Origin of the sequence: Streptomyces sp. NPDC008137, from assembly GCF_042957035.1 — a bacterium.
In the GTDB taxonomy this organism is placed as follows: Bacteria; Actinomycetota; Actinomycetes; order Streptomycetales; family Streptomycetaceae; genus Streptomyces.
Window position 1 is genome coordinate 227,177 of sequence record NZ_JBIBHN010000003.1, and the last position, 55,286, is coordinate 282,462.

At 71.2% G+C, this 55,286-nt stretch carries 54 protein-coding genes and 1 pseudogene (1 of these 55 cut by a window edge); 24 read left to right on the forward strand and 31 right to left on the reverse strand.

Annotated elements, in window-relative coordinates:
* Positions 1-64: 64 nt before the first annotated feature.
* Complete coding sequence (locus tag ACFZBT_RS07030) at positions 65-844, forward strand: SigE family RNA polymerase sigma factor (protein ID WP_391099348.1); 780 nt, start codon at positions 65-67, stop codon at positions 842-844.
* A 242-nt stretch (positions 845-1,086) separates the two neighbouring features.
* Here the strand turns inward: ACFZBT_RS07030 and ACFZBT_RS07035 are convergent, their stop codons facing one another.
* Positions 1,087-1,791, reverse strand: coding sequence for a uridine kinase (locus ACFZBT_RS07035; RefSeq protein ID WP_391099350.1), 705 nt, complete (start codon positions 1,789-1,791; stop codon positions 1,087-1,089).
* Positions 1,792-1,847: 56 nt separating this feature from the next.
* On the opposite strand from ACFZBT_RS07035, the gene ACFZBT_RS07040 reads away from it, so the two are divergent.
* The gene (locus tag ACFZBT_RS07040; RefSeq protein ID WP_391099352.1) at positions 1,848-2,249 is read left to right on the forward strand and encodes a hypothetical protein; all 402 of its coding nucleotides are present in this window, start codon (positions 1,848-1,850) and stop codon (positions 2,247-2,249) included.
* Between the two features lies 1 nt (position 2,250).
* On the opposite strand, the gene ACFZBT_RS07045 is transcribed toward ACFZBT_RS07040, so the two are convergent.
* The gene (locus ACFZBT_RS07045; RefSeq protein WP_391099354.1) at positions 2,251-3,789 is read right to left on the reverse strand and encodes a DHA2 family efflux MFS transporter permease subunit; all 1,539 of its coding nucleotides are present in this window, start codon (positions 3,787-3,789) and stop codon (positions 2,251-2,253) included.
* Positions 3,786-4,382, reverse strand: a complete 597-nt coding sequence (locus ACFZBT_RS07050; RefSeq protein ID WP_391099357.1) for an NAD(P)H-dependent oxidoreductase — start codon at positions 4,380-4,382, stop codon at positions 3,786-3,788. Before ACFZBT_RS07050 ends, ACFZBT_RS07045 begins: the two co-directional genes overlap by 4 nt.
* Before the next feature lie 127 nt (positions 4,383-4,509).
* On the opposite strand from ACFZBT_RS07050, the gene ACFZBT_RS07055 reads away from it, so the two are divergent.
* A complete protein-coding gene (locus ACFZBT_RS07055; protein ID WP_391099359.1) occupies positions 4,510-5,256 on the forward strand; it encodes a TetR/AcrR family transcriptional regulator C-terminal domain-containing protein in 747 nt (248 codons plus the stop codon).
* 79 nt (positions 5,257-5,335) lie between these two features.
* Here the strand turns inward: ACFZBT_RS07055 and ACFZBT_RS07060 are convergent, their stop codons facing one another.
* The 3 genes from ACFZBT_RS07060 to deoC are packed head-to-tail and all read right to left on the reverse strand — an operon-like array spanning position 5,336 to position 8,633.
* Complete coding sequence (locus tag ACFZBT_RS07060) at positions 5,336-6,220, reverse strand: aldehyde dehydrogenase family protein (protein WP_391099361.1); 885 nt, start codon at positions 6,218-6,220, stop codon at positions 5,336-5,338.
* Positions 6,213-7,649 carry an aldehyde dehydrogenase family protein gene (locus tag ACFZBT_RS07065; protein WP_391099364.1) on the reverse strand — a complete coding sequence of 479 codons (1,437 nt, stop codon included), beginning with the start codon at positions 7,647-7,649 and terminating at the stop codon, positions 6,213-6,215. Before ACFZBT_RS07065 ends, ACFZBT_RS07060 begins: the two co-directional genes overlap by 8 nt.
* Positions 7,650-7,670: 21 nt before the next feature.
* Positions 7,671-8,633 carry a deoxyribose-phosphate aldolase gene (gene deoC, locus ACFZBT_RS07070; protein WP_391099367.1) on the reverse strand — a complete coding sequence of 321 codons (963 nt, stop codon included), beginning with the start codon at positions 8,631-8,633 and terminating at the stop codon, positions 7,671-7,673.
* Between the two features lie 155 nt (positions 8,634-8,788).
* Here deoC and ACFZBT_RS07075 point away from each other — a divergent pair, with 155 nt between their 5' ends.
* Positions 8,789-9,469 carry a PH domain-containing protein gene (locus ACFZBT_RS07075; RefSeq protein ID WP_391099369.1) on the forward strand — a complete coding sequence of 227 codons (681 nt, stop codon included), beginning with the start codon at positions 8,789-8,791 and terminating at the stop codon, positions 9,467-9,469.
* Positions 9,470-9,527: 58 nt separating this feature from the next.
* Here the strand turns inward: ACFZBT_RS07075 and ACFZBT_RS07080 are convergent, their stop codons facing one another.
* The 3 genes from ACFZBT_RS07080 to ACFZBT_RS07090 form a co-directional block, all read right to left on the reverse strand.
* Positions 9,528-11,171, reverse strand: a complete 1,644-nt coding sequence (locus ACFZBT_RS07080; RefSeq protein WP_391099371.1) for a phospho-sugar mutase — start codon at positions 11,169-11,171, stop codon at positions 9,528-9,530.
* 450 nt (positions 11,172-11,621) lie between these two features.
* The gene (locus ACFZBT_RS07085) at positions 11,622-12,458 is read right to left on the reverse strand and encodes a purine-nucleoside phosphorylase (protein ID WP_391099373.1); all 837 of its coding nucleotides are present in this window, start codon (positions 12,456-12,458) and stop codon (positions 11,622-11,624) included.
* Between the two features lie 97 nt (positions 12,459-12,555).
* Entirely contained in the window at positions 12,556-12,993 is a 438-nt protein-coding gene (locus ACFZBT_RS07090; RefSeq protein ID WP_189722895.1) for a gamma-glutamylcyclotransferase, read from the reverse strand.
* Between the two features lie 96 nt (positions 12,994-13,089).
* Here ACFZBT_RS07090 and ACFZBT_RS07095 point away from each other — a divergent pair, with 96 nt between their 5' ends.
* Both ACFZBT_RS07095 and ACFZBT_RS07100 read left to right on the forward strand, forming a co-directional pair.
* Complete coding sequence (locus ACFZBT_RS07095) at positions 13,090-14,538, forward strand: NAD(P)H-quinone dehydrogenase (RefSeq protein ID WP_391099375.1); 1,449 nt, start codon at positions 13,090-13,092, stop codon at positions 14,536-14,538.
* Positions 14,539-14,703: 165 nt separating this feature from the next.
* Positions 14,704-15,690, forward strand: coding sequence for a DeoR family transcriptional regulator (locus tag ACFZBT_RS07100; RefSeq protein WP_391099378.1), 987 nt, complete (start codon positions 14,704-14,706; stop codon positions 15,688-15,690).
* 436 nt (positions 15,691-16,126) lie between these two features.
* Here ACFZBT_RS07100 and ACFZBT_RS07105 read toward each other — a convergent pair whose 3' ends face one another.
* Positions 16,127-17,902, reverse strand: a complete 1,776-nt coding sequence (locus ACFZBT_RS07105) for a biotin carboxylase N-terminal domain-containing protein (protein WP_391099380.1) — start codon at positions 17,900-17,902, stop codon at positions 16,127-16,129.
* A 344-nt stretch (positions 17,903-18,246) separates the two neighbouring features.
* Between ACFZBT_RS07105 and ACFZBT_RS07110 the strand changes: the two genes are divergently transcribed.
* Positions 18,247-18,678: a hypothetical protein gene (locus ACFZBT_RS07110; protein WP_391099383.1), complete on the forward strand. Its 432-nt coding sequence runs from the start codon at positions 18,247-18,249 to the stop codon at positions 18,676-18,678.
* Here the strand turns inward: ACFZBT_RS07110 and ACFZBT_RS07115 are convergent.
* The 4 genes from ACFZBT_RS07115 to ACFZBT_RS07130 all read right to left on the reverse strand — a co-directional run bounded on the left by ACFZBT_RS07115 (position 18,647) and on the right by ACFZBT_RS07130 (position 21,420).
* Positions 18,647-19,267, reverse strand: coding sequence for a Maf family nucleotide pyrophosphatase (locus ACFZBT_RS07115; protein ID WP_391099386.1), 621 nt, complete (start codon positions 19,265-19,267; stop codon positions 18,647-18,649). The genes ACFZBT_RS07110 and ACFZBT_RS07115 overlap by 32 nt on opposite strands.
* Positions 19,268-19,341: 74 nt before the next feature.
* Positions 19,342-19,470, reverse strand: a complete 129-nt coding sequence (gene mmpB / locus ACFZBT_RS07120) for a morphogenic membrane protein MmpB (protein ID WP_255961279.1) — start codon at positions 19,468-19,470, stop codon at positions 19,342-19,344.
* A gap of 110 nt (positions 19,471-19,580) precedes the next feature.
* Positions 19,581-19,790 (reverse strand): acyl-CoA carboxylase epsilon subunit, encoded by a 210-nt coding sequence (locus ACFZBT_RS07125; protein ID WP_391099390.1) that lies wholly within the window; start codon positions 19,788-19,790, stop codon positions 19,581-19,583.
* 25 nt (positions 19,791-19,815) lie between these two features.
* Complete coding sequence (locus ACFZBT_RS07130; RefSeq protein ID WP_391099392.1) at positions 19,816-21,420, reverse strand: carboxyl transferase domain-containing protein; 1,605 nt, start codon at positions 21,418-21,420, stop codon at positions 19,816-19,818.
* Between the two features lie 110 nt (positions 21,421-21,530).
* On the opposite strand from ACFZBT_RS07130, the gene ACFZBT_RS07135 reads away from it, so the two are divergent.
* Both ACFZBT_RS07135 and ACFZBT_RS07140 read left to right on the forward strand, forming a co-directional pair.
* A complete protein-coding gene (locus ACFZBT_RS07135) occupies positions 21,531-22,406 on the forward strand; it encodes a biotin--[acetyl-CoA-carboxylase] ligase (RefSeq protein WP_391099394.1) in 876 nt (291 codons plus the stop codon).
* A 245-nt stretch (positions 22,407-22,651) separates the two neighbouring features.
* Entirely contained in the window at positions 22,652-23,755 is a 1,104-nt protein-coding gene (locus ACFZBT_RS07140; RefSeq protein WP_391099396.1) for an adenylate/guanylate cyclase domain-containing protein, read from the forward strand.
* An 8-nt stretch (positions 23,756-23,763) separates the two neighbouring features.
* Here ACFZBT_RS07140 and ACFZBT_RS07145 read toward each other — a convergent pair whose 3' ends face one another.
* Positions 23,764-24,393: a hypothetical protein gene (locus tag ACFZBT_RS07145; RefSeq protein WP_391099398.1), complete on the reverse strand. Its 630-nt coding sequence runs from the start codon at positions 24,391-24,393 to the stop codon at positions 23,764-23,766.
* Positions 24,394-24,611: 218 nt separating this feature from the next.
* Here ACFZBT_RS07145 and ACFZBT_RS07150 point away from each other — a divergent pair, with 218 nt between their 5' ends.
* From ACFZBT_RS07150 to hutH, 3 genes are all read left to right on the forward strand, one after another.
* Positions 24,612-25,412, forward strand: coding sequence for an enoyl-CoA hydratase-related protein (locus tag ACFZBT_RS07150; RefSeq protein WP_391099401.1), 801 nt, complete (start codon positions 24,612-24,614; stop codon positions 25,410-25,412).
* Between the two features lie 271 nt (positions 25,413-25,683).
* The gene (locus ACFZBT_RS07155) at positions 25,684-26,835 is read left to right on the forward strand and encodes a diguanylate cyclase domain-containing protein (protein ID WP_391099403.1); all 1,152 of its coding nucleotides are present in this window, start codon (positions 25,684-25,686) and stop codon (positions 26,833-26,835) included.
* Between the two features lie 90 nt (positions 26,836-26,925).
* On the forward strand, positions 26,926-28,464 hold the full coding sequence (hutH, locus tag ACFZBT_RS07160; protein ID WP_391099880.1) for a histidine ammonia-lyase: 1,539 nt from the start codon (positions 26,926-26,928) through the stop codon (positions 28,462-28,464).
* A 55-nt stretch (positions 28,465-28,519) separates the two neighbouring features.
* Here the strand turns inward: hutH and ACFZBT_RS07165 are convergent, their stop codons facing one another.
* Complete coding sequence (locus ACFZBT_RS07165) at positions 28,520-28,834, reverse strand: hypothetical protein (protein WP_189722908.1); 315 nt, start codon at positions 28,832-28,834, stop codon at positions 28,520-28,522.
* A 109-nt stretch (positions 28,835-28,943) separates the two neighbouring features.
* Between ACFZBT_RS07165 and ACFZBT_RS07170 the strand changes: the two genes are divergently transcribed.
* The 3 genes from ACFZBT_RS07170 (at position 28,944) to ACFZBT_RS07180 (ending at position 34,414) form a co-directional block, all read left to right on the forward strand.
* Complete coding sequence (locus tag ACFZBT_RS07170; RefSeq protein WP_391099405.1) at positions 28,944-29,273, forward strand: hypothetical protein; 330 nt, start codon at positions 28,944-28,946, stop codon at positions 29,271-29,273.
* Positions 29,274-29,524: 251 nt separating this feature from the next.
* The gene (locus ACFZBT_RS07175; protein WP_391099407.1) at positions 29,525-30,790 is read left to right on the forward strand and encodes an Ig-like domain-containing protein; all 1,266 of its coding nucleotides are present in this window, start codon (positions 29,525-29,527) and stop codon (positions 30,788-30,790) included.
* A gap of 312 nt (positions 30,791-31,102) precedes the next feature.
* Positions 31,103-34,414, forward strand: coding sequence for a S8 family serine peptidase (locus tag ACFZBT_RS07180; RefSeq protein ID WP_391099882.1), 3,312 nt, complete (start codon positions 31,103-31,105; stop codon positions 34,412-34,414).
* Between the two features lie 59 nt (positions 34,415-34,473).
* Here the strand turns inward: ACFZBT_RS07180 and ACFZBT_RS07185 are convergent, their stop codons facing one another.
* Positions 34,474-35,400, reverse strand: a complete 927-nt coding sequence (locus ACFZBT_RS07185) for a helix-turn-helix domain-containing protein (protein ID WP_391099409.1) — start codon at positions 35,398-35,400, stop codon at positions 34,474-34,476.
* Positions 35,401-35,593: 193 nt separating this feature from the next.
* Between ACFZBT_RS07185 and ACFZBT_RS07190 the strand changes: the two genes are divergently transcribed.
* On the forward strand, positions 35,594-36,634 hold the full coding sequence (locus tag ACFZBT_RS07190) for an alcohol dehydrogenase catalytic domain-containing protein (RefSeq protein ID WP_391099412.1): 1,041 nt from the start codon (positions 35,594-35,596) through the stop codon (positions 36,632-36,634).
* 46 nt (positions 36,635-36,680) lie between these two features.
* Here the strand turns inward: ACFZBT_RS07190 and ACFZBT_RS07195 are convergent, their stop codons facing one another.
* The 3 genes from ACFZBT_RS07195 to ACFZBT_RS07205 are packed head-to-tail and all read right to left on the reverse strand — an operon-like array spanning position 36,681 to position 39,792.
* On the reverse strand, positions 36,681-37,739 hold the full coding sequence (locus ACFZBT_RS07195) for an iron chelate uptake ABC transporter family permease subunit (RefSeq protein ID WP_391099414.1): 1,059 nt from the start codon (positions 37,737-37,739) through the stop codon (positions 36,681-36,683).
* Positions 37,736-38,737, reverse strand: coding sequence for an iron chelate uptake ABC transporter family permease subunit (locus ACFZBT_RS07200; protein WP_391099416.1), 1,002 nt, complete (start codon positions 38,735-38,737; stop codon positions 37,736-37,738). Before ACFZBT_RS07200 ends, ACFZBT_RS07195 begins: the two co-directional genes overlap by 4 nt.
* On the reverse strand, positions 38,734-39,792 hold the full coding sequence (locus tag ACFZBT_RS07205; protein WP_391099418.1) for an ABC transporter substrate-binding protein: 1,059 nt from the start codon (positions 39,790-39,792) through the stop codon (positions 38,734-38,736). Before ACFZBT_RS07205 ends, ACFZBT_RS07200 begins: the two co-directional genes overlap by 4 nt.
* Positions 39,793-39,873: 81 nt before the next feature.
* Between ACFZBT_RS07205 and ACFZBT_RS07210 the strand changes: the two genes are divergently transcribed.
* A complete protein-coding gene (locus ACFZBT_RS07210) occupies positions 39,874-40,257 on the forward strand; it encodes a VOC family protein (protein WP_391099420.1) in 384 nt (127 codons plus the stop codon).
* Positions 40,258-40,363: 106 nt separating this feature from the next.
* Positions 40,364-41,119, forward strand: a pseudogene (locus ACFZBT_RS07215) (SDR family oxidoreductase); the annotation flags it as partial.
* Here ACFZBT_RS07215 and ACFZBT_RS07220 read toward each other — a convergent pair.
* The 4 genes from ACFZBT_RS07220 to ACFZBT_RS07235 form a co-directional block, all read right to left on the reverse strand.
* Positions 41,058-41,786, reverse strand: coding sequence for a DUF4389 domain-containing protein (locus tag ACFZBT_RS07220; RefSeq protein ID WP_391099423.1), 729 nt, complete (start codon positions 41,784-41,786; stop codon positions 41,058-41,060). The pseudogene ACFZBT_RS07215 and the gene ACFZBT_RS07220 sit on opposite strands and share 62 nt — an antisense overlap.
* Positions 41,787-41,917: 131 nt before the next feature.
* The gene (locus ACFZBT_RS07225) at positions 41,918-43,024 is read right to left on the reverse strand and encodes an AI-2E family transporter (protein ID WP_391099885.1); all 1,107 of its coding nucleotides are present in this window, start codon (positions 43,022-43,024) and stop codon (positions 41,918-41,920) included.
* A 96-nt stretch (positions 43,025-43,120) separates the two neighbouring features.
* Entirely contained in the window at positions 43,121-43,789 is a 669-nt protein-coding gene (gene msrA, locus ACFZBT_RS07230) for a peptide-methionine (S)-S-oxide reductase MsrA (protein ID WP_391099425.1), read from the reverse strand.
* 100 nt (positions 43,790-43,889) lie between these two features.
* Positions 43,890-45,008, reverse strand: a complete 1,119-nt coding sequence (locus ACFZBT_RS07235; RefSeq protein ID WP_391099428.1) for a hypothetical protein — start codon at positions 45,006-45,008, stop codon at positions 43,890-43,892.
* Between the two features lie 163 nt (positions 45,009-45,171).
* On the opposite strand from ACFZBT_RS07235, the gene ACFZBT_RS07240 reads away from it, so the two are divergent.
* Positions 45,172-46,326, forward strand: a complete 1,155-nt coding sequence (locus ACFZBT_RS07240; RefSeq protein ID WP_391099431.1) for a cystathionine gamma-synthase — start codon at positions 45,172-45,174, stop codon at positions 46,324-46,326.
* A 22-nt stretch (positions 46,327-46,348) separates the two neighbouring features.
* Here the strand turns inward: ACFZBT_RS07240 and ACFZBT_RS07245 are convergent, their stop codons facing one another.
* The 3 genes from ACFZBT_RS07245 to ACFZBT_RS07255 form a co-directional block, all read right to left on the reverse strand.
* Positions 46,349-46,597, reverse strand: coding sequence for a hypothetical protein (locus tag ACFZBT_RS07245; protein ID WP_391099433.1), 249 nt, complete (start codon positions 46,595-46,597; stop codon positions 46,349-46,351).
* A gap of 106 nt (positions 46,598-46,703) precedes the next feature.
* Positions 46,704-47,207 (reverse strand): sigma factor-like helix-turn-helix DNA-binding protein, encoded by a 504-nt coding sequence (locus ACFZBT_RS07250; RefSeq protein WP_391099435.1) that lies wholly within the window; start codon positions 47,205-47,207, stop codon positions 46,704-46,706.
* 124 nt (positions 47,208-47,331) lie between these two features.
* Positions 47,332-47,838: a MarR family transcriptional regulator gene (locus tag ACFZBT_RS07255; protein WP_391099437.1), complete on the reverse strand. Its 507-nt coding sequence runs from the start codon at positions 47,836-47,838 to the stop codon at positions 47,332-47,334.
* Positions 47,839-48,001: 163 nt separating this feature from the next.
* On the opposite strand from ACFZBT_RS07255, the gene ilvA reads away from it, so the two are divergent.
* The 3 genes from ilvA (at position 48,002) to ACFZBT_RS07270 (ending at position 51,222) form a co-directional block, all read left to right on the forward strand.
* Positions 48,002-49,231: a threonine ammonia-lyase gene (gene ilvA, locus ACFZBT_RS07260; RefSeq protein ID WP_391099439.1), complete on the forward strand. Its 1,230-nt coding sequence runs from the start codon at positions 48,002-48,004 to the stop codon at positions 49,229-49,231.
* 147 nt (positions 49,232-49,378) lie between these two features.
* Complete coding sequence (locus ACFZBT_RS07265; protein WP_391099441.1) at positions 49,379-50,368, forward strand: ATP-binding cassette domain-containing protein; 990 nt, start codon at positions 49,379-49,381, stop codon at positions 50,366-50,368.
* On the forward strand, positions 50,365-51,222 hold the full coding sequence (locus ACFZBT_RS07270) for an ABC transporter permease (protein WP_391099443.1): 858 nt from the start codon (positions 50,365-50,367) through the stop codon (positions 51,220-51,222). Before ACFZBT_RS07265 ends, ACFZBT_RS07270 begins: the two co-directional genes overlap by 4 nt.
* A gap of 71 nt (positions 51,223-51,293) precedes the next feature.
* On the opposite strand, the gene greA is transcribed toward ACFZBT_RS07270, so the two are convergent.
* A complete protein-coding gene (greA, locus tag ACFZBT_RS07275) occupies positions 51,294-51,791 on the reverse strand; it encodes a transcription elongation factor GreA (protein ID WP_391099445.1) in 498 nt (165 codons plus the stop codon).
* 179 nt (positions 51,792-51,970) lie between these two features.
* A complete protein-coding gene (locus tag ACFZBT_RS07280) occupies positions 51,971-52,369 on the reverse strand; it encodes a DUF4307 domain-containing protein (RefSeq protein ID WP_391099448.1) in 399 nt (132 codons plus the stop codon).
* A gap of 148 nt (positions 52,370-52,517) precedes the next feature.
* On the opposite strand from ACFZBT_RS07280, the gene mca reads away from it, so the two are divergent.
* Both mca and ACFZBT_RS07290 read left to right on the forward strand, forming a co-directional pair.
* Positions 52,518-53,399: a mycothiol conjugate amidase Mca gene (mca, locus tag ACFZBT_RS07285; protein WP_215118953.1), complete on the forward strand. Its 882-nt coding sequence runs from the start codon at positions 52,518-52,520 to the stop codon at positions 53,397-53,399.
* A complete protein-coding gene (locus ACFZBT_RS07290) occupies positions 53,392-53,757 on the forward strand; it encodes a hypothetical protein (protein WP_391099451.1) in 366 nt (121 codons plus the stop codon). Before mca ends, ACFZBT_RS07290 begins: the two co-directional genes overlap by 8 nt.
* A gap of 32 nt (positions 53,758-53,789) precedes the next feature.
* Here the strand turns inward: ACFZBT_RS07290 and ACFZBT_RS07295 are convergent, their stop codons facing one another.
* Positions 53,790-53,960 carry a hypothetical protein gene (locus tag ACFZBT_RS07295; protein WP_391099454.1) on the reverse strand — a complete coding sequence of 57 codons (171 nt, stop codon included), beginning with the start codon at positions 53,958-53,960 and terminating at the stop codon, positions 53,790-53,792.
* A gap of 199 nt (positions 53,961-54,159) precedes the next feature.
* Positions 54,160-55,286 carry the end of a tetratricopeptide repeat protein gene (locus tag ACFZBT_RS07300; protein ID WP_391099456.1) on the reverse strand. The gene runs 2,074 nt beyond the window's last position, so 1,127 of the gene's 3,201 nt are visible here — the last part of the coding sequence; its start codon lies off the right edge, out of view — the gene reads right to left on this strand; it ends in the stop codon at positions 54,160-54,162.

Here is a 55,286-nt window from a genome sequence, read left to right on the forward strand (position 1 = left end):
ACAAGCAAGGAAGCCCGCCCGACCGGCGGGCCGCACACCGGAAGTCCACGACGGGGGGCGCGAGATGAACACGCTGCACGGCATCAGCACGAGCGCAGTGATCACGCGTCTGCACGACGTGCGGGGTTCCGAGAAGTCCGGTGCGGATGGGGGTCCCTCCCGCGCGAGCGGATTCGAGCGTGGGGGAGGGCGGGGGTGCGCTCGCAGCACCGGGCGTCAGCACACCGGTTACATGACGGTGGTCGACGCCCACACGGGGGATGGCAACAAGGCTCACGGGGGAGCCGCGTACAGGGAGGACTCGGGGGAGCGCTGTTCGCTGTCGGAGGCGGAGTTCACCGCCTACGTCCAGGAGCGCCGCGCCTCCCTGTACGCCACCGCCTACCACCTCACCGGCGACCGCTTCGAGGCCGAGGACCTGCTGCAGAGCGCGCTGTTCTCGACCTACCGGGCGTGGGACCGGATCAGTGACAAGGCCGCGGTCGGCGGATACCTCCGCCGCACCATGACCAACCTGCACATCAGCGCGTGGCGCCGCCGCAAGCTGAACGAGTACCCGACCGAGGAACTGCCGGAGACGCCCGGCGACACGGACGCGATGCGCGGCACCGAGCTGCGCGCGGTCCTGTGGCAGGCGCTGGCCCGGCTGCCCGAACTCCAGCGCACGATGCTGGTCCTTCGTTACTACGAGGGCCGCACGGACCCGGAGATCGCGGAGATCCTCGACATCAGTGTCGGCACGGTGAAGTCCAGCATCTGGCGGTCGCTCCGCCGGCTGCGCGAGGACGAGGTCCTCAGCTTCGGCCGTGACGAGGAAGACGCCTTCGGCGAGCTCGTGGCCTGAAGGTTCGGGGGGGAGCACCACAAGGGGGCCCACGGGGGACTGTGGAGACGCTGGGGGGCGTCTCCCCAGGAGAGTGGGGACACGGGGGAACAAGGGGGAGGAAAAGGGGGGGGCACCACGGGGGAACACAAGAGCGGGACTGGAGGGCCGGGGGGTCCGTCCAGTCCCGCTTTTCTCGTTCTCGTGTCTCAGGCCGGTGTCTCAGGCCGGTGTCTCAGGCCCGTGGCTCAGGGGCTTGTGCCTCAGGCCGCCGTACGGAGACTCGCCGACCGGCCCGCGGCGGCCGCCGCCAGTCGGCCCATCGCCTCGTCGCGGTCACAGGCGTACGCGCCCAGCGCGCTCTGCCGGGCCACGATCGAGCGCTCCTGCCGCATCAGGCGCCAGCCGCGCCGCAGCAGGAACGGCACCGACTTGCGGCCCTCCTTGAGATCCCGCAGGAAGCGGCGGCGGAACGTCTTCACCGGGCCGCGGCTCAGGCACAGCGCGTCGGCCAGGACGCCCAGTTCCCGGCAGCGTTCGACGATCTCCGCGGCGAAGATGCCCTCCGCGAGGAACAGCGGGGTCCGTCCGATCTCGACCGTCTCCTCGCCCGTGCGGGCGCTGAGGGAGAGGTCGTAGACGGGGACGGCCGTACGGCCCGTACGGCACAGCCGGGTGATCGCGGCGACGGCCGTGTCCGCGTCCCAGGAGTCCGGATGGTCCCAGTCGATGTCCGAACTCCCCTCCACCACAGGCAGAGTCGGGTCGTCGCCCTCCTTGTAGAAGTCGTCGAGCCGCAGCACCGGAAGGCCGGAGCGGGCCGCGAGGAGGGACTTGCCGGAGCCGGAAGGGCCGCAGAGCAGCACGACTCGCGTCGGTATGGGCAGAGGGGAACTCACGGGACACCAGTGTGAGGCATCCATCGGGGGTCGTACGACCCCGCGGGTCGCCTTTGATGCGCGCGTCACATCTCAACTACCCTTCGTGTCGATCCGATTACCAAGAGCCTCAGAAGGTGGCAGCGATGGCCCGACACGACTCATTGAAGAAGCCGACCGTCCAGCGTGCCCTGGCCGTCCTCGCGACCGCGGGAGTGGCGCTGGGGGCGGGTGCGGCGACGGCGTCGGCCGCGGCGGGCGCCGGCTCGGTCCTGGACCTGGTGCACACCGCCCCGGGAAAGACCGACACCCGGGCCGGTCTCCAGGCGGCGAGCGACACCCTCGCCTACACCACCGGCACGGTCACGGGCCTCAAGCCCAATCCGCTCGCCGGTACGGGAGTCGACCCGCTCGACAACAGCGTCGGCACCGAGGTCGCCGACTTCAAACCGGTGGACTCCCAGGAGGTGACGGGCCCGGTGGCCCAGGCGCCGTCGGTCGGGGACGCCCTGGTGCTGAGCCAGGTCACCAGGCTGGTCTCGGGGTAGTTCACCGGCCCCGCAGCGGGACCTCCCGGACCAGCCAGGACACCGCGAACGCCACGGCGGACAGCACTGCCGTGCCGAGTGCGACACCGTGCAATCCGTCCACGACGCCGGCCTGGAAGGCGTCCCGGACCGGCTCCGGCAGGTCCCGCAGTGCCTCGGGGGTGAGCTCACCGCCGGTCAGCCGGGCGCCGTCGGAGCCGAGCCGGTCCGTGACAGCGGCCGTGAGCCGGCTGGTGTAGACGGAGCCGAGGACGGCGACACCGAGCGAGCCGCCGACGGTGCGCAGCAACGTCTGGGTGCCACTGGCCGCCCCCATGTCGCGTGGTTCCGCGCTGTTCATCGTGATGAGCATCGCCGGCTGCATCAGACAGCCGATGCCCACGCCCAGCACCAGCGTCAGGCCGGAGGCCACAGGTGCCGTTGTGGCCGTGCCGAGCGTCAGCAGGGCCAGCGCCCCCGCCGCGGCCAGCGCACCGCCCGCGATGGGATAGCCGCGGTAGCGCCCGCCGTCGCCGACCCGCCGGCCGATGACGAGCTGGGCGGTCATCATGCCCAGCATCAGCGGAAGCAGCAGCAGTCCGCTTTCCGTGGACGACATGTCCCGTACGAACTGCAGGTACTGGGGCAGATAGCTCGCCGCCGCCAGCATGGCCGCGCCCGTGACGAAGCTGAGCACCTGCGCCACCGAGAAGTTGCGGTCGCGGAACAGCCGGGGCGGGATCACCGGTTCCGGGGCGCGCCGCTCGACCCGTACGAAGGCGGCCAGCGCGACCGCGGAGACCAGGGCGAGCCCGATGACCCGCGGTGACGACCAGGCGTACGTCGTCCCGGCCCAGCTCGCCAGGAGGGTCAGGGCGAGGATCGCGCCGGTCAGCAGTCCGGCTCCGGCCAGGTCGATCCGGGCCTTGACCCGGGCGGCGGTCAGCCGCACCCCGAAACCGATCAGGGCGAGTGCCACCGCACCGACCGGGACGTTGACGTAGAACACCCAGCGCCAGTCGAGCTGGTCGGTGAGGAAGCCGCCGGCCAGAGGTCCACCGATCAGCGCGGCGGGCAACAGCACACCGATCAGCGACTGGGCCCGCCCGGCCTCCGCCGGGGTGAGCAGCGTGCCGATGAGGGCGAGCGCACCCACGAAGAGGCCGCCCGCGCCGATGCCCTGAAAGGCCCGGAAGGCGATCAACTGGCCCATGTCCTGGGCGAGCCCGCACAGCACGGAGCCGATCAGGAACACGGTGATGGAGGTGAGATAGCTGCCCTTGTGGCCGTAGAGGTCGCCGAGTTTCCCCCAGATCGGGGTCGAGACGGCGGTGGTGAGCAGATAGGCCGTGATCACCCAGGACAGCTGGTCGAGACCGCCCAGGTCGCCGACGATGGTGGGCAGGGCGGTGCCGACGACGGTTCCGTCGAGCGTGGCGAGCACGATGCCGAGCAGCAGGCCGAGGACGACAAGCCGGGAGGGCGGGGCGTCGGGACGGGCCGGATGTGCGTTGCTCGCGGGCGAGGCCGTGGTCTCCCCGGTGCGGGGCTCGGCCGTCATGCGACGTAGTCACGGACGGACTTGGCGTCCCGCAGGGCGTGGCCCCACCAGGCGAGCTGGTCGAGCAGGGCCTTCGCGGCGGTGTCGGCGGCGGGGTCCGTGCACGTGCCGTCCTCGTCGAAGCGGCTCCAGGCGTTGTGGAGGCTGACGGTGTTGCGGATGGTCGCGGCGTTCACCTCGGCCATGACGACCCGCAGTTGCTCCACCGCGCGCAGACCGCCGGACAGGCCACCGTAGGAGACGAAGCCGATCGGCTTGCCGTGCCACTCCTCGCCGTGCCAGTCGATCGCGTTCTTCAGGGACGCCGGGAAGCTGTGGTTGTACTCGGGTGTGACGAGGACGAAGGCGTCGGCGGCCGCGAGCCGTGGTGACACAAGGGCCAGCCGCTCCTCGGTGCCGGGTGGCGGCTGCTGTCCGAAGGCCGGGAACACCGTCGGCAGCGGCGTCTCCGCGAGGTCGACGACGTCGGCGCGCAGGTCGTCGCGCTGGTCGAGGTGGCCGGTCAGCCACTTGGCCACGACGGGCGCGAAGCGTCCCTCCCGGGTCGAGCCGACGAGAACGGCGACGCGGAGCGGTTCGGCGGTGGCGGGCATGGGTCTCCCCCTGATGTGTACGGCGTTGTGTACGGCGTATCTCCTGTGCGTACAACGTACACATAGATGTGTACGTCGTCTACTGGAGATACGCTGTACGCGACGTTTCGACCGGGAGGAGCGGACCATGGCGGTCGCGAAGAAGAAGGAGGGCGCGGAGAGCGGGGCCGAGGCGCCCTCCCTCTGGGAGCGCATGGAGCGGCCCGCCCCGGCCCCTCGCACCTCACTGACCCTGGAGCGGATCGCCGCCGCCGCGGTCGAGATCGCCGACGAGGAGGGCGGCGCGGCCGTCACCATGCGCCGTCTAGCCACGAAGCTCGGCGTCGCGCCCATGGCCGCCTACCGGCATGTCGACGGCAAGGACGATCTCTGGGCGCTCATGATCGACCGGGTGTCCCGGGAGCTGACCGTGCCGGACGGGGCGACGGGCTGGCGGGAGGTGCTGCGCGCCTACGCCCTCCAGACACGGGAGCTGATGCTCGCCCACCCGTGGATGGCGGTCATGCCCACCCCGGTCATCATGCTCACACCCGCGCGGATGGCCGTGGCCGAACGGGGGTTGTCCGCGCTCGCCGCCCACGGTCTGGACCCCGACTCGGTGATGGCCGTCCTGCGGACCGTCACCTCCTACGTGCACGGCGCGGCCCAGACCGAGATCGCGCTACGTGACTACCAGGAACGCCACGGCTGGACCAGCGGTGACGAGACCCGCCAGGCCCTCGCCCCGCAGATGCGCTACCTGATGAGCACGGGCCGCTATCCGGCCTTCGAGCAGTACGCCCTCGGCGCGAGCCGCAAGGACGACCGCGCCTGGGAGTTCACGTTCGGCCTCGACTGCGTGCTCGACGGCATCGCGCAGCGGCTCGGGATCTGACGGGGGCGCACGGAAGAAGCCCCGGCTCTCCTGGACGGAGGAGGGCCGGGGCTTCCGTATTGAGGGTGTCGGGGGGCGTCTAGTACGAGGAACCCGACGCGCCCAGTGACCCCGTGGGGTGCCAGACCGTTTTCGTCTCCAGGAACGCCGTCATGCGGTCGGTGCCCGGGGTCTCCGTGTAATCCACAGGCTGTGGACGCAGGACGCGCTTGAGGTTGTCGGCCGCCGCGATCTCCAGTTCCTTGGCGAGGGACTCGTCGGCGCCCGCGAGGTCGATCGCGTTGACGTCCTGGTGGGAGGAGAGCGGGGTCGCGATCTCCGCCGTGCGGCCCGAGAGGACGTTGACCACGCCGCCGGGGACGTCGGAGGTGGCCAGGACCTCCGCCAGGGAGAGGGCGGGGAGCGGGGACGTCTCGCTCGCCACCACGATCGCCGTGTTGCCCGTCGCGATCACCGGGGCCAGCACCGACACCAGGCCCAGGAAGGAGGAATCCTGGGGGGCCACGATCGCGACCACGCCCGTCGGTTCAGGAGAGGACAGGTTGAAGAACGGGCCCGCCACCGGGTTGCCGCCGCCCACCACCTGGGCGATCTTGTCCGTCCAGCCCGCGTACCAGACCCAGCGGTCGATCGTCGCGTCCACGACCGCCGCCGCCTTGGACTTCGACAGGCCCTCCGCGTCCGCCACCTCACGGGCGAACTGGTCGCGGCGGCCCTCCAGCATCTCGGCGACGCGGTAGAGGACCTGACCGCGGTTGTACGCCGTCGCGCCGGACCAGCCGCCGAACGCCTTGCGCGCCGCTACGACCGCGTCACGGGCGTCCTTGCGGGAGGAGAGGGGGGCGTTCGCGAGCCACTTGCCCTTTGAGTCCGTCACCTCGTACACCCGGCCGCTCTCGGAACGCGGGAACTTCCCGCCGACGTACAGCTTGTAGGTCTTGAAGACAGTCAAGCGGTCAGACATCGAGGTACGCCTCCAGGCCGTGGCGGCCGCCCTCGCGGCCGAAGCCCGACTCCTTGTACCCGCCGAACGGCGAGGTCGGGTCGAACTTGTTGAACGTGTTGGACCAGACGACACCCGCGCGGAGCTTGTTCGCGACCGCCAGGATGCGCGAGCCCTTCTCCGTCCAGATGCCGGCCGAGAGGCCGTACTGCGTGTTGTTGGCCTTGGCGACCGCCTCGTCCGGGGTGCGGAAGGTCAGGACCGACAGCACCGGGCCGAAGATCTCGTCGCGGGCGATCCGGTGCGCCTGGGTGACGTTTGTGAAGAGCGTCGGGGCGAACCAGTAGCCGGAGGAGGGGAGTTCGCAGGCGGGGGACCAGCGTTCGGCGCCCTCCGCCTCGCCCGCCTCGACGAGCGAGGTGATCCGGGCCAGCTGCTCCGCGGAGTTGATCGCCCCGATGTCCGTGTTCTTGTCGAGCGGGTCGCCGAGGCGGAGCGTCGACAGGCGGCGCTTGAGGGAGTCGAGCAGCTCGTCCTGGATCGACTCCTGGACCAGGAGGCGGCTGCCGGCGCAGCAGACCTGGCCCTGGTTGAAGAAGATGCCGGTCACGATGCCCTCGACGGCCTGGTCGATGGGGGCGTCGTCGAAGACGATGTTGGCGCCCTTGCCGCCCAGTTCGAGGGTGAGCTTCTTGCGGGTGCCGGCGACCGTGCGCGCGATCTCCTTGCCGACGGCCGTGGAGCCGGTGAAGGCGACCTTGTTCACATCCGGGTGGGCCACCAGCGCGGCGCCCGTGTCGCCGTAGCCGGGGAGGATGTTGACGACGCCCTTGGGGAGACCTGCCTGGCGGCAGATGTCCGCGAAGAAGAGGGCGGAGAGGGGGGTCGTCTCGGCGGGCTTCAGGACGACCGTGTTGCCGGTCGCGAGGGCCGGGGCGATCTTCCACGCCAGCATCAGGAGCGGGAAGTTCCAGGGGATGACCTGGCCCGCCACGCCCAGGGGCTTCGGTGAAGTGCCGAAGCCCGCGTGGTCGAGCTTGTCGGCCCAGCCCGCGTAGTAGAAGAAGTGCGCGGCGACCAGGGGCAGGTCGGCGTCGCGTGTCTCCTTGATCGGCTTGCCGTTGTCGAGGGTCTCGAGGACGGCCAGCTCGCGGGAGCGCTCCTGGATGATGCGGGCGATCCGGAAGAGGTACTTCGCGCGCTCCGTGCCCGGGAGGGCCGACCACTTCTCGAACGCCTTGCGGGCGGCCTGTACGGCACGGTCCACGTCCGCCTCGCCCGCCTGGGCGATCTCGGAGAGGACCTCTTCGGAGGACGGGCTGACCGTCTTGAAGACCTTGCCGTCGGCCGCGTCGGTGAACTCACCGTCGATGAACAGGCCGTACGAGGGCGCGATGTCGACGACCGCGCGGGACTCGGGGGCCGGGGCGTAATCGAATGCGCGTGGCATGTTTTCCCTGGTCATGAGGTCTCAGTCCACCGTCACGTAGTCGGGGCCGGAGTAGCGGCCCGTGGCCAGCTTCTGGCGCTGCATCAGGAGGTCGTTCAGCAGTGAGGAGGCGCCGAAGCGGAACCAGTGGTTGTCCAGCCAGTCGTCGCCCGCGGTCTCGTTGACCAGGACGAGGAACTTGACGGCGTCCTTGGTGGTGCGGATGCCGCCGGCCGGCTTCACACCGACCTGGATACCCGTCTGGGCGCGGAAGTCGCGGACGGCCTCCAGCATGAGGAGGGTGTTGGCCGGGGTTGCGTTCACCGCGACCTTGCCGGTGGAGGTCTTGATGAAGTCCGCGCCCGCCAGCATCCCGAGCCAGCTCGCGCGGCGGATGTTGTCGTACGTGGACAGCTCGCCCGTCTCGAAGATGACCTTCAGGCGCGCGGACGTTCCGCAGGCCTCCCGGACGGCGGTGATCTCGTCGTACACCTTCAGGTAGCGGCCCGCGAGGAACGCGCCGCGGTCGATGACCATGTCGATCTCGTCGGCGCCCGCGGCGACGGCCTCGCGGACGTCGGCCAGCTTGACGGTGAGCGGGGCGCGGCCCGCCGGGAAGGCGGTGGCGACCGAGGCGACCTTCACGGTGGAACCGGCGACGGCCTCCTTGGCCGCGGCCACCATGTCGGGGTAGACGCAGACCGCGGCGGTGGCGGGCGTCGTACGGTCGGTCGGGTCGGGCCTGACCGCCTTGGCGCCGAGGGCCCGGACCTTGCCCGGGGTGTCCGCGCCTTCCAGCGTCGTCAGGTCGACCATCGAGATGGCGAGGTCGATGGCGTACGCCTTCGCGGTCGTCTTGATCGAACGCGTACCGAGCGAGGCCGCGCGTCCTTCGAGTCCGACCGCGTCGACGCCGGGGAGCCCGTGGAGGAAGCGGCGCAGCGCGCTGTCGGACGTGGTGACGTCCTTGAGGGGGTGAGCTGCGGTGAGTGCAGAACTGGGCATGGTCACCAGACGAGCATATCTACGCGCGTAGCGGCTGTACAGCCCCGGGGTTGACTTGGGTGGGGGTGGGGGCGGGGCTTTCGCCTTGAGTGGGGAGCAGGGGTTCGAGCCGGGGTGCCGGGGGCGGGGGTGTCGGCGTCCGGCAGAATCGACCTATGACCAGTCCCGAGTCCCAGTCGCCCGAGTCCAAGGACCGGGTCTACCGGTCGGCCCCGGCCATCGCCGGTGGTGTGATGCTGCTCGCCATCGCCGGGTGGCTCGGCGTCGACGCGCTCGTGTCGGGGCAGGGGCGCACGCAGTGGCTGACGCTCGCGGTGATGCTGCTCGTCGTGCCGCTCGTCGTCGCCTTCACCCTGCGGCCCGCCGTGTACGCGGGCGACGACCTGCTGCGGATCCGCAACCCCTTCCGTGTCATCGCGCTGCCCTGGGGGCAGGTCGCCGCGCTGAAGTCCGCCTACTCGAACGAGGCCCTCACCGAGTCCGGCACCAAGTACCAGCTGTGGGCCGTCCCCGTGTCACTGCGTGCCCGTAAGAAGGCCGCGCGGCAGGAGATGCGGGCGACCGCGCAGGCGCGGCGGGTCATGGGGCGGGACGAGGGGCGGGGCAGCGCTCTCGGGATGCGTGCGGGGCAGGGGCTCGGTCGTGGCGGTCCGGAGGCAGAGGGGCCCGCGCGGGCGGAGACCGACCGGATCATGGACGAGTTGCGGGGGCTGCATGAGGCGCGGCACGGGGCGGAGACCGCACAGGGTGAGGTGACCGTGCGGTGGGCCTATGAGGTGGTGGGGCCGGCGGCTGCGGGGGCCGTGCTTGTCGCGATCCTGCTGGCTTTGGGGTAGGGGGCAGGGGGTCTGGGGAGGGGTGCCCCTGGGTGGGGCACCCCTCCTTTTCGTGTGGTCAGATGCCCGCTGCCCTCGACAGGTCGCGCTTCATCGACTCCAGGAGCGTCGACGCCTTCGCGTGGGCCGTGGGGAGGTCGGCGCGTGACGCGACCGGGATCACGACCTCCAGGTAGCACTTGAGCTTCGGTTCCGTGCCGCTCGGGCGGACGATCACCCGGGCGCCGTCCAGCGTGTAGCGCAGGCCGTCGGTGGGCGGGAGGGATTCCGTGCCCTGGGTGAGGTCGTCGGTGCGGGTGATGCGGAGGCCGGCCAGTTCCGACGGGGGCTGCTCGCGCAGGCGGCGCATCGCGGCGGCGATGAGGGAGAGGTCCTCCACGCGGACTGACAGCTGGTCCGTGGCGTGCAGGCCGTGCTCCACGGCCAGGTCGTCGAGGAGGTCGAGGAGGGTGCGGCCCTCCTCCTTGAGCTGAGAGGCCAGTTCCGTGATCAGGAGCGCGGCCGTGATGCCGTCCTTGTCGCGTACACCGTCGGGGTCCACGCAGTAGCCGAGGGCCTCCTCGTAGCCGTAGCGCAGGCCTTCGGCGCGGGCGATCCACTTGAAGCCGGTGAGGGTCTCGACGTGGGGGAGTCCCGCCTTCTCGGCGATACGGCCGAGGAGAGAGGACGAGACGATCGACTCCGCGAATGTGCCGGTCGCTCCGCGGTGGACCAGGTGGGCGGCGAGGAGGGCGCCGACCTCGTCGCCGTGGAGCATGCGCCAGCCGGTGTCGTCGCCGTCACCGGCTCGTACTGCGACGGCGCAGCGGTCCGCGTCCGGGTCGTTGGCGATGATCAGGTCGGGGTTGGTTTCGCGGGCCTTCGCGAACGCCAGGTCCATCGCGCCGGGTTCCTCCGGGTTGGGGAACGCGACGGTCGGGAAGTCCGGGTCGGGGTCGGCCTGTTCCGTGACGAGGGCCGGGGGCGGGAAGCCTGCGCGGGCGAAGGCCGCGAGGAGGACGTCCTTGCCTACGCCGTGCATCGCCGTGTACACCGTGCGGGCCGTGCGGGGGGAATCCTTGGCCAGGACTGCGTCGGTGCGGGTGAGGTAGGCGTCGAGGACGCTGTCGTCGAGGGTGTCCCAGCCGTGGGTGGGGCGGGGGACGGTGGTGAGGGACTGGATGGCGGCGATCTCTGCCGCGATGTCGATGTCGGCCGGGGGGACGATCTGGGAGCCGTCGCCCAGGTAGACCTTGTAGCCGTTGTCGCGGGGTGGGTTGTGGCTGGCGGTGACCTCCACGCCGGCGACGGCGCCGAGGTGCCGTATGGCGAAGGCGAGGACGGGGGTGGGGAGGGGGCGGGGGAGGACTGCGGCGCGGAGGCCGGCGCCGGTCATGACGGCGGCGGTGTCCTGGGCGAAGTCGTACGACTTGTGGCGGGCGTCGTAGCCGATGACGACCAGGCCGTTGTCGTGGCCCTGCGTCTTGAGGTACGCGGCGAGGCCGGCGGCGGCGCGGATGACGACCGAGCGGTTCATGCGCATGGGGCCGGCGCCGAGTTCGCCTCGGAGGCCGGCGGTGCCGAACTGGAGGGTGCCGGAGAAGCGGGCGGCGAGTTCGGTGTGATCCTGGGCGTCGAGGAGGCGGGCGAGCTCGGTGCGGGTGTCCGGGTCGGGGTCCTCGGTGAGCCACGCCTGGGCCTGTGCGATGAGTTCGTCGTGCACGGTCGGTGTCGCCTCTCGGTTGTGTGTGGTGGCGGGCCATGCCTGCGGCGGCCTGTGCGGCTTGGGTGGGGGTGCGCGTAGCGCCTTCGCCCTGGGTGTGGGTCGGGGCCGCGCCGGGGGGTGTCCGTCCTCGGAACGTCGCGATGGGGTCTCACGCCGACTGGCTGTCCGTTGACGCGACAACCGCTGCGGGCGGACACCCCCCCCGGCACGTCCCCTTGCGTCCGTCCGGCGGGTGCGGCTGCGCGGGGGCGGGCCGCCTCAGCTGCGGACATGCGCGCCGCCCCAGCTACGGGCGCCGGTCCCGCCTAGCTGCGGGCGTGCGTGCCGCTGGGGGCGGCACGGGTGGGCGGTGGGGGTCCCCCGCTCGAGCGAAGCCGAGAGTGGGGGAGGCACCCCGCAACGCCGGGCTGCGTACCCACCCGATCCCAGTATCGACGCCGGGTGGGCCTACAGGCGGCCCAGTACCTGAGCCAGCAGGGAACCCATCCTCGTCGCCGAATCACGGCCTGCCTGGAGGACCTCCTCGTGGTTGAGGGGCTCGCCCGTCATGCCCGCGGCGAGGTTGGTGACGAGGGAGATGCCCAGGACCTCGGCGCCCGCCTCGCGCGCGGCGATCGCTTCGAGGACCGTCGACATGCCCACCAGGTCCGCGCCGATGACGCGGGCCATGCGGATCTCGGCCGGAGTCTCGTAGTGCGGGCCGGGGAACTGCGCGTAGACGCCCTCCTCCAGGGTGGGGTCGACCTCCTTGCACAGGGCGCGCAGGCGCGGGGAGTAGAGGTCGGTGAGGTCGACGAAGTTGGCGCCGATGATGGGGGAGGTGGCCGTGAGGTTGATGTGGTCGCTGATCAGGACCGGCTGGCCGGGGCGCATGCCCTCGCGCAGGCCGCCGCAGCCGTTGGTGAGGACGATCGTCTTGCAGCCGGCCGCCACTGCGGTGCGGACGCCGTGGGAGACGGCGGCCACGCCGCGGCCCTCGTAGTAGTGCGTGCGGCCGAGGAAGACCAGGGCGCGCTTGTCGCCGATCCTGTACGAGCGGATCTTGCCTCCGTGGCCCTCGACCGCCGGGGGCGGGAAGCCGGGCAGCTCGGTGACCTGGAACTCGGCGTCGGGGTCGCCCAGGGCGTCCACGGCCGGGGCCCAGCCGGAGCCCATCACGAGGGCGACGTCGTGGGTCTCGGCGCCCGTCAGTTCGCGCAGGCGGGCCGCGGCGGCGTCGGCGGCGGCCCTGGGGTCGATCGGGGCCGCGCCCTGGATGTCGTCCGGAAGAAGAGATGCGTTCACGCCGACGAGGGTAGCCGGTGAATGCCTACGCGCGTAGATGGTGGAGCCGACGGGGTGGCGATCGTTGTCTTGTCGTTTCCGACGAGGGGGGCCCGGCTCAGCAGGGGCGCTTGCGGAGTTCCATCACGTAGTCGTGCGGAGCGCCGGCCGATTCGGCCGCGTCGGCGATCTCGCCCAGGTAGCGGGCGGAGGGGAGGCCGCCCTCGTAGGCGTTGAGGGCGTAGGACCAGGCGGGCTCGTCGCCTTCCAGGGTGTGCACCCGTACCCGTGTACGCCGGTAGATCTCCAGGCCCACGCCCTCCCATCGGTCCATCGAGTCCTCGTCCATGGGGGCGATGTCGTAGAGGGAGACGAAGACCTGGGAGGTGGGGTCCTCGACGATCGTCGGCAGGGCGCCCTCCCAGCCCATGTGCTCGCCGCCGAACGTCAGCCGCCACCCGTTCAGCCAGCCGGTGGCGCGCAGCGGCGAGTGCGGAGCGCGGCGGGACATCAGCCGCGCGTCGAGGTTGCCGGCGTACGCGGCGTAGAGCGACATGGGGGAAGGGTACGGCAGGTGGACTCGCGTCACTCGCGTAACGGAGCCGCATCGCGGCGGGCCCCCGGGCGGTGTCGCGTTGAGGGGTGCGGGACAATGGAGTACGTGACTCGGATCGTGATCATCGGTGGCGGACCCGGCGGATACGAAGCGGCGCTGGTGGCCGCTCAACTCGGCGCGGAGGTGACCGTCGTCGACTGCGACGGTCTGGGCGGGGCGTCGGTGCTCACCGACTGCGTGCCGTCGAAGACTCTGATCGCGACGGCCGAGGTGATGACCACCTTCGACTCGTCGTACGAGGAGCTGGGGATCATCGTCGCCGACGACACCCCGCATGTGGAGCAGGCCGCCCGGGTGGTGGGTGTGGACCTGGGGAAGGTCAACCGGCGTGTGAAGCGGCTCGCGCTCGCCCAGTCTCACGACATCGCCGCCTCCGTGACGCGTGCCGGGGCGCGCGTCATGCGCGGGCGCGGGCGGCTGGAGGGCATGCAGGCGCTCGACGGGTCGCGGAAGGTCGTGGTGCGCGCCGCTGACGGGAGTGAGGAGACCCTGACGGCGGATGCCGTGCTCATCGCCACCGGTGGGCATCCGCGTGAGCTGCCCGATGCCCTGCCCGATGGTGAGCGGATCCTGAACTGGACCCAGGTGTACGACCTCGACGAGCTCCCCGAGGAGCTGATCGTGGTCGGGTCGGGTGTGACCGGTGCCGAGTTCGCGGGCGCCTACCAGGCGCTGGGTTCCAGGGTGACGCTCGTGTCGTCGCGGGACCGCGTGCTGCCGGGCGAGGACCCGGACGCGGCCGCCGTGCTGGAGGACGTCTTCCGGCGGCGCGGCATGAACGTCATGGGGCGTACCCGGGCGCAGTCCGCCAAGCGGGTCGGGGACCGGGTCGAGGTGACCCTCTCCGACGGACGCGTCATCACCGGGTCGCACTGTCTGATGGCCGTCGGCGCCGTGCCCAACAGCGCGGGCATGGGGCTGGAGGACGCCGGTGTCCGGCTGCGCGAGTCCGGCCACATCTGGACCGACAAGGTGTCCCGTACGACCGCTCCGGGTGTGTATGCCGCCGGTGACGTGACCGGCGTGTTCGCCCTGGCCTCGGTGGCCGCCATGCAGGGCCGCATCGCCATGTACCACTTCCTGGGCGACGCCGTGGCCCCGCTGAACCTCAAGACGGTCTCGTCGAACGTCTTCACCGACCCGGAGATCGCCACCGTCGGCTACAGCCAGGCCGACGTCGACGGCGGGAAGATCGACGCCCGGGTCGTCAAGCTGCCGCTGCTGCGCAACCCGCGCGCCAAGATGCAGGGCATCCGCGACGGCTTCGTCAAGATCTTCTGCCGGCCGGGCACCGGGATCGTGGTCGGTGGTGTCGTCGTGGCGCCGCGTGCCTCGGAACTGATCCACCCGATCTCGATCGCGGTCGACAACAATCTGACCGTCGAGCAGATCGCGAACGCCTTCACCGTCTACCCCTCGCTGTCGGGCTCGATCGCCGAAGTGGCACGGCAGTTGCACACGCGCAAGGAGACCGGCGAGGGCTGAGGCCGAAACCGGCTCCTCCCTGGTCACGGGGAGTATTCGACCATGTGTGTGGCATAGGCGGCGGGACTAGGCTCTATACCACTTCCCGCTGCTCGGTGCGAACATCTTCTGCTATTCAGCGCAAACTGCTGAAAGCAGACGGTCGCTGGCGTTACTGTCAGTTTCGTGTTCGCTGCAGAACGTCGCCAATTGATCCTCGAAATGGTGCGAGCGAACGGGGCCGTGTCGCTCCGTGAGCTCGCCCGCGTCGTCCAGACCTCCGAAGTGACCGTACGGCGGGACGTGCGCGCGCTGGAGGCAGAAGGACTCCTCGACCGCCGGCACGGCGGTGCGGTACTGCCGGGCGGTTTCACGCGGGAGTCCGGCTTTCCGCAGAAATCCCATCTCGCGACCGCCGAGAAGACCGCCATCGCCGACCTCGCCGCGAACCTCGTGGAAGAGGGCGAGGCGATCGTGGTCGGGGCGGGTACGACCACCCAGGAGCTGGCGCGCCGGCTCGCCCGGGTGCCCGGACTGACCGTCGTCACCAACTCGCTGCTGGTGGCACAGGCATTGGCCCATGCCAACCGGGTCGAGGTCGTGATGACCGGCGGTACGCTCCGCGGCTCGAACTACGCCCTGGTCGGCAGTGGTGCCGAGCAGTCCCTGCACGGGCTGCGGGTGTCGCGGGCGTTTCTGTCCGGGAGCGGTCTCACCGCCGAGCGCGGGCTGTCCACGTCCAACATGCTGTCGGCGTCCGTCGACCGGGCGTTGGTGCAGGCGGCCGCGGAGGTGGTGGTGCTTGCCGACCATACGAAGCTCGGGACGGACACGATGTTCCAGACCGTGCCCACGGATCTCATCACGCGCCTTGTGACGGACGAGCCGCCCGCGCATGACGATCGTGCGGGCACGGAGCTTCAGGCGCTTGCCGACCAGGGGGTGCAGATCGCAGTCGCCGGGGGGCAAGGCGGTTCCGCGGGGGCGGGGGCGGGGGCCGGGGGACCGGGGGGTGATGCGGTCCCGGCTCGTCAGCAGCGGCGGGATGTGCCGTTGCCCGGGCCTCGGCGTCAGGTTCCGGGGGCCGGGGGGCAGTTGCGCTCCGCCTCGATCTTGGGTGAGCAGGGGCCTGGGGCGGAGCGGGCGCGGGTGGCGGATCTGCGGCGGCGGTAGGAGCCGCCGGGTGGGTGGGTCCCGTCGCTGGTGGCTGCCAGGTGCTCGGCGTGGGTGCTGGAGGCGGGGGGTTTCGCAGCCCGGCGGGGCGGGGTGCCGCTGCGCCCACCCGTGCCGCCCTTAGCGGCACGCATGCCCGCAGCTGGGGCGGCACGCATGTCCGCAGCTGGGGCGGCACGCATGTCCGCAGCTAGGCGGGACCGGCGCCCGTAGCTGGGGCGGCACGCATGTCCGCAGTTGGGGTGGCCCGCCCCCGCGCAGCCGCACCCGCCGACGTACGTAAGGGGACGTGTCGGGGGGTGTTCGCCCGCAGCGGTTGTCGCGTCAACGGACAGTCAGTCGGCGTGAGACCCCATCGCGACGTTCCGAGGACGGACACCCCCCGGCGCGGCCCCGACCCGGAGCCGCGCCGTAGGCGTGCGTGCGCGTAGCCGCCTCAGTCCTTGATCTCGCAGATCGCCGCGCCGGACGTGACCGACGCGCCGATCTCCGCGCTGAGGCCCTTGATCGTGCCCGACCTGTGGGCGTTCAGGGGCTGTTCCATCTTCATCGCTTCCAGGACGACGACCAGGTCGCCCTCCTTGACCTCCTGGCCCTCCTCGACGGCCACCTTGACGATGGTGCCCTGCATGGGAGAGGCGAGGGTGTCACCGGAGGCGACAGGGCCCGACTTCTTCGCCGCGCGGCGCTTGGGCTTGGCGCCCGCCGCCAGGCCCGTGCGGGCCAGGGACATGCCCAGCGAGGCCGGGAGGGAGACCTCCAGGCGCTTGCCGCCGACCTCGACGACGACCGTCTCGCGGTCCAGTTCGTCCTCCGCCTCGGTGGCATCGGCCGGCGCGGCGAAGGGCTTGATCTCGTTGACGAACTCGGTCTCGATCCAGCGGGTGTGGACCGTGAACGGGTCGGACGAGCCGGTCAGCTCGGGCGCGAACGCCGGGTCCTTCACCACCGCACGGTGGAACGGGATCGCCGTCGCCATGCCCTCGACCTGGAACTCCTCCAGCGCCCGGGCGGCCCGCTGCAGCGCCTCCGCACGCGTGCGGCCGGTGACGATCAGCTTGGCCAGCAGCGAGTCCCACGCCGGGCCGATGACCGACCCGGACTCCACGCCCGCGTCCAGGCGGACACCCGGCCCGGCCGGCGGGTCGAACTTCGTGACCGTGCCGGGGGCGGGGAGGAAGTTGCGCCCCGGGTCCTCGCCGTTGATGCGGAACTCGAAGGAGTGACCGCGCAGCACGGGGTCGTCGTAGCCGAGGACCTCGCCGTCGGCGATGCGGAACATCTCGCGGACGAGGTCGATGCCGGCGACCTCCTCGGTGACCGGGTGCTCCACCTGGAGGCGGGTGTTGACCTCGAGGAAGGAGATCGTGCCGTCGAGGCCGACGAGGAACTCGACCGTGCCGGCGCCGACGTAGCCGGCCTCCTTCAGGATCGCCTTGGAGGCCGAGTACAGCTCCTCCACCTGCGCCTCGGACAGGAAGGGCGCGGGGGCCTCCTCGACCAGCTTCTGGTGCCGGCGCTGGAGGGAGCAGTCACGGGTGGAGACCACCACGACGTTGCCGTGCTGGTCGGCCAGGCACTGGGTCTCCACGTGCCGCGGCTTGTCCAGGTAGCGCTCGACGAAGCACTCGCCACGCCCGAAGGCGGCGACCGCCTCGCGCACCGCCGAGTCGTACAGCTCGGGCACCTCTTCGAGCGTGCGCGCGACCTTCAGGCCTCGGCCGCCGCCGCCGAAGGCCGCCTTGATGGCGATCGGCAGACCGTGCTGCTCGGCGAAGGCGACGACCTCGTCGGCACCGGAGACCGGGTCGGGCGTGCCCGCGACCAGCGGGGCACCCGCGCGCTGCGCGATGTGCCGGGCGGCGACCTTGTCGCCGAGGTCGCGGATCGCCTGCGGGGGCGGGCCGATCCAGATCAGGTCCGTGTCCAGCACGGCCTGCGCGAAGTCAGCGTTCTCGGAGAGAAAGCCGTAGCCGGGGTGGATGGCGTCCGCGCCCGCCTCCCGCGCGGCCTTCAGCACCTTCTCGATGTCGAGATAGCTGGTGCCCGGGGTGTCACCGCCCAGGGCGAACGCCTCATCCGCGGCGCGGACATGCAGAGCGTCCCGATCAGGGTCGGCGTAGACGGCCACGCTCGCGATGCCGGCATCCCGGCAGGCCCGGGCCACACGGACAGCGATTTCGCCACGGTTGGCGATGAGCACCTTGCGCACGATGAGGCTCCCTCCTTGAAACAAGCCGAGTTTAGGGACTGCCGACACGGCACTTCGACCCGTCCCCAGTGGTGAGCTTGCCCACACGGAGCGTGATGCGAGGCTCGCTCGACCCGCGAAATCCCTTGTCGCACCGCGGTACGCAGCACTCCTGCGGGAAACCCTAGCCCTCCCCTGTGGCCAAGGTCTCTGTCATCACGTGCTGCGGGCCACTCCGTTTCTTTGTGGAGTCCCTACGAATGGCCCAATGATTCTTTGCCCGCCACAGAACCCTTGTCCCGGGGTTTACCTGTCAGTAGCGTTCGCGATGTCTCGAACGTACTAGGGGTAAGAGGGTGGGCCCGGTGGTGCGCAGGCCGGTGGCGTGGGTCGTGGCGTTGGTGTTGTTCGGCGAGGCGTTCGGCATCGCCGCGCTGAACTGGTTCCTCGGGGTCGTCGTCGACCGGCAGGACATGTCCCTGGCCGGTCTCGATCCGCACGTGATGTCGGTGTCGTCGAAGATCGGCGGGATCGCCTTCGGCCTCTACTTCGCGCTGTGCGGCCTGGTCGCCCTGCTCGTGGCGCTGCGCAACCGCCCCCCGGCGGGCCTCGGGCGGGTGCTGCTGATCAGCGCGGCGGTGGTGCACGGGCTGCTGGGCGCCTTCACCTGGGGGCTCGTCGGCTGGCCCGCGTTCCTGTTCATGATGCTGGTGCTGGGCCTGATCGTCCTGCTGCTGATGACGTACGACCGCACGGCCGAGCGGGTCACCGCTCCGCCGGCGCCCACAACTCCGTGATGCCCACGCCCAGGTCGGCGAGGAGCCGCCGCACCAGGGGCAGGCTGATGCCGATCACGTTGCCGTGGTCGCCGTCGATGCCGTTGATGAACGGGGCCGAGCGGCCGTCCAGGGTGAAGGCACCGGCGACGAAGAGGGGTTCGCCGGAGGCGACGTAGGAGGCGATCTCCTCGTCGGTCGGGTCGCCGAAGTGGACGACGGTGGACGCGGTGGCGGAGACGTAGCGGCCGGTGAGCGTGTCGTAGACGCAGTGGCCGGTCTGGAGGGTGCCGGCGCGGCCGCGCATCGACTTCCAGCGGGCGGTGGCCTCCTCGGGGTCCGCGGGCTTGCCGAGGGCCTGGCCGTCCAGGTCGAGCACCGAGTCGCAGCCGATCACCAGCGCGCCCTTGACCTCCGGCCGGGCCGCCACGACGGAGGCCTTCGCCTCGGCGAGGGCGAGCGCCAGTTCGGCGGGGGTGGGGGCGGTGACGGCGTCCTCGTCGACGCCGCTCACGATCACCTCGGGGGTGAGTCCGGCCTGGCGGAGCAGTCCGAGCCGGGCGGGGGACTGGGAGGCGAGGACGAGTCGCCTGCGGCGCTGATCGGTCATGCGGTCAGGTTAGTCAATCGGGTGAGGCCCGCTCACCTCACACCGCTCACCGCACACCGCTCACCTCACGCCGCTCACCTCACGCCGATCACGAGCATGGCCACGAACATGGCCAACGCCATGAGAACGCCCAGCCGCCGAAGCATGTCCTGCATGTCGCGCAGTTCTTTCGGCGGTTCGTTCTCGGGGTCGGACCACAGCATGAGTCCAGCGTGCGGCCCGCCGGGGCGGGGCGCCTGAGTAGGGGTACTCAAATCGGCGCCCCGCGTTGTTCCGCCGTGCGCGGTTCCCACCGCCCCTGGGGGCGAGAGCTCTAGCTCGGCCAGTACGTACGGCCCCATGCCGCCGGGCCCGGCTGGGGCAGGCGGTGGGACGCGATGCGGGACGGGTCGGACCAGGAGTCGCGGGGGGCGGGTGCGCCGGGCGGGGTGTCTGCCGCCGCCGCGGCGCGGGCCCTGACCACCGCCAGTGCGGCGGCCAGCTCCTCCGGGGTCGGGTTGCCCCGTACGACCTTGATCGTCATGTGGGCCTCCTGGGCTCGCTGCGGGCTAGAGGGGGATGTTGCCGTGCTTCTTCGGAGGCAGGGATTCCCGCTTCGTGCGCAGTTGACGCAGACCCCGTACGACATGGCAGCGGGTGTCGGACGGCATGATCACCGCGTCGACGTAGCCGCGCTCGGCCGCGACGTAGGGGTTGAGCAGGGCGTCCTCGTACTCCTGGATCAGCCGGGCCCGGACCGCCTCCAGGTCCTCACCGCCCGCCTCCGCCTCCGCGAGGGTGCGGCGGTGCAGGATGTTGACCGCGCCCTGGGCGCCCATGACGGCGATCTGGGCGGTGGGCCAGGCGAGGTTGAGGTCGGCGCCCAGGTGCTTGGAGCCCATGACGTCGTAGGCGCCGCCGAAGGCCTTGCGCGTGATGATCGTGATGAGCGGGACGGTGGCCTCGGCGTAGGCGTAGATCAGCTTGGCGCCGCGGCGGATGATGCCGTCGTGCTCCTGGTCGACGCCGGGCAGGAAGCCGGGGACGTCGACGAAGGTGATGACCGGGACGTTGAAGGCGTCGCAGGTGCGCACGAAGCGGGCCGCCTTCTCGGAGGCGGTGATGTCGAGGCAGCCGGCGAACTGCATCGGCTGGTTGGCGACGATGCCGACGGGGTGGCCCTCGACCCGGCCGAAGCCGGTGACGATGTTCGGCGCGTACAGCGGCTGCGTCTCGAAGAACTCGGCGTCGTCCAGGACGTGCTCGATCACCGCGTGCATGTCGTACGGCTGGTTCGCGCTGTCCGGGACGATGACGTCCAGCTCGCGGTCCTCGTCGGTGATGTCGAGGTCGGCTTCCTCCGCGAAGACCGGCGGCTCGGAGAGGTTGTTGGACGGCAGGTACGACAGCAGCTGCTTGACGTACTCGATGGCGTCCTTCTCGTCCCCGGCCATGTGGTGGGCCACGCCCGAGGTCGCGTTGTGGGTGCGGGCTCCGCCGAGCTCCTCGAAGCCGACGTCCTCGCCGGTGACCGTCTTGATGACGTCGGGCCCGGTGATGAACATGTGCGAGGTCTGGTCGACCATGACCGTGAAGTCGGTGATGGCCGGGGAGTACACGGCACCACCCGCGCACGGGCCCACCACCAGGCTGATCTGCGGAATGACACCCGAGGCGTGGGTGTTGCGGCGGAAGATCTCGCCGTACGCGCCGAGTGAGGCGACGCCCTCCTGGATCCTCGCCCCGCCGGAGTCGTTGATGCCGATGACCGGGCAGCCGGTCTTCAGGGCGAAGTCCATGACCTTGACGATCTTCTGGCCGTAGACCTCGCCGAGCGCCCCGCCGAAGACCGTGAAGTCCTGCGAGAAGACGGCGACGGGGCGGCCGTCGACGGTGCCGTACCCGGTGACGACTCCGTCGCCGTACGGGCGGTTCTTGTCCAGTCCGAAGTTGGTGGACCGGTGCCGGGCGAACTCGTCCAGCTCGACGAAGGAGGCTTCGTCCAGGAGGAGTTCGATCCGCTCACGGGCCGTCAGCTTGCCCTTGGCGTGCTGCTTCTCGACGGCGCGTGCGGAGCCGGCGTGCGTCGCTTCCTCGATACGGCGCTGGAGATCCGCGAGCTTGCCCGCGGTCGTGTGGATGTCGGGCTGCTGCAGCTCTTCCGGCTCGGACATCGGGATGCGGCTCCCTGCCTGCTCAAAAGGGGGGACGGTTACTCATCCGTAGAGTAGTGCGGTGCCCTCGGGTCGGCAGTGCGGCGTTTACCACACCTAGTCTGGCTTGCATGACGCCGCGAGATGCAGCAGAGCCGCAAGAGCCGAACGGCAGCCGTTGGTCGGATCTGGACCGTCCGCCCCTCAATGCCACCGCCCTGCGCCGGGGGCTGGTGCGGGAGGGAGGGCTGTGGTCCGAGGTGGACCTGGTGCAGCGCACCGGCTCCACCAACTCCGACCTCGTGGCCCGGGCGGCGAAGGGTGAGGCCGCCGAGGGGGCGGTGCTCGTCGCCGAGGAGCAGACGGCCGGGCGCGGGCGCCTGGACCGGCAGTGGACGGCTCCGCCGCGGTCGGGCCTGTTCTTCTCCGTGCTGCTCACGCCGAGTGAGGTGCCGGTGGGGCGGTGGGGGTGGCTGCCACTGCTCACGGGTGTGGCGGTGTCGACGGGGCTGTCGCGGGCCGCGGGTGTCGACACCGCCCTGAAGTGGCCGAACGACGTGCTGGTCACCGTGCGGGGCGAGGAACGCAAGGCCGGGGGCATCCTCGCCGAGCGGGCCGGTGACGACGGGGTCGTGATCGGGGTCGGCATCAATGTCTCGCTGAAGGAGAACGAGCTGCCGGTGCCCACGGCGGGGTCGGTGGGGCTGGCCGGGGCGGTGAGTACGGACCGGGATCCGCTGCTGCGGGGAGTGCTGCGGGCGCTGGAGGAGTGGTACGGGAAGTGGCGTGCGGCGGGGGGTGACCCCGGGGTGAGCGGATTGCAGAAGGCGTATGCGGCGTCGTGCGCGACGCTGGGGCGGACTGTGCGGGCGGAGTTGCCGGGGGATCGGCGCGTCGTGGGGGAGGCCGTGGCTGTGGACGGTGACGGGCGGTTGGTACTGGCTACGGAGGAGGGGGTGCAGGAGCCGGTGGGGGCGGGGGACATCGTGCATCTGAGGCCGGCGTGAGCTGAGGGCGGGTGCGTGCGCAGCTCGGCGCGACGAGGTGCCTCCCCCCACTCTCGGCTTCGCTCGAGCGGGGGGACCCCCACCGCCCACCCGTGCCGCCCTGGGGGCACCTCCCAGGCCCTTAAGGCACTGGGGGAGGCACGCATGCCCGCAGCTGGGTGCCTGACGGAGTGAGCTGGCGCACACCTGCCGTAGAGTTGAGGCCGGTCGATACATGACCGTGACAGATCGGAAGGGCAGCACGCGTGACCGTCGAAGACCCGGATTCCGGTACGGACGCGCAGGGCGCCGACCCCGGCGAGGACCCGCTCGCCCTGCGCCTCGAAGGGCTCATTCTGGGGGCCGAGCGCCGGTACACCCCGTTTCAGGCGGCCCGTAGCGCCGGTGTCTCCATGGAGCTGGCCTCCCGCTTCTGGCGGGCGATGGGCTTCGCGGACATCGGGCAGGCCAAGGCCCTCACCGAGGCGGACGTCCTCGCCCTGCGGCGTCTCGCCGGTCTCGTGGAGGCCGGGCTGCTGAGCGAGGCGATGGCCGTACAGGTGGCCCGGTCCACCGGGCAGACCACCGCACGGCTCGCCGAGTGGCAGATCGATTCGTTCCTGGAGGGGCTGACCGAGCCGCCCGAGCCGGGCATGACCCGTACCGAGGTGACGTACCCGATCGTCGAGCTGCTCCTGCCCGAGTTGGAGGAGTTCCTCGTCTATGTCTGGCGGCGGCAGCTCGCCGCCTCGGCCGGGCGGGTCGTGCAGGCCGCCGACGACGAGGAGATGGTCGACCGGCGCCTCGCCGTCGGCTTCGCGGACCTGGTCGGCTTCACCCGGCTCACCCGCCGCATGGAGGAGGAGGAGCTCGGCGAGCTCGTCGAGGCATTCGAGACCACGGCCGCCGACCTGGTGGCCGCGAACGGCGGACGGCTGATCAAGACCCTCGGCGACGAGGTGCTGTACGCCGCCGATGACGCGGGCATCGCCGCCGAGATCGCTCTGCGGCTGATCGAGACCATGGCGCACGACGAGACGATGCCGGAGCTGCGCGTCGGCATGGCGTTCGGCACCGTGACCACCCGAATGGGTGATGTGTTCGGTACGACCGTGAACCTGGCCTCCCGGCTCACCTCGATAGCTCCGAAGGACGCCGTCCTCGTCGACACCGCCTTCGCCGAGGAGCTGATCCGCACGCAGGACGCCCCGTCCTCCGAGGCGGAGGCGGCCGAGGAGGCCGTCGCGGCGGAGAAGGAGGGCGAGGAGCCTCCGGCCTACCGGTTCGCGTTGCAGCCGATGTGGCAGCGGCCCGTGCGTGGGCTGGGTGTCGTGGAGCCGTGGCTGCTCACGCGGCGGGACCTGGGCTGACAGGGCGGTCAGCCCCAGCGGCCCGGCGTGTCCACGCACACGCCGATGACCGGGACGCACAGGCCGGGGTCGTCGTCCGGTTTCCCCGGCTCCTCGGGCTGGGGCGCCGGGGCGGGCGTGGTCCGGCTCGGTGGAGCCGGCGTGGCCGGGGCCGGGCGTGGGGCGTTGTCCTGGGTGGCCGGTGCCGGGGTGTTCGGCGTGTCGGGGATGGTCGTGGGCCGGTGAGCGGTGGTCGTGGTGGTGCCTCGGGTGTCGGTCGGGGCGGGCGGGGCCGGGCGGGCGCCCCTGGTGGCCGGGGACGGCGTCAGGCCGCCCAGGACCGTCGGTGACGAGGGGCTGACCTCGGGAGTGGCGGCCGGGAAGGTCGCGGCGGTGTCGGCGGCCTGGTCCGGGTCCGTGCCGGTGGTGACCGGGTCCGGGCGGGGTCCGGCCTCGACCGTGCCGACGCCGTCGGGGCTCGGGCCTGAGGCCAGGCGTACGAGGCTCAGGGCGCCGGCGGCCAGGGCGAGACCGCCGGCGGCGAGCAGGGCCTTGGGGGAGCGGGGCTTGCGGTGCCTGCCTCGGACGCGGGGGGCGAAGAGGCCGGTTTCCGTCGTCCCGATGTCCTGTCGTGGCCTCGTCGGCGTGTTCGTCCTCATCACGGTTCCTCCCCGCTGCGCACGCGCCCCCTGTGCGCCGTTGGCGGACGCACGCTATGCGCTCCCTTGGGCGGTCGGGCCGGAATTGGGGTGATGTCACTCGAACGGGTGGGCGGGTGATCGCGCGGGAACCGGTCGCGTCCGCCCTTTCGTGCGTGCGGTGCGGCTGCGATGATCGGGGCGGTGAGGTTGTTAACCCGCGTTAACCGGAGGGTGTCATGAACGAGGAACGGTTCGGGGAGTTCGTGCTGGTGCGGCGGCATGAGCGGGGCCATGTCGCGGAGCTCGTCCTGGACCGGCCGGGGGCCATGAACGCCGTGTCGACCGAGATGGCGCGGTCCATCGCCGGGGCGTGCGCGGCGCTGGGGGAGGACCGGGACGTCCGGGTGGTCGTGCTGACCTCGACGCATGAGCGGGCGTTCTGCGTGGGGGCCGATCTGAAGGAGCGGAACTCGTTCAGCGACGCGGATCTGGTGCGGCAGCGGCCCGTGGCTCGTGCGGCCTACACCGGGGTGCTGGAGGTGCCGGTGCCGACGGTGGCGGCGGTGCACGGGTTCGCGCTGGGGGGCGGGTTCGAGCTGGCGCTCGCGTGTGACGTGATCGTGGCGGACCGTACGGCGGTGGTGGGGCTGCCGGAGGTGTCGGTGGGGGTGATTCCCGGGGGTGGGGGCACGCAGCTGCTGCCGCGTCGGGTGGGGGCGGCTCGGGCGGCTGAGCTGATCTTCTCGGCGCGGCGGGTGGAGGCCGTGGAGGCGGGCGAGTTGGGGTTGGTCGATCAGGTGGTGGAGGCGGGGCGGGACCGGGACGTGGCGTTGGAGCTGGCCGCTCGGATCGCGGGGAATTCGCCGGTGGGGTTGCGGGCGGCGAAGCGGGCGTTGCGGGTGGGGCAGGGGTTGGATCTGCGGGCCGGGCTTGAGGTGGAGGATGCGGCTTGGCGGGCGGTGGCGTTCTCCGGGGATCGGGCGGAGGGGGTTGCCGCGTTCAACGAGAAGCGGAAGCCGGAGTGGCCGGGGGAGTGAGCTGGGGTTTGTGGCCGGTACTCGGCGTTGCTGCTGGGGGCGGGTGGGTGCGCAGCTCGGCGCGGCGAGGTGCCTCCCCCCACTCTCGGCTTCGCTCGAGCGGGGGGACCCCCACCGCCCACCCGTGCCGCCCTGGGGGCACCTCCCAGGCCCTTAAGGCACTGGGGGAGGCACGCATGCCCGCAGCTGGGCGGCACGTGTCCGCAGCCAGGGCCTCCCCGTTCGCGTCGTCGATTGAACGGATTGGCTGAAAAGTCCCTAGCCTGGAGTGATGGGTGAGGACAGACGGCTGGTGGCCGTCGTCGCGTTGGCTCAGGGGATGGCGGCCGCGCACGGGCCGCGTGAGGCGTGGCGTGCGGCGGCCGCCGGGGCGTGCCGGGCGCTGGGCGGGAGTTTCGCCGCGCTGTCGGTGTGGGAGCGGGAGCTCGGGCGGCTGAAAGTGCTCGTGAACGTGGGTGCGCTGGCCGACGGGGAGGAGGAGTTCCCGGAGGACGAGGCCTATCCGGTGCACCAGTTCGCTGAGATCACCGAGTTCCTGCACGAGCGGTGGGCGGGGGGCGGGGAGCCCGACGCGTGGGTGGAGACCGCCGAGGGGCCCGCCGCCGGGCGGCGTCCCGGGTACTGCCATCAGCGTGTCGCCGCCCTGCGCCGCCGGGGCCGGAGCTGCTGTGTGGTCGCCCCGATCGTGCTGCACGGCCGGGCCTGGGGCGAGCTGTACGTCGCCCGGCCGGTCGGGGAGGCCGTCTTCGAGCGGGCCGACGCCGACTTCGCCACCGTCCTGGCCTCCGTCGTGGCCGCCGGCATCGCCCAGACCGAGCGGCTGGAGGAGGCCCGGCGGCTCGCGTTCACCGACGCGCTGACGGGACTCGCCAACCGTCGTGCCGTGGACGTACGCCTGGAGCAGGCGATCGAGCGACACCGCAGGGACGGCGCGGTCGTCAGCCTCGTCGTCTGCGATCTCAACGGGCTCAAGCAGGTCAACGACACCCATGGGCACGCCGTGGGCGACCGGCTCCTGGAGCGGTTCGGCTCGGTGCTGTCGCTGTGCGGGGCCATGCTGCCGGGGGCGCTCGCGGCACGGCTCGGCGGGGACGAGTTCTGTCTGCTCGCGGTCGGGCCGCCCGCCGACCAGGTCGTGAAGGCGGCCGGCGAACTGTGCCGCCGGGCGTCCGAGTTGGAGCTCGGGGAGGGCGTGGCCTGCGGGGTCGCCTCCACCGAGGACCCGATCGGGCCCGTGCGCTCCGCGCGGCGGCTGTTCCGGCTCGCGGACGCGGCCCAGTACCGGGCCAAGGCCGAGCGGGCCGCCCGGCCGGTGGTCGCGGGCCGGGCGGGGCCGGATGATCCCGTCATGCGGCTGGCGGACGAGCCGCCCACGGGGGGCGACGGGGAGCGCCGGCGTTTCCGGGGGCGGCACGCGCCGTAGGGAGTGGCCGTGTGACGTATCGGTAAGGGGTGAACCCCGCCCCCAGTGGTGACATCATCGAATTCACTGCGTACGCTCCTGAATATGGATATGCACAGTGTGGTGGTGGGGACGTCGGGCGTGACCGCGGACGACGTGCTCGCCGTGGCGCGCGGAGGCGCCCGCGTCGAGCTCTCCGAGGAGGCGGTGGCCGCCCTCGCCGCGGCCCGCGAGATCGTGGAGGCGCTGGCGGCCAAGCCGGACCCCGTGTACGGCGTGAGCACCGGCTTCGGGGCCCTGGCGACCCGGCACATCAGCCCGGAGCTGCGCGCACAGCTCCAGCGCAACATCGTCCGCTCGCACGCCGCCGGGATGGGGCCGAAGGTCGAGCGGGAGGTCGTACGCGCCCTGATGTTCCTGCGACTGAAGACCGTCTGCTCCGGGCGCACCGGCGTACGGCCCGAGGTCGCGCAGACCATGGCCGACCTCCTCAACGCCGGTATCACCCCGGTCGTGCACGAGTACGGCTCCCTCGGCTGCTCCGGCGACCTCGCACCGCTGTCCCACTGCGCCCTCGCGCTGATGGGCGAGGGCGACGCCGAGGGCCCCGACGGTGCCGTACGCCCGGCCGCCGAACTCCTCGCCGCACACGGCATCCAGCCCGTCGAACTGCGCGAGAAGGAGGGCCTGGCCCTCCTCAACGGCACCGACGGCATGCTCGGCATGCTGGTCATGGCCCTGGCCGACCTGGACACGCTCTACCGGTCCGCCGACATCACTGCCGCCCTGTCGCTGGAGGCCCTGCTCGGCACCGACCGGGTCCTCGCGCCCGAACTGCACGCCATCCGGCCGCACCCGGGGCAGGCCGCCAGCGCCGCCAACATGCTGGCCGTGCTGAAGGGTTCGGGCCTGACCGGGCATCACCAGGACGACGCCCCGCGGGTCCAGGACGCCTACTCGGTGCGCTGCGCCCCGCAGGTCGCCGGGGCCGGGCGGGACACCATGGCCCACGCCCGGCTGGTCGCCGAGCGCGAGCTGGCCTCGGCGGTGGACAACCCGGTCGTGCTGTCCGACGGCAGGGTGGAGTCCAACGGCAACTTCCACGGCGCGCCGGTCGCCTACGTCCTGGACTTCCTCGCCATCGCCGCCGCCGACCTCGGCTCCATCGCCGAGCGGCGTACCGACCGGCTGCTCGACAAGAACCGCAGCCACGGCCTGCCGCCGTTCCTCGCCGACGACGCCGGTGTGGACTCGGGCCTGATGATCGCTCAGTACACGCAGGCCGCGCTGGTGAGCGAGCTGAAGCGGCTCGCCGTACCGGCGTCCGCCGACTCGATCCCGTCCTCCGCGATGCAGGAGGACCATGTCTCGATGGGCTGGTCGGCGGCGCGCAAGCTGCGCACGGCCGTCGACAACCTCACCCGGGTCCTCGCCGTCGAGCTGTACGCCGCCACGCGCGCCGTCGAACTGCGCGAGGGGCTGACGCCGGCGCCCGCGACGCGGGCGGTCATCGAGGCCGTACGGGAAGCGGGAGTTCAGGGTCCCGGGCCGGACCGGTTCCTGGCGCCCGACCTGGCCGCGGCGGACGCGTTCGTGCGCGACGGGCGGATGCTCGCCGCGGTGGAGGCGGTCACCGGGCCGCTCCGGTAGTACGGCGAACGCGGCCGGGGTCCTGCTGTCCGGCGGGGCCCCGCGCCAAGTGCGCTCAGAGGCCGAGGCGTTCCCGGCGGACCGAATAGGCGACGAAGCCCGCGCCCAGCATGAGGAACATCGTGCCGCCGGCCACGTAGGGCGTGCTGTCGAAGCTGCCCGTGTCGGCGAGCCGGGTGTCGGTGACGGAGTCGCCCGCGGTGGTCGCCGCGATCCGCGCCTGCTCTGTGACCTGCGGCGACGGGCTTGCCGAGACCGCGTCTCTCACCGGGGAGTCCGACGTCGCGTTGGCGGACGGGACGAACCACAGGGCGCCCAGCAGGGTCGCTGCGGCGGTGGTGGTCAGCAACGGGCGGCGAGCGGATGACACGGAATATCGATCCCCTTGTGGCACTGGCGAATTGGCCGTGTGGGGTGATGTTAGTAAAAGGCGCGGGTCACGGGAAAGTCACGGGAGGGCCTGGACGTACGCTCCCGCCATGAGCACTCCTGAGACATCACGTTTTGTGCGGGTTCGGGTGGAACTCGTTCTGGAGGTCGACGACGCGGACGCCGTCACCAAGTCCGCGCTGCGCCGGATCGCCGACGACGCCGAGTTGCCGGCGTCGGAACGGGTACACGCCGAGAGCGCTGTGACAGAAGACACCGCTGAGGCCCTCGCCTACCTGGTGGACCCGTTCGACCTGGTCAGCCAGGTCCCGGGGGTCGAACTCCAGCAGGCCTCCTGGAGCAGCGAGCGGATCGAGTACGACCCCGATTCGCCGGACTGGGCCTACGACGAGGATGATGAAGACGACAACCTCGGCTGAGGCTGCTCGGGAAAACAGTTGTCCCGGGCGGCAACCGCCGCCCGGGATCTTCTCGTCTCAAGCGGCGGACGTGACGCACCTGGCGCATGGGGTGGACGCGGTTGACGTGGTGATCCCCACACTTGTGCGCCATGGGGAACCGGACGAACCGGTCGTAGCGTTGAAAGGTCTCGACGAGGACTCACGAGTTCGCGCGGGGGCACTTGGTCTTTGACGGGGACACACTCGGGGTCTTGGGGAAATCGGCAACGATGGAGAAGCGTGTGATAACGGTCAGTAAGCGGCGCAGGGGCCTGGCGGTCGCGTCCGCACTGCTCGGTGGAGTGCTGGCGCTCTCGGCCTGTACCGGCGGCGACGACAACGCCTCCGGGAGTGACGGCGGCGACAGCTCCCAGTCGAAGGTCGACGAGGCCGCGGCCAAGAAGACCTCCGCGGCCCAGATCAAGATCACGCCCGAGGACGGCTCCGACAACGCCTCCATCAACAACTCCGCCGCCGTCACCGTGAGCAAGGGCACGCTCACGGACGTCACGATGACGACGTCCGACGGCAAGGAGGTCGGCGGCGAGATATCCGCCGACAAGAAGAGCTGGAAGCCGAGCACCCAGCTGGAGCGCTCCACGAACTACAAGCTCGCCGCCGAGGCGAAGGACTCCGACGGCCGGGTCGCCCACGAGAACGCCTCCTTCACCACGGTCTCCCCGGCCAACAGCTTCATCGGCAACTTCACGCCGGACGACGGCACCACCGTGGGCGTCGGCATGCCGGTCTCGATCAACTTCGACAAGGCGATCACCAACAAGGCCGCCGTCCAGAAGGGCATCAAGGTCAGCACGACCGGCGGCCAGGAGGTCGCCTGCCACTGGTTCAACGCCAACCGCATGGACTGCCGCCCCGACGAGTACTGGAAGGAAGGCTCCACCGTCACGCTGAAGCTCGCGCTCGACGGCGTCGAGGGCGCCGAGGGTGTCTACGGGGTCCAGCAGAAGACGGTCACCTTCAAGATCGGCCGCAACCAGGTCTCGTACGTCGACGCGAAGACCAAGCAGATGAAGATCACGCAGGACGGCAAGACCGTGCGGACCATCCCGATCTCCGCCGGTTCGCCCGAGAACAAGACCTACGAGGGCATCATGGTGATGTCCGAGAAGTTCAAGGAAACGCGCATGAACGGCGCGACCGTGGGCTTCACGGACGACGACGGCAAGGGCGAGTACGACATCAAGGACGTGCCGCACGCCATCCGCCTCTCCGCCAGCGGCACCTTCCTCCACGGCAACTACTGGGGCGCGAAGTCCATCTTCGGTAGCGCGAACACCAGCCACGGCTGCGTCGGCCTCCAGGACGTGAAGGGCGCCGGCGACCCGAAGACGCCGGGCGCGTGGTTCTACAACAACTCGATCCTCGGTGACGTGGTCGTCGTCCAGAACACCGGCGACAAGACGGTCGCGCCGGACAACGGCCTCAACGGCTGGAACATGAGCTGGGCCGACTGGAAGGCCGGTTCGGCGGTCTGACGGTTCGGTAGCCCTGCGGACCCGAGCCGCCGCCCACCCCTCCCGCGAAGAGGGGGTGGGCGGCGGCTTCCGTATGTCTGAGGCGTTCGCGCCACGGAGGCGTAACCATGCGGCTCTGTAACGGAGTTCCGGCAGCCGTGTAACAGTCGGCCGACGGATCTCTTACCTGCTTCTCATCTATTGAGCACCTGATCACCCGTCGGCATACTGCGTATTCCGGGGGGTGTACGTCCATGCGTACGAGACCACCCCCGGCCGGGTGAACGGGGAATTCACCTGGTTCTTCTGCAAGGGGGAATCTTGCGCAGACAAGTGAAAAGGGCGTGCGCGGCCACGGTCGCCACAGCGGCGGCCGTGGCCCTGGCGGCGGGTATGACCAGCCCGGCGTCGGCGAACGGCGAGCAGGCGGCCGCGGCCTCCAAGTCCACCTCGCTCACCGCCAAGCACCGCGTCACGCTGATCACCGGCGACCGGGTCGTCCTGGACGCCAAGGGGCGCGTGGTCGGCCTGGAGCGGGCCAAGGGACGTGAGGGCATTCCCGTCCAGGTCCGCAAGCTCGACGGCCACACCCTCGTGATCCCCGCCGACGCGGCCCGCCTGGTCGCCACCGGCAAGCTCGACCAGCGGCTCTTCGACGTAACCGAGCTCAACAAGTCGACGACTCGCAAGGCCCAGAAGAAGGGCCTGAAGGTCATCGTCGGCTACCAGGGCAGCGCTGCCGCCGCCAAGGCCGACGTCCGCGACGCGGGCACGCTGAGCCACTCGCTGAAGTCCGTGAACGCGGACGCGGTGCAGACGCCCAAGGAGGACACGCCCGACCTGTGGGACGCGGTCACCAACGGCGACCGGACGGCCTCCGGCATCGCGCACGTCTGGCTGGACGGCGTCCGGAAGGCCAGCCTCGACAAGTCCGTCGCGCAGATCGGCACCCCCAAGGCGTGGTCGGCCGGCTATGACGGCAAGGGCGTGAAGATCGCCGTCCTGGACACCGGTGTCGACGCCACCCACGCCGACCTCAAGGGGCAGGTGATCGGCGCCAAGAACTTCACCACCTCGCCCGACACCACCGACAAGGTCGGCCACGGCACGCATGTCGCCTCCATCGCGGCGGGCACCGGCGCGAAGTCCGGCGGCAAGTACAAGGGCGTCGCGCCCGGCGCGAAGATCCTCAACGGCAAGGTGCTCGACGACGGCGGATTCGGCAGCGACTCCGAGGTCCTCGCGGGCATCGAGTGGGCCGCCGCCGAGGGCGCCGACGTCGTCAACATGAGCCTGGGCGGCGGCGACACGCCCGCGATCGACCCGCTGGAAGCGGCGGTGAACAAGCTGTCCGAGGAGAAGGGCATCCTGTTCGCCATCGCCGCAGGCAACGAGGGCGATGGCGCACAGACCATCGGCTCCCCGGGCAGCGCCGCCGCGGCCCTGACCGTCGGCGCGGTCGACGACAAGGACGTGCTGGCCGACTTCTCCAGCCGCGGTCCCGGCATGGACGGCGCCCTCAAGCCCGACGTGACCGCGCCCGGCGTGGACATCACCGCGGCCTCCGCCCCGGGCAACCAGATAGCCCAGGAGGTCGGCGAGAACCCGGCCGGCTACATGTCCATCTCCGGTACGTCGATGGCGACCCCGCATGTCGCGGGCGCGGCGGCGATCCTGAAGCAGCAGCACCCGACGTGGAAGTACGCCGAGCTGAAGGGCGCCCTCACCGGCTCCACCAAGGGCGGCAAGTACACCCCGTACGAGCAGGGTTCGGGCCGCATCCAGGTCGACAAGGCCATCACGCAGTCCGTGATAGGCCAGCCGGGCTCGGTGAGCTTCGGCGTCCAGCAGTGGCCGCACACCGACGACAAGCCGGTCACCAAGGAGCTGACGTACCGCAACCTCGGTACGAAGGACGTCACACTGAAGCTGACGTCCACCGCCACCAACCCCAAGGGCCAGGCCGCCCCGGCCGGCTTCTTCAAGCTCGGCGCCACCTCGGTGACCGTCCCGGCCGGCGGCAAGGCCTCCGTCCCGTTCACGGTGAACACCAAGCTGGGCGGCACGGTCGACGGCGCGTACTCGGCGTACGTGACGGCGACGGGCGGCGGCCAGAGTGTCCGCACGGCCGCGGCCGTGCAGCGCGAGGTCGAGTCGTACGACGTCACGCTGAAGTTCCTCGACCGTGACGGCAAGGCGGCGAAGAACTACAACGCCGACCTGACCGGCATAGCCGGCCTGGGCAAGGGCAAGGGGGCCGCGCCGTACGACGAGGACGGCACCGTCACCGCCCGTGTCCCCAAGGGCACCTACGTCCTCAACGCGAACCTCTACGCGGGCGACGACCCGGAGAAGTTCGAGGGCGCCGACTGGCTGGCCCAGCCCAAGCTGAACCTCGCCAAGAACACGACGATCACGCTGGACGCCCGCAAGGCCAAGCCCGTGAACATCACCGTGCCGGACGCCGCCGCCAAGTCGGAGTTCGCCTCGGCCGACTACATGGTGGAGGCGGGGGACTCCAGCTACGGCTTCGGCTGGTGGCTGGACTCGTACGCCGGCTTCCGCACCGCGCACATCGGCCCGCAGATCACCGACGGTTCGGTGACCCAGCAGTGGGACGGTCACTGGAGCAAGGGTGACAAGGAGCAGTACAGCGTCACGGGCGGCGGTCCGGTCAAGCAGCTCGCCACCGGCTACACCAAGCACTACAAGGCGAGCGAGCTCGCCACGGTGAAGGCGGGCCTCGGTGCCGCGGCGAGCGGCAAGAAGGGCTCCATCAACGCCGTGGGCTGGCTGCCGTGGAGCAGCGGCGCCTCCTCGATCGGCTTCCAGCAGACCCTGCCGAGCACGCGCACGCTGCACCTGTCCACCCTGGGCGGCGTGAAGTGGGACTTCGAGTTCTCCCAGAGCGGCGGTGTCGACGCCGACGGCTTCCCGGTCTGGGAGGCCGGCTACTCGCAGGAGGGCCAGAAGTTCACCGGCGGCAAGAGCTACTCGAAGACCTTCAACACCGCCGTCTTCGGGCCGCGCCTCAACGCCGACTTCGGCCTGTTCCGCGATGGCGACCAGATCAACGGCTCCCTGCCGCTGTTCGCCGACAGCAAGGGCAACCCGGGCTCCTCGGTGTTCACCTCGGTGAACACGACCCTCTACCGCAACGGCACCAAGGTCGGCAGCAACGACGACCCGCTGTTCGGCGGTGAGGCGTTCAAGGTCCCGGCCGGCGACGCCGAGTACAAGCTGACGACGTCGGTCAAGCGCAGCGTCAAGGTCGCGGCGGCCTCCACCCGCATCGACGCCAGCTGGACGTTCCGCTCGAAGAAGACCACCGGCATCAAGCAGCTGCCCGCGTCCACGGCCCGCTTCAACGCGGTCACGGGCCTCGACAGCAAGGTCCCGGCCGGTAAGACCGTCAAGATCCCGGTCACCGTCGAGGGCGCGGCCAAGGGCAGCAACCTGAAGTCGCTGTCGGTCTACGCGTCGTACGACTACGGCAAGACCTGGAAGAAGCTCACGGTCAAGGACGGCAAGGTCAGCGTCAAGAACCCGGAGAAGGGGAAGGCCATCTCCTTCCACGCCAAGATCGCCGACAAGAAGGGCAACAAGTCGACGATCTCGATCTACAACGCGTACTACGGCAAGTGAGTACCCGTTAGCGAACGGCCCGCCGGAAGCCTCGGTTTCCGGCGGGCCGTTCGTGTACGTCAGGCCGGCGGGGCCGTGCTCCCGGCCCCCGCCCGCGTCGCGTCCGCGCCCCAGCTCGCCAGCAGGCGCAGGGCCTGGGCCGACGGGGTGTCCGGTTCCGCGTGGTACGTGATCAGGGACTGTTCGGTGTCGTCGACGAGGCGGAACGTCTCGAATGAGAGGGTGAGGTCGCCGACCAGGGGGTGGCGCAGGCGCTTGACGCCGTAGCCCTTCTCCTTGACGTCGTGGGCGGCCCAGAGGCGGCGGAACTCCTCGCTCTTCACGGAGAGCTCGCCCACCAGGGCGGACAGCCTCGGGTCGTCGGGGTGGCAGCCCGCGTCCATGCGGAGGTAGCCGACCATGTCCTGCGCCTTCTGGTCCCACTCGACGAACAGATCGCGGTACTCGGGCCGCAGGAACACCAGCCGCGCCCAGTTCCGCTCCGGCGCCGGCAGCTCCGCCCAGTCGCCGAAGAGGGCCGCGGCCATCCGGTTCCACGCCAGGACGTCCGAGCGGCGCCCCACGATGTACGCCGGGACGGTGTCGATCGAGTCCAGCAGATGCCGCAGCGCCGGGCGCACCTGCTGGGTGCGCGCCACGGGTTTCTTCTTGTGCTGCTTCGGCTTCGCCAGGTGCGTCAGGTGGGCGTGCTCGGCGTCGTTCAGCCGCAGGGCGCGCGCGATCGCGTCCAGCACCTCCGCCGAGACGTTGCGGCCGTTGCCCTGCTCCAGCCGTGTGTAGTACGCCACGGAGACCCCGGCCAGCTGTGCCAGCTCCTCGCGGCGCAGCCCGGGCACGCGCCGCCGCCCGAAGTCGGGCAACCCCACGTCCTCCGGCTTCAGCCGGGCACGCCGGGTGCGCAGGAACTCACTCAGCTCGGCACGCCGGTCCAGGCCCCCGCCGGACTGCGCTGCGGGCTCCTGTGCGGGTTCGGGCTGTTCGTCCATGCGCTCCAGTATTCATGGTCGTACGCACACGAGCCTGACCCCGCCAGTGGTACGCACCCTGTGCGTACGCAAAACGGTGGTCTGGGTAGACGCTCGTGTTTTCGGCACGCTGGTGATCGTGCCCGGTCAGAGATCACGGTCAGAGGATCCAGAAGGCAGCCGGGCACGGAACCCCCGCTAGGAGAACCCCGGCATGACCACTGTCGCCGCGTACGCCGCACCCGCCCCCAAGGCTCCGCTGGAGCGCACCACCATCGAGCGCCGCGAGGTCCGCGAGTTCGATGTACTGATCGACATCAAGTTCGCCGGCATCTGTCACTCCGACATCCACCAGGCCCAGGAGGGCTGGGGTGAGGCGATCTTCCCGATGGTCCCCGGCCATGAGATCGCCGGTGTCGTCACCGAGGTCGGCCCGGGCGTGACGAAGTTCGCCGTCGGCGACCGCGTGGGCGTCGGCTGCATGGTCGACTCCTGCCGCGAGTGCGAGAACTGCAAGGCCGGCCACGAGCAGTACTGCGTCGAAGGCAACATCCAGACGTACAACGCCGTCGGCCGCGACGGCGAGCCCACCTACGGCGGCTACTCGCAGAAGGTCGTCGTCGACGAGAACTTCGTCGTCCGCATCCCCGACGGCCTCTCCCTCGACGTCGCCGCGCCGCTGCTGTGCGCCGGGATCACCCTCTACTCCCCGCTCAAGCGTTTCGGTGCCGGCCCCGGCAAGAAGGTCGCGATCGTCGGCCTGGGCGGCCTCGGCCACATGGGCGTGAAGATCGCGCACGCGCTCGGTGCCGAGGTGACCGTGCTGTCGCAGTCCCTGCGCAAGCAGGAGGACGGCCTGCGGCTGGGCGCCGACCACTACTACGCCACCAGCGACCCGAAGACCTTCGAGGAGCTGGCCGGCACGTTCGACCTGATCGTGTCCACGGTGTCGGCCCCGCTGGACTTCAACGCCTACCTGGCGCTGCTGAAGCCGGAGGGCACGCTCGCCAACGTCGGCGCGCCCGAGGAGCCGATCTCCCTCAACCTGTTCTCGGTGATCGGCGGCGGCAAGTCGCTCGCCGGTTCCATGATCGGCGGCATCCCGGAGACGCAGGAGATGCTGGACTTCTGCGCCGAGCACGGCCTCGGTGCCGAGATCGAGCTGATCCGCGGTGACCAGATCAACGAGGCGTACGAGCGGGTGCAGGGCAGCGATGTGCGGTACCGGTTCGTGATCGACACGGCGACGATCTGAGACCTGGCGGTCTGAGAGTGAGGGCCTCGGCTGTGTGCCGGGGCCCTCAGCGCCGTCCGAGGAGCCACAGCAGATACGGCCCGCCCACCAGCGAGGTGAGCGCGCCGACCGGGATCTCCAGCGGCGGCAGCAGCGTACGGGCCGCCAGATCGGCGCCGACCAGGATCACCGCACCCGTCAGAGCCGAGGAGAGCAGCGGCAGCTGAGGCGTGCGCGTGAGGCGTCTCGCCAGCTGCGGTGCGGTCAGCGCGACAAAGCCGATCGGGCCCGCCGCCCCGGTCGCCGTGGCCGCGAGCACCACACCCAGCAGCGTCAGTCCGAGCCGGGCCCTGCCCACCCGTACGCCGAGCGAGGCCGCGGTCTCGGGACAGAGCCCCAGTGGCCGCACGGCCCGGCCCGCCCACACCAGCCCCGGCAGACACAGCAGGCACACCAAGGCCAGCGGCCGCGCCTGCTCCCAGCCCCGACCGTTGAGACTCCCGGTCAGCCACAGCTTGACCTGCTCGGCGGCCTCCAGCTCGCTGTCCGTCAGATACAGCTGCACGACAGCCGACAGAGCGACGCCGATCCCGACCCCGGTGAGCACGAACCGGCTCGGCCGCATCCCGTGCCGCCAGGCCAGCGCGTAGACCAGCGCGGCGGCGGCCAGCCCGCCCGCGACCGACACGGCGGGCAGCGCGCTCGGTGAACTCACCGCCCCCGTCGCCAGCGCGAGCACGGTAGCGGCAGCCGCCCCGTGCCCGACGCCGATCACATCCGGACTGGCCAGCGGGTTGCGCGTCACGGCCTGCACCAAGGCCCCGGACACCCCCAGCGCCCCGCCCACCAGCGCCCCCAGCACGATCCGGGGCACCCGCAACTCGCCCACGACGAGCTCGTGAGGGCCGCTCCCGGTACGCAGGGTGTGCCAGACCTCGCCGGGCGGTACGTACGCCTGCCCGACGCAGGCGGAGACGAGCATGACGGTGAGGAGGAGCAGGAGGAGAGCGAGGGCGACGGCGGCGGAACGGCGGTGGAGGAGGAGGGAGACGCGAGGGTGGGGCCGCAGGACGGAGACGTGCGGGTGTGCCGGCCCGGCCGCGGGCGGTCGTACGGTGTCGGTCACGCCACAGCTCCCCTGCGCCGTACCAGCGCCACCAGCACCGGCACCCCCACCACCGCCGTCATGACACCGGCCGGCACCTCCGCGGGAGCCCGGATCACCCGCCCGGCCACATCGGCCCCCACCAGCAGCCCCGCCCCGAGCAGCCCGGACAGCGGCAGCACGACGCGATGGCCCCCGGACACCAGCCGCCGGGCGAGGTGCGGCACGGCCAGTCCCACGAACGCGATCGGACCGGCGGCGGCCACCGCGGCGGCGGTCAGCAAGGTCGCCCCCGCCGCGGCCGCGCCCCGCACCAGCCCGACCCGATGCCCCAGGGCCCGCGCCGCCTCGTCACCGAGTGCCAGCGCGTCCAGCCCCCGGGCACACGCCAGCACCGCCAGCAGTCCGACGGCGAGGAACGGCAGCATCTTGCCGACCGTGTCGGCGTTCCGGCCGCTGAGTGCCCCGACCTGCCAGAACCGGAACTGGTCCAGCGTCGCCGAATCGGCCGTGAGTACGACAGTCGTGGCACCCGCCGTCATCGCCGACAGGGCCGTCCCGGCCAGCGCCAGCTTCACCGGCGAGGCCCCGCCCCGGCCGCGCGCGGCGATGCCGTACACCAGGCACGCGGCCACGACCGCGCCCGTGAAGGCGTACCAGACGTAGCCGCCGAAGCCGCCTGCGAGCCCGGACGCGACGGCGACGACGACCCCGGCCGCGGCGCCCTGGCTCAGCCCGAGGATCCCCGGGTCGGCGAGCGGATTGCGGGTGACCGCCTGCAACGCGGCACCCGCGATGCCGAGCGCCGCGCCCGCGGCCAGCCCCACCGCGGTCCGCGGCATCCGCAGGGACCGTACGACGAGCGCGTCCGGGGAGCCGCCGCCGTGCAGCAGCGCGTCGAGCACACGGTCCGGCGCCACCGGCCGGGTGCCGACGGCGAGCGAGAGGATACCGGCGACGGCCGTCACGAGCAGGGCGACCGCCACCGCCACCGTCGACCGGGTGATGCCCCGGCTCACCCGCCGAGGTGCTCGGCGAGCTGCCGTACGACGAGGCGGGCGGCGGTGGGACCGGCGTTGAGGTACCAGGGGTCGTCGTCGACCCGCACGGCGTGCCCGGCGTCGACGGCCTTCATCGACTTCCACAGCGGCCCGGCCAGGACACTCCCGGCATCGGTCTTCGCGGGGTCGCCCTGCACCGAGTAGAAGATCCAGTCGCCGTCGGCGACATCGATGCTCTCCGGCCCGACGTCCTCGGAGATCGCCGTGAACCGCTGGGACTCCGGCCGCTTCAGCCCCATGTCCACGGCGAGGGACCCGGTGAAGGAGGAGACGCCGAACATGCGCGTCCGGTCGGGCGTGAACCGCACCATGGAGACGGCGGGGTCACCCTTCACGTCCTGCCCCTCGGCACGGGCGTCCGCGGCGATGCCGTCGAGCAGTCGCTTCGCCCGCTGCCCCTTGCCGACCGCCTCGCCGACAAGCAGCAGGTCGCGCTTCCAGTTGATGCCGTTGCCGGCGGTGATCACGGTCGGCGCGATCTTCGACAGCCTGGGGTAGAGCTCGCCGAGCGAGTCGTTGGCCAGGATCAGGTCCGGCTGGGCGGCGGCCAGGGTCTCCAGGTTGGGGGCGGAGCGGGTGCCCGCGTCGGTCATGCCGGCCAGCCGGTCCTTGTGGCGCGGGAAGGCGTCGGCGAGGTAGCCGGGCACGAGGCCGGCGTTGTCGGCGCGGGTGGTCGCCGTCGGGACGATCCCCAGCGACAGCAGGTCGTCGAGCTGCCCGGTGCTGAGTACGGCGATGCGCTGCGGACGGGCCTTGATCGCCGTACTGCCCTGGAAGTGCTTGACCGTGCGCGGGAAGACCCCGTCCTCGTCGGTGTCGGCGCCCATGCCCTTCGCGAGGGTGTTCGGCGCGGCGGAGGGTCCGGCAGAGCCCTCGGCGGCGCCGATGACCTGGCTGCGCGAGCCGTCCTCCCGCTTGCCGCCCCCGCTGCCGCCGCCCGGCGACGAGCAACCGGCCAGCAGCCCTCCGGCGACGGCCAGGACCACGAGGGCCCTCGATCCCACTGCGCGCACCACGTACTCCGATCAATCCACTAAGGCGAGCCTTACCTTAATGGGTGCCGGAGTATGGTGGATCGGGAGGGGAGGTCCAGCATGACCGTGCAGCTGAACCACACCATCGTCGTCGCGCACGACAAGCGCGCCTCGGCCCGGTTCCTCGCCGACCTCCTGGGACTCGAAGTGAGCCCGCCCTACGGCCCGTTCCTCCCGGTCGAGATCCCCAACGGCGTGACGCTCGACTTCATGGACAGCCCCGGCGCCATCACGCCGCAGCACTACGCCTTCCTCGTCTCGGAGGAGGAGTTCGACGTGATCTTCGGCCGTATCCAGGAGGCCGGTCTGACGTACTGGGCGGACCCGTTCCACAGCCGTCCCGGCGAGATCAACCACAACGACGGCGGCCGGGGCGCATACTTCGACGACCCCGACGGCCACCGCCTGGAGATCATCACGAGGCCGTACGGCAGCGGCGGCTGATCTTCCCTTCGGCCCACCGCGTCTGTCACATCTCCCCGCCGCCCTCCGTCATACCGGCGAAGGCGGACCGCAGGCGGATCGCGAAGTCGACGGCAGGGGAGTAGTCATGACGTCACCCATCCTGGTCACCGGCGGCACGGGCACCCTCGGCGGCCATGTCGTCCCGCTGCTGCGCGCGGCCGGTCACGACGTGCGGATCCTGAGCCGGAACGCCCGCCCCGCCGCGGACGGCATCGAGTACGTCACCGGCGATCTGCTCAGGGGCGAGGGCGTCGAGGCCGCCGTCGACGGCGCCGACACCGTGCTGCATCTGGCGGGGGGCCCGAAGGGCGACGACGAGGCGACCCGCACGCTGGTGCGCGCCGCGTCCCGGGCCGGCGTACGGCACCTGGTCTACATCTCGGTCATCGGCGCGGACCGGGTGCCGCTGGCCTGGATGCGGACGAAGCTGGAGTCGGAGCGGGCCGTCGCCGACTCGGGCATCCCGTGGACGACCCTGCGCGCGGCCCAGTTCCACGACCTCACGCTGACCATGGTCGAGAAGATGGCCAAGCTGCCGGTGTTCCCGGTGCCCGGGGGCCTGCGGCTCCAGCCGGTCGACTCCCGCGAAGTCGCCGCCCGGCTCGCGGAGCTGGCCCTCGGCGCCCCGTCCGGCCTCGTCCCGGACCTGGCCGGACCGCACATCGACACCCTCGCCGGCCTGGCCCGCCCCTACCTCCGCCTGAGGGGGCTGCGCCGCCCGATGCTGCCGGTGCGCATCCCCGGCAAGGCCGGGCGGGCGTACCGGGCGGGGGCGAACCTCACCCTGCCGGGGGCGGAGGAGGGGAAGCGGACGTGGGAGGAGTTCCTGGCGGAGCGGCTGGGCCAGGGGCCTTGTGCAGATCGCCGGGCTCCTGGCCGCCCAGGTCGAGCCGGAACGGCGGGTACTGGTCGGTCATCAGAGCGGCGTAGGCGGCCACCCGCGCGCACCAGCGGGCGAGGCCCAGCAGGAAGTCGAAGAGGTGCCGCGGATAGCGGGCGGTGAACAGCAGGACGACCACCGCGACCAGGGAGAGCCAGGTCATCAGCCCCGCGCCCCGCCAGCCGCTCCCGTCGCCCCAGCCGCCGCCCACGAACATCGCGACGACGATGTACTGCGGGATCGCCAGCAGCCACCACTTCACCAGGACCAGTCCGCGCGACAGCCGCTCCGGGTAGACGACGTCGAAGCGCGCCGGATAGCCGGGCACGTCGGCGAGGGTGAACGGCGGGTACCGGTCGGTGCCGAGGGCGGTGTGGGCGTAGTAGCCGACCCGCCAGTTCCAGCGCAGCACGCCGACGCTGAAGTCGAAGAGGGACCGGGGGTAGCGGGCGGTGATCAGGATGGCGAAGAACGCGATGACCGTCACCACCGTGAACGCGATCCACAGGAAGAACAGCACGATGTAGTGCGGGATGGCGAGCAGCCACTTCACCAGCCACAGCCATCGGGACAGCCGGGCGTCGACAGACGCCTCGATACGCACGGGCGACGCGGTGACAGGAACCATGTGGCGGGACTCCTTTCGCCTGCAGACTCGCAGGCGAGGAGGAGCCCCGCGACCCGGGCGGGGCCGTTCGCGCGGACCGTTCTTCCGGCTCGGACCGATCTTCCGCGCGGACCGTTCTTCCGCGCGGACCGTTATGACGGCACGGGAGCGATGACGTCCGGCTCGTCGGTGCCGTCCGGTTCCCGCGGCGGGTCGCTGAGCTGCTCGCGTACGTAGTTCCACACCACCGCGATCAGCGCGGCGATCGGGACGGCGAGCAGGCTGCCCACGATGCCGGCCAGACTGCCGCCCAGCGTCACGGCCAGCAGCACGACGGCCGCGTGGAGGCCGAGTCCACGGCTCTGGATCATGGGCTGGAAGACGTTCCCCTCCAGCTGCTGCACCACCACGATGATGGCCAGCACCATCAGCGCGTCCGTCAGGCCGTTGGAGACCAGTGCGATGAGGACCGCGACGAAACCGGCGAACAGCGCGCCGATGATCGGCACGAACGCGGAGACGAACGTCAGCACCGCCAGCGGCAGCACCAGTGGCACGCCCAGGATCCACAGGCCCAGCCCGATCAGCACCGCGTCGAGCAGGCCGACGGCCGCCTGGGACCGTACGAAGGACCCCAGGGTGGCCCAGCCGCGCGCGAACACGATCGGGACATCGGTGGCGAACCGGCCCGGGAGCTGCCGGGACAGCCACGGGAGGAACCTCGGCCCGTCCTTGAGGAAGAAGAACATCAGGAACAGCGCGAGGACGGCGGTGACCACTCCGCTCACCACGGTGCTGACGCCGGTGACGACCGTGCCGACCATGCTGCCGACGCCCTCCTGGGCGCGGGCGACGGCCGAGTCGAACGCCTTGTTGATCTGGGCGTCACCGATGTTCAGCGGCGGCCCGGCGGCCCACTCGCGCAGCCTCTGGATGCCCTCGACCACGCCGTCGGTCAGCTCACCGGACTGCGACGCCACCGGCACCGCGATCAACGCCACGACGCCCACGGCGACCAGCAGGAACAGCACGGTCACGAGCGACGCGGCGAGCGCGGGCGGCCATCCGCGACGACGCAGGGAGCGGGCCGCGGGCCAGGTCAGCGTGGTCAGCAGCAGTCCGACGACGAGCGGCCACACCACCGACCACATCCGGCCCAGCAGCCACAGAGCCACGGTCAGCGTCACGAAGACCAGCAGCAACTCCGCGGACACCCGCGCGGACAACCGCAACGCGTGGCGGGCTTTCGCCGGACTCAGGGTCGAATTCGAGGGGGCAGTCACGGGGGCACCCTATTGCCAGGGAGCCCCCGCGTATTCAGTGGGACCGGGGTTCGGCTCCGGTGGTACCGGTGTTCAGCCCTCGGCCTTGGCCACACCGATCGGGCAGGACAGGCCCGTGCCGCCGATGCCGCAGTATCCCGCCGGGTTCTTGTCCAGGTACTGCTGGTGGTATCCCTCGGCCGGATAGAAGGGCCGGCCCTGCGCCGGGGCGATCTCCGTGGTGATCTCGCCGAATCCGGACGATGTGAGGACCTGCTGGTAGGAGTCGCGGGACGACTTGGCGGTGGCCGCCTGCTCGGGGGTGTGGGTGTAGACCGCCGAGCGGTACTGCGTCCCCACGTCGTTGCCCTGGCGGAAGCCCTGCGTGGGGTCGTGGGACTCCCAGAACGTCTTCAGCAGGCGCTCGTACGAGATCACCTTCGGGTCGAAGACCACGCGCACGACCTCCGTGTGGCCGGTCAGGCCCGAGCAGACCTCCTCGTACGTGGGGTTCTCGGTGTGGCCGCCCTGGTAGCCGGCCAGGGTGGTCCACACCCCTGCCGGGAGCTGCCAGAACTTGCGCTCGGCGCCCCAGAAGCAGCCCAGGCCGAAGTCGGCGACCTCCAGGCCCTCCGGGTAGGGGCCGAGCAGGGGGTTGCCGAGGACGGTGTGGCGGTCGGGGACGGTGAACGCCGGGACCGGGCGGCCGGGCAGCGCCTGCTCGGGGGACGGCAGCTGGGGCTTACGGCTGTGCAGGAACATGCGGTCTCCAGCGGTCTTCCGGGGGGCGACGCCATCTTCGGGACGCCCCCTACAACGTGCGGAGGCCGCAGGGAATTCCGGCCCTCCGCGGCCCGGGCCCTCAGTGCGGCAGACTCGCCGGGCTGCCGCCGTTCGCCTCGTAGCCCGCCACCGCCAGCGCCCGGTACACCGCGAACTCGGCCGCCGGGTCCTGAGACAGCGTCCAGGGCAGAGCGCCGACATGGCCGTCGACGTGTATCAGCTGGCTCATGGCCTCCGCCCAGCGCTCGCCGCGGACCAGGAAGTAGACCAGCAGGTGCCGCGCGTGCGCCAGCATCGGGTCGTCGGCGCGGGCCGAGTGCACGGCGTGCAGCGCGCCGTGCATCGCCTTCGTGACGACCTCGGACTGCCAGAAGCTGCTGACCAGTGTCACCTCGGGGAGGTGCTCGAACACCGCGAAGAGGGGCATCGCCGCGAGCAGGGAGCCCTGGGGCGCACGGGCCGCCGCGGCCTCGGCGAACGAGTACGCCAGCTCACGCGAGCCGTGCCACTTCTCGCACCAGTAGTGCAGCGCGGCCAGATGCGCTCCCATGTGCGCCGGGTCGCGGTCCAGGATCTTCAGCCAGAGCTGCTCGAAGTCCTTCCGCGAGTAGCCGAGCCCGCGGGCCACCGACAGCTCGACGATGTACGGGACCGGATCGCCGGGGGACAGCAGCGCCGCGTCGGCGCACGCCGACCTGGCCTCCTCCATGATGATCCGGAACTCGTCCGTCCCCGGTGTCGCCGTCCGCCACGCCTGCTGCACCAGGAACTCGGCCTGCACCGCCGCGCCGCCCGCGTCCTTGGGCGCCTCCGCCCGCCACACCCGCAGCCACTGACCGCCCGGCGCCTCGCCGACCCCGCCGGGCCGCCGCGCGAGCTCCAGCGAGGCCGCACCCGCGAAGGCCTGCACGCGCTGCCAGCGCCGCTCGCCCTCCGTCTCCGTGCCCGCGAGGAGCTGCTGCGCCGCGCGGTAGTCCTGCGAGCGCTGCACCACGTCCAGGACGTCCAGCAGGTCCTGGTCGGGGCCGGGCATGCGGATGTCGAGCTCCTCCTCGCGGACGAAGCCGTAGTTCGCCGGGTCCGCGGCGTCCGGGTGGTCGGGCGAGACCAGTCCGACCGCACCGCGCCTGCGCCGCAGGAAGGGGAGCAGCACGAAGCCCAGCATGACCAGCGCGATCAGGACCCAGAGAATCTCCATGCGACAAGCGAACCAGACCGCGCCGACAATTGGCCAACCCCCTCCGCGAACCTGTGGAAAACCTGGCCGGGCAGCCCCCGCGGCCCGGTGGAGAACCCGGCGCCGGGCGCGCGTCGACTCGTACTCCGGCACTCTTCGTCTCGGCGCACTACCCTCGGTCCTCATGAGCGACAGGCACATCAGTCAGCACTTCGAGACGCTCGCGATCCACGCGGGCAACACCGCCGACCCCCTGACGGGCGCGGTCGTCCCGCCGATCTACCAGGTCTCGACCTACAAGCAGGACGGCGTCGGCGGTCTGCGCGGCGGCTACGAGTACAGCCGCAGCGCCAACCCCACCAGGACCGCGCTGGAGGAGAACCTCGCCGCCCTGGAGGGCGGCCGCCGCGGTCTCGCGTTCGCGTCCGGGCTGGCGGCCGAGGACTGCCTGCTGCGTACGCTGCTCAGCCCCGGCGACCACGTGGTCATCCCCAACGACGCCTACGGCGGCACGTTCCGGCTGTTCGCCAAGGTCGTCGCCCGCTGGGGCGTGGAGTGGTCGGTCGCCGACACCAGCGACCCGGCGGCCGTACGGGCGGCCCTCACCCCGAAGACCAAGGTGGTGTGGGTGGAGACCCCCTCCAACCCGCTGCTCGGCATCACCGACATCGCCGCCGTCGCCCAGATCGCCCGGGACGCGGGCGCCCGCCTCGTCGTCGACAACACCTTCGCCACGCCCTACCTGCAGCAGCCGCTGGCACTGGGCGCGGACATCGTCGTGCACTCGCTGACCAAGTACATGGGCGGCCACTCGGACGTCGTCGGCGGCGCGCTGATCACCAGCGACGCCGGCCTGGGCGAGGAACTGGCCTTCCACCAGAACGCGATGGGCGCCGTCGCCGGGCCCTTCGACTCCTGGCTGGTGCTGCGCGGCACCAAGACGCTCTCGGTCCGCATGGACCGGCACAGCGAGAACGCCGTCAAGGTCGCCGACATGCTCACCCGGCACGCGCGCGTGACGAGCGTGCTCTACCCGGGCCTGCCGGAGCACCCCGGCCACGAGATCGCCGCCAAGCAGATGAAGTCGTTCGGCGGCATGGTCTCGTTCCGTGTCGAGGGCGGCGAGGAGGCGGCCGTCGAGGTCTGCAACCGTGCCAAGGTGTTCACGCTGGGCGAGTCCCTGGGCGGCGTCGAGTCGCTCATCGAGCACCCCGGCCGCATGACGCACGCGTCCGCCGCCGGTTCGGCCCTCGAGGTCCCGGCCGACCTGGTGCGCCTGTCCGTCGGTATCGAGAACGCCGAGGACCTGCTGGAAGACCTTCAGCAGGCGCTCGGCTAGGACGGCCCGGCCCCCGCGGGGGTCACCAGCCGGTGAGGGGTGGAGTCGTCTCCGATGGCGGCTCCACCCACGGCTGGGCCGTCAGCGCCCACACCGTGAACGCCGCGGCCGCCGCGAGCAGCAGCAGCCACAGCAGCCGGCGGGCCAGTGTCCTGCGCCGCAGCATGCGGCCGCCCCGGCGCACCGCCTCCGTGTGGATCTCGGGCGGTACGGGCCGCGGCGACTGCTCCATGATCCGCCGCACGGTCGCCTCGCGGTCGTTCCCTCTCATGACGGTCTCCGGTCGCCGGAAGGGGGCATGCCGGCACCGCCCTCGGCTGCCGCACGGTCGCCTCCCCCAGGTTGCCGCTCATGTCGGCCCCTGGTCTCCGGAAGGTTCATGACGGCACCGCCTTCGCGGCCGCCACCGCGGGTGCCGGTCCCCGCGGCCGGTGCAGCAGGGCCGACGTCGCCCGGTGGCAGATGGCCCGCACGCGCTCCGCGGACAGGCCGAGCAGGGCCGCCGTCTGCTCCTCGGCGACGCCCTCGTAGAGCCTGAGGACCAGGATCAGCCGTTCCTGCGGGGTGAGCGGCGCGAGCGGTGCGGCGGGGTGCGGGCGGGCGCGGCCGAGGCCGCCGTAGTGGTGCCAGGTGCCGCGCGCGAAGCGGGTGGCGAGGTACTGGCGGGTGCGGTCGTAGGGATCCTCGCCGCGCAGCCGGTCCCAGCACGCGTACGTGTGCGCCAGGGACAGCGTCAGCAGGCGTCGCGCGCGCGGGTTGTCGTCCGGGGCCTCGGCGGTGAGCAGGGTGGCGGCGTGCAGCAGCCGCCCCGCCGCGCCCGCGACGAACGCCTCGAACTCCCGGGCCCGACGGGTCTCCCGTGACGCATGCCGGTGCCGCATCGCGCCTCCCGCCCGCCGACGACCCTGAGGATGCGGGCCCGGCCGCGTACGCGTGGTCGACAGGACCCGGTCTCATATCAGGCCAGGGTCGGCCCCGCGGTCAAGAGCCGCGCAGGGCCTGCGCTCAGGACGGCGACTGCGTCTCCGGCCCCGGCACCCCCGGCACCGCCATCCGGGCGGACAGCGCGCTGTTGAAGCGGGTCAGGAGCGAGCAGAACGCCTCGCGCTCCTCCGGCTCCCACTCCTCGGTCAGCTCCGCCATCAACTGCCGCCGGGACGAGCGCACTTCCTCCAGTCGGGCCTGCCCGCGCGGGGACAGCTGGAGCACCACCGCGCGTCCGTCCTCGGGGTGCGAGGTGCGCTTGACCAGGCCCGTGTCGACCAGCGGAGCCACCTGCCGGGTGACCGTCGACGAGTCGATCCCCATGCTCGCGGCGAGCGCCTTGACGCCCATCGGGCCTTCCTTGTCGAGACGGTTGAGCAGCAGATACGCGGCGCGGTCCATGGAGTTGCGCACCTGCCCGACTCCGCCGAGCCGGGTCTGTTCGGCACGGCGGGCGAACAGTGCCACCTCGTGCTGCAGCGTGTCGAGAAGACCGGTGTCACCGACGGTCGTCATGTCCATCGACATTTCAGGTGTTGTGGGCATCGCCGGGGGCTCACTTCGTGGAGGGCTGGCTGATTGGGGGACAGGGTACGCGGCCCGGAGGCGGGTCGTACCGGCGCTTCGGAAAGCGGGTCTCGGAGGTTGGTCACAACCGTCGTTCCCGCCTGTGAACTGCGATGCTGGTGTCATGAGCTACAGCACGGCTGACTCCTTGCGACCCGTCACCCTCGACGATGTGCGCGGCGCCCAGAAGATGCTCTCGGGTGTGGCGCGGGTGACCGCGATGGAAGGCAGCAGGCACCTCTCCCAGATGGTCGGCGCGCCGGTGCACCTCAAGTGCGAGAACCTCCAGCGGACCGGTTCGTTCAAGCTGCGCGGCGCGTACGTCCGGATCGCCGGTCTGCTGCCCGAGGAGCGCGCCGCCGGTGTCGTCGCCGCGAGCGCCGGCAACCACGCGCAGGGCGTCGCCCTGGCGTCCTCGCTGCTCGGTGTGCGCTCCACGGTGTTCATGCCGAAGGGCGCCCCGCTGCCCAAGGTCAGCGCCACCCGGGACTACGGGGCCGAGGTGCGGCTGCACGGCCAGGTCGTCGACGAGACGCTGGCCGCCGCGCAGGAGTACGCCGCCGAGACGGGCGCGGTGTTCATCCACCCCTTCGACCACCCCGACATCATCGCGGGCCAGGGCACGGTGGGCCTGGAGATCCTCGAGCAGTGCCCCGAGGCGCGCACGATCGTCGTCGGCATCGGCGGGGGCGGTCTCGCCGCCGGGATCGCGGTGGCGGTGAAGGCCCTGCGACCGGACCTCAGGATCGTGGGCGTCCAGGCGGAGGGCGCGGCGGCCTACCCGCCCTCACTGGCGGCGGGACGGCCCGTGGCGGTCGAGAACCCGGCGACGATGGCCGACGGCATCAAGGTCGGACGGCCCGGCGACGTGCCGTTCGGGCTCGTCGGCGAGTTGGTCGACGAGGTGCGCACGGTCAGCGAGGACGAGCTGTCCGCCGCGCTGCTGCTGTGCCTGGAGCGGGCCAAGCTGGTCGTGGAGCCCGCCGGGGCGAGCCCGGTCGCGGCACTGCTGAGCCGGCCCGGGGCGTTCGAGGGGCCGGTCGTCGCGGTGCTGTCGGGCGGCAACGTCGACCCGGTGCTGATGGAGCGGGTGCTGCGGCACGGCATGGCCGCGCAGGGCCGCTACCTGGCCGTACGGCTGCGGCTGACGGACCGGCCCGGCGCTCTCGCCACACTTCTGGGCGTGTTGTCAGTGGTGGACGCTAACGTCCTCGATGTGAGCCATGTACGGACCGACCCGCGGCTCGGGCTCACGGAGGCGGAGGTCGAGCTGCACCTGGAGACGAAGGGCCCGGAGCACTGCGCCGAGGTCGGCCGCGCGCTCCGCGAGGCGGGCTACACGGTCATGAACTGAGCCGGCGCCGAGCCGGTCAAGATCCCTTCTTCTCCCGGAACGCGACGTGGAAAATTCGATTGTGAGACGCGATACATCGCGTTATGGTGTGTCCGTGCGGATGCCTTGTCCATCTGTCCGGAGATCCCCGAAGACGTGGAGACTCATATGCCAGGTGCCATCCATGCCGAAGGTCTGGTCAAGACCTTCGGTGACGTCAAAGCCTTGGACGGTGTCGACCTCGACGTGCCCGAGGGCACGGTCCTGGGCCTGCTCGGGCCGAACGGCGCGGGCAAGACGACCACCGTCCGCTGCCTGACCACCCTGCTCCGGCCCGACAGCGGACGGGCGGTCGTCGCGGGCATCGACGTGCTCAAGCAACCCGACGCCGTCCGCCGCTCGATCGGCCTGTCCGGCCAGTTCGCGGCCGTCGACGAATACCTGACCGGCCGGGAGAACCTCCAGATGGTCGGCCAGCTCTACCAGATGAGGGCGAAGGCGGCGAAGGAGCGCGCGGTCGAACTGCTGGAGCAGTTCCATCTCACGGACGCCGCCGACCGGCCCACCAAGACCTACTCCGGAGGCATGCGCCGACGGCTCGACCTCGCGGCCGCCCTCGTCGTCTCGCCGCCGGTGATGTTCATGGACGAGCCGACGACCGGCCTCGACCCCCGCAACCGCCAGCAGCTGTGGGGGGTCATCAAGCAACTGGTCTCCGGCGGTACGACGCTGCTGCTGACCACCCAGTACCTGGAAGAGGCCGACCACCTGGCGCACGACATCGCGGTCGTCGACCAGGGCCGGGTCATCGCCCAGGGCACCTCCGACCAGCTCAAGGCCCGCACCGGCGGCGAGCGCGTGGAGCTCGTGGTGCACGAGCGTGAGCACATCCAGGCCGCCACCGAGGTCCTCGCCGGCTTCGGCAAGGGCGAGACCACCGTCGAGGAGCACATGCGCAAGCTGACCGCGCCGGTGACCGGCGGCGCCAAGCTCCTCGCCGAGGTCATCCGCGAACTGGACACCCGAGGCATCGAGATCGACGACATCGGCCTGCGCCGGCCGACCCTCGACGACGTCTTCCTGTCCCTGACGGGACACGTGGCCGAGGCCAAGGACGAGGAGATCGACGAAGAGATCGACAAGGAGGCCGCCAAGTGAGCGCCGTCACCGATGCCGTGCGGGTCGCCCCGGCCGCGAACCCGGTCAGCCAGTCGATCCGGGACTCGATGGTCGTTGCGAAACGCAATCTGATCAGAATGTCCCGCATTCCCGAGATGATCATCTATGGGCTGATCCAGCCCATCATGTTCGTGGTGCTCTTCACCTATGTCTTCGGCGGTTCCATGCAGATCGGCGGCAGCACCAGCGCCGTCGACTACAAGAACTTCCTGATGGCCGGCATCTTCGCGCAGACCGTCACGTTCGCCACCGCCAGCTCCGGCGCGGGCATCGCCGACGACATGCACAAGGGCCTCATCGACCGCTTCCGCTCCCTGCCCATGGCGCGCGGCGCGGTGCTCACCGGGCGCACCCTCGCCGACTCGGTGCAGACGGCCCTGACCCTGGTGGTGCTCGCGGTGGTCGCCCTCCTGGTGGGCTGGCGCGTCGGATCGGACGGCAGCACCAACGCCGGCAAGGTGCTCGGGGCCTTCGGTCTGCTGCTCCTGCTCGGCTACGCGTTCACCTGGATCGGCGCCCTGATCGGCATGTCCGTCAGAACTCCCGAGGCGGCCACGTCCAGCGGGCTCATCTGGCTCTTCCCGGTCACGTTCATCTCGAACGCGTTCGTCGACACCAGCCATATGACGCCATGGCTGCGCCACATCGCCGAGTGGAACCCCTTCAGCGCCACGGTCCAGGCCTGCCGTGTGCTGTTCGCCAACCCGGGCCAGTCACCGTCCGACGCCTGGCCCATGCAGCACCCCGTCTGGGCCTCGCTGATCTACTCGGTCCTCATCCTGGTCGTCTTCCGGACGCTGGCGGTACGCAAGTACCGGTCCGCGACGGCATGACAGGGCATGACCATGACGATGCCCCCGGTGCAGCGGCGACGCCGGGGGCAGGTCAAGGCTCGACGGGTGGTTCAGCCGTCGTACGGATCGGCCTTGATGATCTTCACCGAGGCCTTCTTGCCGTTCGGCAGCTCGTACTCGGCGTCCTCGCCGACCTTGTGGCCGATCACACCGGCGCCCAGGGGGGACTGCGGCGAGTACGTCTCGATGTCGGAGCTCGCGTATTCGCGTGAGGCGAGCAGGAACGTCAGGGTGTCGTCCTCGTCGCCGTCGAACGCGATCGTGACGACCATGCCGGGCGCCACCGCACCGTCCGCCGCGGGCGCCTCGCCGACCTTCGCGCTCTCGAGGAGCTGAGTGAGCTGGCGCACACGGAGTTCCTGCTTGCCCTGTTCCTCCTTGGCCGCGTGGTACCCGCCGTTCTCACGCAGGTCGCCCTCCTCGCGCGCAGCGGCGATCTTCGCGGAGATCTCCGTTCGCGCGGGACCAGTAAGGTGCGCAAGCTCAGCCTTGAGCTTGTTGTACGCCTCCTGGGTCAGCCAGGTGACGTTCTCGCTGGTCTGGGTCACAGGTGCTCCTCGTAGGTACTGGGAATACAAAGCATCGCCCTACCCAGAAGAATGTTCCTTCACGGAAGGGCGAAACCACGAGCCTAACAATTCAGGGGCAGAAGGGGGAGGACATAAGCCATCAGAATCACGTCAACGCAGGTCAGGCGCTACGTATTGCAGGTGATGTCCGTGCGGCCTCAGTCGGCCTGGCAGCCCTGCAGCTCGGCGGTCGTCCCGGGCGCGGTCGTGCGCAGCGTGAAGACCTTGTCGATGACGGTGGCGTCCCCGTCGAAGCGCACTTCGGCCCGGCCCACCACGGAACCGTCCTCGGCCTGCGAGCGCACGGTGCAGTAGCCGGTGGCGCCGGCGTCCTTGCGGACCTTCAGATGCACCTTCACTGATTCCTTGCCGGGCTCGAAGCTGATCACTTCGCCGCTGATCTCGTTCTTGACGACGTAGTGGTACCCGAACCAGCCGACCAGGCCCAGCAGCGCCACCGAGAGGACAGCACCGATGATCTTGAGCTTGCGGTCGGCGCGCTCGTCCGAGGTGCGGCCGTAACGGCCCTCGGGCGGTCGCGTGCTCGCCGTACTCATGATCGTCCTCCAGTACAAGGCCGGGGCGAGGGGCCCGGCAGGGGCCCCGTGGCCCGGTCCCGGAATTATTCGCCTCCCGGTTCGGTCACTATAGAAGCCGCTGATTGCGCCGACGCACACAGGGCGCCGACTTACTGAGGATTGAGTCTTGACTGACCAGTTGCGACTGATGGCCGTGCACGCCCACCCCGACGACGAGTCGAGCAAGGGCGCGGCCACCATGGCGAAGTACGTGTCCGAGGGGGTGGACGTGCTGGTCGTGACCTGCACGGGCGGGGAGCGCGGCTCCATCCTCAATCCCAAGCTTCAGGGCGACAAGTACATCGAGGAGCACATCCACGAGGTACGCAAGAAGGAGATGGACGAGGCCCGGGAGATCCTCGGGGTGAAGCAGGAGTGGCTCGGCTTCGTCGACTCGGGGCTGCCCGAGGGCGACCCGCTGCCGCCGCTGCCGGAGGGCTGCTTCGCCCTGGAGGACGTCGACGTGGCGGCCGGTGAGCTGGTGCGGAAGATCCGCGCCTTCCGCCCCCAAGTGATCACCACCTACGACGAGAACGGCGGCTACCCGCACCCCGACCACATCATGACCCACAAGATCTCGATGGTCGCGTTCGAGGGGGCGGCGGACACCGAGAAGTACCCGGAGGCCGAGTACGGCCCGGCGTACCAGCCGCTGAAGATGTACTACAACCAGGGCTTCAACCGCCCCCGCACCGAGGCGCTGCACCAGGCGATGCTGGACCGGGGCCTGGAGTCGCCGTACGGGGACTGGCTCAAGCGCTGGGACGAGTTCGGCATGAAGCAGCGCACGCTCACCACGCACGTACCGTGCGCCGACTTCTACGAGATCCGCGACAAGGCGCTGATCGCGCACGCCACGCAGATCGATCCGGACGGGGGCTGGTTCCGGGTGCCGATGGACATCCAGAAGGAGGTCTGGCCGACGGAGGAGTACGAGCTGGCGAAGTCGCTCGCCGATACCTCCCTCCCCGAGGACGACCTCTTCGCGGGCGTCCGCGACAATGCCTGACATGAGCGCAAGCGCAAGCCTGGCAATGACGCACCTCGTCTCCTTCGCCAAGGAGGTCGACGAGGACAAGGTCACCCCCGGCGTCCTCGGCTTCATCGTCTTCGCGGCGATGGCCCTGGCGGTGTGGGCCCTGATGAAGTCCATGAGCCGACACATGAACAGGGTCGACTTCACACAGGTCCCGGACCCCGAGGCCGAGCAGGCGGAGGCGGGTGCGGAGCCGGGCTCGGCGTCCGAGTCGAAGGAGTCCGGGTCGAAGGAGTCCGAGTCGAAGGGGTCCGAGTCGAAGGGGTCCGGGTCGAAGGAGTCCGCCGAGAGCGCCGCCGGGTCCGCGAAGAAGCCGTCCGCGAACGGCTGACCTTCCGGCTGCCGCCCGCCGTCAGCGTGCTGTCACCGGCTGTGGGCGGCCAGTGACAGCAGCAGGTGCGCCGTCTCCGGCCGCAGATGGTCGGAGTGGGCGCCCGCCGGGCCGTGCCCCCGGACGAAGACGTCGCTCGCGTCCACGCTGACGAAGCGGTGGTCGAGCACGGCCAGGGGACAGGGCTCGGCGGGCGGCAGCACCCGGATCGACGAGACGGGGCGGGCGCGGTCCCGATGCCCGCGTGGCCGACACCCGCCCTCTTCTCGGCCCGCAGGTGCCGGCAGCCGGTGGCGCGGTCGTGCCGCGAGTACGTCACCACCACGGGACCGCGCGGCGGCGCCTGGGCCGGCCGGGCGGCTCCGCCCCCCTGAAGAACCCCCGAACTCCGGTGGCGCCGCCTCACCCCCGTTCCGCCGAGACCCCCACCCCCATCACCTCCCGCGCATGCCGGCCCGGTGTCATCCCCAGCCCCCACGCCTGCCAGCCCGCCTCCAGGCTCACGCCCCGTTCCAGCAGCAGCCCCCAGGCGTCGATGTACTCGTCGAGCTTCTCGTCGCGCAGGGGATGGCCCGCGCGGGACAGCTGGGACAGTTCCTCCTGGGCGACGGCCGTGCCGACCTCCGCGCCGCCCGGGGCCGCGTACGGCAGCAGTGTGCAGCGCAGGAAGCGGGCCCAGTCCTCGCCCCGGCGGTCGCCGTACGACGTGAAGAGGTCGACCGCCTCGTCGCACAGGGCCAGAGCCTGCCCCGTGCGGGCGTTGCCCGCGTCCACGACCGCCAGTTCCAGGCAGGTCCACGCCTCGCCGTGGGCGACGCCGATGCGCTGGAAGTCGGCGCGGGCGTCGACCAGGAGCTGGCGGGCGAAGCCGGAGTTGCGCAGGGAGCCCGTCTGGGCGGCGCGCTGGTCGCGGGTGACGCGGGCCGAATGGTGGCGGGCGCAGGCAAGGCCGTAGACGTCGCGCATACGGGAGAACATCGTGCGGGAGCGTTCGAGTTCGCGGACCGCCTGGTCGAGGTTGCCCGTCTCCTCCAGGGCCTGGCCCAGGTAGTAGAGGGTCCAGGCCTCGCCCCGCGCGTCCTCGTTGTCACGGTGCCGGGCGGCCGCGGCGCGCAGTTCCTCCACGGCCGGGGACGCGTCACCGGCGACCAGCAGGGCCCGGGCGAGCTGGGTCAGGGCCCAGGCCTCGCCGCGGGCGTCGCGGGTACGGCCGTAGAGATCGAGGGCCGCGCGCAGCTCGGACTCGGCGCGCGGGACGTCACCCATGCGCAGGCCCAGCTGGCCGAGCTGGAAGTGGGCCCAGGCCTGGCCGTGCACGGACTCGCCGGCGCGGTGCAGGACCAGGGACTCGGTGAGCAGCTCCAGCGCCTCGGCGACCCGGGCGCGGTCCCGCTCCACCGCCGCCAGGGCGTGCATCGTCCACGCCCGGTCCGTCGCCAGCTCGGCGGAGGACTGCAGGGCCAGGGCCTCGCGGAGCTTCGCCGACGCCTCCGTCAGATTGCCCTGGTGGTGCAGGGTGATGCCGAGGG

Bases quoted from the DNA above. Each gene is read 5' to 3' on its own strand.
- ACFZBT_RS07030 (WP_391099348.1), top strand. From the start codon at position 65: ATGAACACGCTGCACGGCATCAGCACGAGCGCAGTGATCACGCGTCTG.
- ACFZBT_RS07040 (WP_391099352.1), top strand. From the start codon at position 1,848: ATGGCCCGACACGACTCATTGAAGAAGCCGACCGTCCAGCGTGCCCTG.
- ACFZBT_RS07045 (WP_391099354.1), bottom strand. From the start codon at position 3,789: ATGACGGCCGAGCCCCGCACCGGGGAGACCACGGCCTCGCCCGCGAGC.
- ACFZBT_RS07050 (WP_391099357.1), bottom strand. From the start codon at position 4,382: ATGCCCGCCACCGCCGAACCGCTCCGCGTCGCCGTTCTCGTCGGCTCG.
- ACFZBT_RS07055 (WP_391099359.1), top strand. From the start codon at position 4,510: ATGGCGGTCGCGAAGAAGAAGGAGGGCGCGGAGAGCGGGGCCGAGGCG.
- ACFZBT_RS07060 (WP_391099361.1), bottom strand. From the start codon at position 6,220: ATGTCTGACCGCTTGACTGTCTTCAAGACCTACAAGCTGTACGTCGGC.
- ACFZBT_RS07065 (WP_391099364.1), bottom strand. From the start codon at position 7,649: ATGCCACGCGCATTCGATTACGCCCCGGCCCCCGAGTCCCGCGCGGTC.
- deoC (WP_391099367.1), bottom strand. From the start codon at position 8,633: ATGCCCAGTTCTGCACTCACCGCAGCTCACCCCCTCAAGGACGTCACC.
- ACFZBT_RS07075 (WP_391099369.1), top strand. From the start codon at position 8,789: ATGACCAGTCCCGAGTCCCAGTCGCCCGAGTCCAAGGACCGGGTCTAC.
- ACFZBT_RS07090 (WP_189722895.1), bottom strand. From the start codon at position 12,993: ATGTCGCTCTACGCCGCGTACGCCGGCAACCTCGACGCGCGGCTGATG.
- ACFZBT_RS07095 (WP_391099375.1), top strand. From the start codon at position 13,090: ATGGAGTACGTGACTCGGATCGTGATCATCGGTGGCGGACCCGGCGGA.
- ACFZBT_RS07115 (WP_391099386.1), bottom strand. From the start codon at position 19,267: ATGACCGATCAGCGCCGCAGGCGACTCGTCCTCGCCTCCCAGTCCCCC.
- mmpB (WP_255961279.1), bottom strand. From the start codon at position 19,470: ATGCTGTGGTCCGACCCCGAGAACGAACCGCCGAAAGAACTGCGCGAC.
- ACFZBT_RS07125 (WP_391099390.1), bottom strand. From the start codon at position 19,790: ATGACGATCAAGGTCGTACGGGGCAACCCGACCCCGGAGGAGCTGGCC.
- ACFZBT_RS07130 (WP_391099392.1), bottom strand. From the start codon at position 21,420: ATGTCCGAGCCGGAAGAGCTGCAGCAGCCCGACATCCACACGACCGCG.
- ACFZBT_RS07135 (WP_391099394.1), top strand. From the start codon at position 21,531: ATGACGCCGCGAGATGCAGCAGAGCCGCAAGAGCCGAACGGCAGCCGT.
- ACFZBT_RS07145 (WP_391099398.1), bottom strand. From the start codon at position 24,393: ATGAGGACGAACACGCCGACGAGGCCACGACAGGACATCGGGACGACG.
- ACFZBT_RS07150 (WP_391099401.1), top strand. From the start codon at position 24,612: ATGAACGAGGAACGGTTCGGGGAGTTCGTGCTGGTGCGGCGGCATGAG.
- ACFZBT_RS07155 (WP_391099403.1), top strand. From the start codon at position 25,684: ATGGGTGAGGACAGACGGCTGGTGGCCGTCGTCGCGTTGGCTCAGGGG.
- hutH (WP_391099880.1), top strand. From the start codon at position 26,926: ATGCACAGTGTGGTGGTGGGGACGTCGGGCGTGACCGCGGACGACGTG.
- ACFZBT_RS07170 (WP_391099405.1), top strand. From the start codon at position 28,944: ATGAGCACTCCTGAGACATCACGTTTTGTGCGGGTTCGGGTGGAACTC.
- ACFZBT_RS07175 (WP_391099407.1), top strand. From the start codon at position 29,525: ATGGAGAAGCGTGTGATAACGGTCAGTAAGCGGCGCAGGGGCCTGGCG.
- ACFZBT_RS07185 (WP_391099409.1), bottom strand. From the start codon at position 35,400: ATGGACGAACAGCCCGAACCCGCACAGGAGCCCGCAGCGCAGTCCGGC.
- ACFZBT_RS07190 (WP_391099412.1), top strand. From the start codon at position 35,594: ATGACCACTGTCGCCGCGTACGCCGCACCCGCCCCCAAGGCTCCGCTG.
- ACFZBT_RS07210 (WP_391099420.1), top strand. From the start codon at position 39,874: ATGACCGTGCAGCTGAACCACACCATCGTCGTCGCGCACGACAAGCGC.
- ACFZBT_RS07220 (WP_391099423.1), bottom strand. From the start codon at position 41,786: ATGGTTCCTGTCACCGCGTCGCCCGTGCGTATCGAGGCGTCTGTCGAC.
- msrA (WP_391099425.1), bottom strand. From the start codon at position 43,789: ATGTTCCTGCACAGCCGTAAGCCCCAGCTGCCGTCCCCCGAGCAGGCG.
- ACFZBT_RS07235 (WP_391099428.1), bottom strand. From the start codon at position 45,008: ATGGAGATTCTCTGGGTCCTGATCGCGCTGGTCATGCTGGGCTTCGTG.
- ACFZBT_RS07240 (WP_391099431.1), top strand. From the start codon at position 45,172: ATGAGCGACAGGCACATCAGTCAGCACTTCGAGACGCTCGCGATCCAC.
- ACFZBT_RS07245 (WP_391099433.1), bottom strand. From the start codon at position 46,597: ATGAGAGGGAACGACCGCGAGGCGACCGTGCGGCGGATCATGGAGCAG.
- ACFZBT_RS07250 (WP_391099435.1), bottom strand. From the start codon at position 47,207: ATGCGGCACCGGCATGCGTCACGGGAGACCCGTCGGGCCCGGGAGTTC.
- ACFZBT_RS07255 (WP_391099437.1), bottom strand. From the start codon at position 47,838: ATGTCGATGGACATGACGACCGTCGGTGACACCGGTCTTCTCGACACG.
- ilvA (WP_391099439.1), top strand. From the start codon at position 48,002: ATGAGCTACAGCACGGCTGACTCCTTGCGACCCGTCACCCTCGACGAT.
- ACFZBT_RS07265 (WP_391099441.1), top strand. From the start codon at position 49,379: ATGCCAGGTGCCATCCATGCCGAAGGTCTGGTCAAGACCTTCGGTGAC.
- ACFZBT_RS07280 (WP_391099448.1), bottom strand. From the start codon at position 52,369: ATGAGTACGGCGAGCACGCGACCGCCCGAGGGCCGTTACGGCCGCACC.
- ACFZBT_RS07290 (WP_391099451.1), top strand. From the start codon at position 53,392: ATGCCTGACATGAGCGCAAGCGCAAGCCTGGCAATGACGCACCTCGTC.